At 58.3% G+C, this 54,869-nt stretch carries 59 protein-coding genes and 3 pseudogenes (1 of these 62 running past the window's edge); 15 read left to right on the top strand and 47 right to left on the bottom strand.

Translation table 11 applies throughout. From position 1 onward, the window contains the following. Window positions 1-308: 308 nt before the first annotated feature. Complete coding sequence (locus EGH23_RS16630) at window positions 309-794, bottom strand: DUF7970 domain-containing protein (RefSeq protein WP_220581119.1); 486 nt, start codon at window positions 792-794, stop codon at window positions 309-311. Continuing rightward, window positions 787-1,659: a ParA family protein gene (locus tag EGH23_RS16635; RefSeq protein WP_004594451.1), complete on the bottom strand. Its 873-nt coding sequence runs from the start codon at window positions 1,657-1,659 to the stop codon at window positions 787-789. Before EGH23_RS16635 ends, EGH23_RS16630 begins: the two co-directional genes overlap by 8 nt. A gap of 494 nt (window positions 1,660-2,153) precedes the next feature. On the opposite strand from EGH23_RS16635, the gene EGH23_RS16640 reads away from it, so the two are divergent. Both EGH23_RS16640 and EGH23_RS16645 read left to right on the top strand, forming a co-directional pair. Next, window positions 2,154-2,828, top strand: a complete 675-nt coding sequence (locus EGH23_RS16640) for a helix-turn-helix domain-containing protein (RefSeq protein WP_220581120.1) — start codon at window positions 2,154-2,156, stop codon at window positions 2,826-2,828. Continuing rightward, window positions 2,825-3,520, top strand: a complete 696-nt coding sequence (locus EGH23_RS16645; RefSeq protein ID WP_220581121.1) for a hypothetical protein — start codon at window positions 2,825-2,827, stop codon at window positions 3,518-3,520. Before EGH23_RS16640 ends, EGH23_RS16645 begins: the two co-directional genes overlap by 4 nt. Before the next feature lie 85 nt (window positions 3,521-3,605). Here EGH23_RS16645 and EGH23_RS16650 read toward each other — a convergent pair whose 3' ends face one another. From EGH23_RS16650 to EGH23_RS16660, 3 genes are all read right to left on the bottom strand, one after another. After that, a complete protein-coding gene (locus EGH23_RS16650; protein WP_220581122.1) occupies window positions 3,606-3,878 on the bottom strand; it encodes a hypothetical protein in 273 nt (90 codons plus the stop codon). A 152-nt stretch (window positions 3,879-4,030) separates the two neighbouring features. Then, window positions 4,031-4,465 carry a TRAM domain-containing protein gene (locus EGH23_RS16655; protein WP_220581123.1) on the bottom strand — a complete coding sequence of 145 codons (435 nt, stop codon included), beginning with the start codon at window positions 4,463-4,465 and terminating at the stop codon, window positions 4,031-4,033. 57 nt (window positions 4,466-4,522) lie between these two features. Beyond that, window positions 4,523-5,089 carry a hypothetical protein gene (locus EGH23_RS16660; RefSeq protein WP_236044891.1) on the bottom strand — a complete coding sequence of 189 codons (567 nt, stop codon included), beginning with the start codon at window positions 5,087-5,089 and terminating at the stop codon, window positions 4,523-4,525. A 131-nt stretch (window positions 5,090-5,220) separates the two neighbouring features. On the opposite strand from EGH23_RS16660, the gene EGH23_RS16665 reads away from it, so the two are divergent. Next, on the top strand, window positions 5,221-5,892 hold the full coding sequence (locus tag EGH23_RS16665) for a site-specific integrase (RefSeq protein ID WP_084777746.1): 672 nt from the start codon (window positions 5,221-5,223) through the stop codon (window positions 5,890-5,892). A gap of 49 nt (window positions 5,893-5,941) precedes the next feature. Here the strand turns inward: EGH23_RS16665 and EGH23_RS26415 are convergent, their stop codons facing one another. Then, complete coding sequence (locus EGH23_RS26415; RefSeq protein WP_236044892.1) at window positions 5,942-9,595, bottom strand: Eco57I restriction-modification methylase domain-containing protein; 3,654 nt, start codon at window positions 9,593-9,595, stop codon at window positions 5,942-5,944. Between the two features lie 309 nt (window positions 9,596-9,904). On the opposite strand from EGH23_RS26415, the gene EGH23_RS16675 reads away from it, so the two are divergent. Further along, complete coding sequence (locus tag EGH23_RS16675) at window positions 9,905-12,064, top strand: Eco57I restriction-modification methylase domain-containing protein (RefSeq protein ID WP_425433241.1); 2,160 nt, start codon at window positions 9,905-9,907, stop codon at window positions 12,062-12,064. Window positions 12,065-12,072: 8 nt separating this feature from the next. On the opposite strand, the gene EGH23_RS16680 is transcribed toward EGH23_RS16675, so the two are convergent. From EGH23_RS16680 to EGH23_RS26420, 4 genes are all read right to left on the bottom strand, one after another. Continuing rightward, complete coding sequence (locus tag EGH23_RS16680) at window positions 12,073-15,879, bottom strand: helicase-related protein (protein WP_220581125.1); 3,807 nt, start codon at window positions 15,877-15,879, stop codon at window positions 12,073-12,075. 79 nt (window positions 15,880-15,958) lie between these two features. Further along, window positions 15,959-16,180 carry a DUF8139 family protein gene (locus tag EGH23_RS27225; protein ID WP_071401626.1) on the bottom strand — a complete coding sequence of 74 codons (222 nt, stop codon included), beginning with the start codon at window positions 16,178-16,180 and terminating at the stop codon, window positions 15,959-15,961. Window positions 16,181-16,191: 11 nt separating this feature from the next. Continuing rightward, the gene (locus EGH23_RS16685; protein WP_220581126.1) at window positions 16,192-16,959 is read right to left on the bottom strand and encodes a RipA family octameric membrane protein; all 768 of its coding nucleotides are present in this window, start codon (window positions 16,957-16,959) and stop codon (window positions 16,192-16,194) included. Window positions 16,960-17,171: 212 nt separating this feature from the next. Then, window positions 17,172-18,005 (bottom strand): TIR domain-containing protein, encoded by an 834-nt coding sequence (locus EGH23_RS26420; RefSeq protein WP_218055062.1) that lies wholly within the window; start codon window positions 18,003-18,005, stop codon window positions 17,172-17,174. A gap of 38 nt (window positions 18,006-18,043) precedes the next feature. Here EGH23_RS26420 and EGH23_RS16695 point away from each other — a divergent pair. After that, window positions 18,044-18,559: pseudogene (locus EGH23_RS16695) on the top strand (DNA polymerase domain-containing protein); the annotation flags it as partial. A 174-nt stretch (window positions 18,560-18,733) separates the two neighbouring features. Beyond that, window positions 18,734-20,002: an orc1/cdc6 family replication initiation protein gene (locus EGH23_RS16700; protein WP_220581127.1), complete on the top strand. Its 1,269-nt coding sequence runs from the start codon at window positions 18,734-18,736 to the stop codon at window positions 20,000-20,002. Window positions 20,003-20,562: 560 nt separating this feature from the next. Here the strand turns inward: EGH23_RS16700 and EGH23_RS16705 are convergent. Continuing rightward, on the bottom strand, window positions 20,563-20,886 hold the full coding sequence (locus EGH23_RS16705) for a DUF6788 family protein (protein WP_220581128.1): 324 nt from the start codon (window positions 20,884-20,886) through the stop codon (window positions 20,563-20,565). Window positions 20,887-21,025: 139 nt separating this feature from the next. On the opposite strand from EGH23_RS16705, the gene EGH23_RS16710 reads away from it, so the two are divergent. Together EGH23_RS16710 and EGH23_RS16715 are read left to right on the top strand one after the other, a co-directional pair. After that, on the top strand, window positions 21,026-21,952 hold the full coding sequence (locus EGH23_RS16710; RefSeq protein ID WP_220581129.1) for a helix-turn-helix transcriptional regulator: 927 nt from the start codon (window positions 21,026-21,028) through the stop codon (window positions 21,950-21,952). Continuing rightward, window positions 21,949-22,752: a DUF6036 family nucleotidyltransferase gene (locus EGH23_RS16715; RefSeq protein ID WP_236044895.1), complete on the top strand. Its 804-nt coding sequence runs from the start codon at window positions 21,949-21,951 to the stop codon at window positions 22,750-22,752. Before EGH23_RS16710 ends, EGH23_RS16715 begins: the two co-directional genes overlap by 4 nt. 11 nt (window positions 22,753-22,763) lie before the next feature. Here the strand turns inward: EGH23_RS16715 and EGH23_RS16720 are convergent, their stop codons facing one another. After that, window positions 22,764-23,579: a hypothetical protein gene (locus EGH23_RS16720; protein WP_220581130.1), complete on the bottom strand. Its 816-nt coding sequence runs from the start codon at window positions 23,577-23,579 to the stop codon at window positions 22,764-22,766. A gap of 195 nt (window positions 23,580-23,774) precedes the next feature. On the opposite strand from EGH23_RS16720, the gene EGH23_RS16725 reads away from it, so the two are divergent. Beyond that, window positions 23,775-24,128, top strand: coding sequence for a hypothetical protein (locus EGH23_RS16725; protein WP_220581131.1), 354 nt, complete (start codon window positions 23,775-23,777; stop codon window positions 24,126-24,128). A 10-nt stretch (window positions 24,129-24,138) separates the two neighbouring features. Here EGH23_RS16725 and EGH23_RS16730 read toward each other — a convergent pair whose 3' ends face one another. From EGH23_RS16730 to EGH23_RS16745, 4 genes are all read right to left on the bottom strand, one after another. Further along, window positions 24,139-25,065 (bottom strand): ArdC-like ssDNA-binding domain-containing protein, encoded by a 927-nt coding sequence (locus EGH23_RS16730; RefSeq protein ID WP_220581132.1) that lies wholly within the window; start codon window positions 25,063-25,065, stop codon window positions 24,139-24,141. A gap of 87 nt (window positions 25,066-25,152) precedes the next feature. Continuing rightward, window positions 25,153-25,500, bottom strand: coding sequence for a DUF8013 domain-containing protein (locus EGH23_RS16735; RefSeq protein WP_220581133.1), 348 nt, complete (start codon window positions 25,498-25,500; stop codon window positions 25,153-25,155). A gap of 70 nt (window positions 25,501-25,570) precedes the next feature. Further along, window positions 25,571-26,572, bottom strand: a complete 1,002-nt coding sequence (locus EGH23_RS16740) for a DUF6610 family protein (RefSeq protein WP_220581134.1) — start codon at window positions 26,570-26,572, stop codon at window positions 25,571-25,573. 124 nt (window positions 26,573-26,696) lie between these two features. Further along, window positions 26,697-26,912 carry a DUF8129 domain-containing protein gene (locus tag EGH23_RS16745; protein ID WP_220581135.1) on the bottom strand — a complete coding sequence of 72 codons (216 nt, stop codon included), beginning with the start codon at window positions 26,910-26,912 and terminating at the stop codon, window positions 26,697-26,699. A 132-nt stretch (window positions 26,913-27,044) separates the two neighbouring features. Between EGH23_RS16745 and EGH23_RS16750 the strand changes: the two genes are divergently transcribed. Next, a complete protein-coding gene (locus tag EGH23_RS16750; protein WP_220581136.1) occupies window positions 27,045-27,251 on the top strand; it encodes a heavy-metal-associated domain-containing protein in 207 nt (68 codons plus the stop codon). On the opposite strand, the gene EGH23_RS16755 is transcribed toward EGH23_RS16750, so the two are convergent. Continuing rightward, window positions 27,248-29,524 (bottom strand): heavy metal translocating P-type ATPase, encoded by a 2,277-nt coding sequence (locus EGH23_RS16755; protein WP_220581137.1) that lies wholly within the window; start codon window positions 29,522-29,524, stop codon window positions 27,248-27,250. The genes EGH23_RS16750 and EGH23_RS16755 overlap by 4 nt on opposite strands. Window positions 29,525-29,655: 131 nt before the next feature. Here EGH23_RS16755 and EGH23_RS16760 point away from each other — a divergent pair, with 131 nt between their 5' ends. Continuing rightward, window positions 29,656-30,255: an ArsR/SmtB family transcription factor gene (locus EGH23_RS16760; protein ID WP_220581138.1), complete on the top strand. Its 600-nt coding sequence runs from the start codon at window positions 29,656-29,658 to the stop codon at window positions 30,253-30,255. Here EGH23_RS16760 and EGH23_RS16765 read toward each other — a convergent pair. Then, window positions 30,202-31,011 carry a hypothetical protein gene (locus EGH23_RS16765; protein WP_220581139.1) on the bottom strand — a complete coding sequence of 270 codons (810 nt, stop codon included), beginning with the start codon at window positions 31,009-31,011 and terminating at the stop codon, window positions 30,202-30,204. The two genes, EGH23_RS16760 and EGH23_RS16765, sit on opposite strands and share 54 nt — an antisense overlap. Window positions 31,012-31,114: 103 nt before the next feature. On the opposite strand from EGH23_RS16765, the gene EGH23_RS16770 reads away from it, so the two are divergent. Then, a complete protein-coding gene (locus EGH23_RS16770) occupies window positions 31,115-31,522 on the top strand; it encodes a CopG family ribbon-helix-helix protein (protein ID WP_220581140.1) in 408 nt (135 codons plus the stop codon). 3 nt (window positions 31,523-31,525) lie between these two features. Here the strand turns inward: EGH23_RS16770 and merA are convergent, their stop codons facing one another. Then, on the bottom strand, window positions 31,526-32,980 hold the full coding sequence (merA, locus tag EGH23_RS16775) for a mercury(II) reductase (RefSeq protein ID WP_220581141.1): 1,455 nt from the start codon (window positions 32,978-32,980) through the stop codon (window positions 31,526-31,528). Window positions 32,981-33,058: 78 nt separating this feature from the next. On the opposite strand from merA, the gene EGH23_RS16780 reads away from it, so the two are divergent. Beyond that, entirely contained in the window at window positions 33,059-33,403 is a 345-nt protein-coding gene (locus EGH23_RS16780; protein WP_220581142.1) for a winged helix-turn-helix transcriptional regulator, read from the top strand. 101 nt (window positions 33,404-33,504) lie between these two features. Beyond that, complete coding sequence (locus EGH23_RS16785) at window positions 33,505-34,059, top strand: peroxiredoxin (RefSeq protein ID WP_220581143.1); 555 nt, start codon at window positions 33,505-33,507, stop codon at window positions 34,057-34,059. A 42-nt stretch (window positions 34,060-34,101) separates the two neighbouring features. Here EGH23_RS16785 and EGH23_RS16790 read toward each other — a convergent pair whose 3' ends face one another. From EGH23_RS16790 to EGH23_RS16860, 15 genes and pseudogenes are all read right to left on the bottom strand, one after another. Further along, complete coding sequence (locus EGH23_RS16790; protein WP_220581144.1) at window positions 34,102-35,262, bottom strand: hypothetical protein; 1,161 nt, start codon at window positions 35,260-35,262, stop codon at window positions 34,102-34,104. Window positions 35,263-35,431: 169 nt separating this feature from the next. After that, complete coding sequence (locus tag EGH23_RS16795) at window positions 35,432-35,968, bottom strand: hypothetical protein (RefSeq protein ID WP_220581145.1); 537 nt, start codon at window positions 35,966-35,968, stop codon at window positions 35,432-35,434. Window positions 35,969-36,266: 298 nt separating this feature from the next. Then, a pseudogene (locus tag EGH23_RS26425) lies at window positions 36,267-36,635 on the bottom strand (DUF6166 domain-containing protein); the annotation flags it as partial. 79 nt (window positions 36,636-36,714) lie between these two features. After that, window positions 36,715-37,110: a DUF7567 family protein gene (locus EGH23_RS16805; protein WP_220581146.1), complete on the bottom strand. Its 396-nt coding sequence runs from the start codon at window positions 37,108-37,110 to the stop codon at window positions 36,715-36,717. 78 nt (window positions 37,111-37,188) lie between these two features. Next, window positions 37,189-37,554 (bottom strand): DUF7568 family protein, encoded by a 366-nt coding sequence (locus EGH23_RS16810; protein WP_220581147.1) that lies wholly within the window; start codon window positions 37,552-37,554, stop codon window positions 37,189-37,191. Window positions 37,555-37,557: 3 nt separating this feature from the next. Beyond that, complete coding sequence (locus tag EGH23_RS16815) at window positions 37,558-38,049, bottom strand: DUF7995 family protein (RefSeq protein ID WP_220581148.1); 492 nt, start codon at window positions 38,047-38,049, stop codon at window positions 37,558-37,560. Window positions 38,050-38,151: 102 nt separating this feature from the next. Further along, window positions 38,152-38,574 carry a DUF8025 family protein gene (locus EGH23_RS16820; protein ID WP_220581149.1) on the bottom strand — a complete coding sequence of 141 codons (423 nt, stop codon included), beginning with the start codon at window positions 38,572-38,574 and terminating at the stop codon, window positions 38,152-38,154. A gap of 121 nt (window positions 38,575-38,695) precedes the next feature. After that, window positions 38,696-41,068: a heavy metal translocating P-type ATPase gene (locus EGH23_RS16825; protein WP_220581150.1), complete on the bottom strand. Its 2,373-nt coding sequence runs from the start codon at window positions 41,066-41,068 to the stop codon at window positions 38,696-38,698. 60 nt (window positions 41,069-41,128) lie between these two features. After that, window positions 41,129-41,878 carry a helix-turn-helix domain-containing protein gene (locus EGH23_RS16830; RefSeq protein ID WP_220581151.1) on the bottom strand — a complete coding sequence of 250 codons (750 nt, stop codon included), beginning with the start codon at window positions 41,876-41,878 and terminating at the stop codon, window positions 41,129-41,131. Between the two features lie 61 nt (window positions 41,879-41,939). Beyond that, the gene (locus EGH23_RS16835; RefSeq protein WP_220581152.1) at window positions 41,940-42,224 is read right to left on the bottom strand and encodes a DUF7967 family protein; all 285 of its coding nucleotides are present in this window, start codon (window positions 42,222-42,224) and stop codon (window positions 41,940-41,942) included. Window positions 42,225-42,261: 37 nt separating this feature from the next. After that, window positions 42,262-42,924: a DUF6735 family protein gene (locus EGH23_RS16840; protein ID WP_220581153.1), complete on the bottom strand. Its 663-nt coding sequence runs from the start codon at window positions 42,922-42,924 to the stop codon at window positions 42,262-42,264. 68 nt (window positions 42,925-42,992) lie between these two features. Continuing rightward, complete coding sequence (locus EGH23_RS16845; protein ID WP_058366987.1) at window positions 42,993-43,373, bottom strand: hypothetical protein; 381 nt, start codon at window positions 43,371-43,373, stop codon at window positions 42,993-42,995. 106 nt (window positions 43,374-43,479) lie between these two features. Further along, window positions 43,480-43,668 (bottom strand): DUF8012 family protein, encoded by a 189-nt coding sequence (locus tag EGH23_RS16850; protein WP_049983731.1) that lies wholly within the window; start codon window positions 43,666-43,668, stop codon window positions 43,480-43,482. 129 nt (window positions 43,669-43,797) lie between these two features. Further along, window positions 43,798-44,685 carry a biosurfactant protein 1 gene (locus EGH23_RS16855; protein WP_220581154.1) on the bottom strand — a complete coding sequence of 296 codons (888 nt, stop codon included), beginning with the start codon at window positions 44,683-44,685 and terminating at the stop codon, window positions 43,798-43,800. A 99-nt stretch (window positions 44,686-44,784) separates the two neighbouring features. Next, on the bottom strand, window positions 44,785-45,711 hold the full coding sequence (locus EGH23_RS16860; RefSeq protein ID WP_220581155.1) for a transcription initiation factor IIB: 927 nt from the start codon (window positions 45,709-45,711) through the stop codon (window positions 44,785-44,787). 297 nt (window positions 45,712-46,008) lie between these two features. Here EGH23_RS16860 and EGH23_RS16865 point away from each other — a divergent pair, with 297 nt between their 5' ends. Continuing rightward, window positions 46,009-46,404: a hypothetical protein gene (locus tag EGH23_RS16865; RefSeq protein WP_220581156.1), complete on the top strand. Its 396-nt coding sequence runs from the start codon at window positions 46,009-46,011 to the stop codon at window positions 46,402-46,404. A 394-nt stretch (window positions 46,405-46,798) separates the two neighbouring features. Here the strand turns inward: EGH23_RS16865 and EGH23_RS16870 are convergent, their stop codons facing one another. The 13 genes and pseudogenes from EGH23_RS16870 to EGH23_RS16930 form a co-directional block, all read right to left on the bottom strand. Then, complete coding sequence (locus tag EGH23_RS16870) at window positions 46,799-47,182, bottom strand: DUF7987 family protein (RefSeq protein ID WP_119712830.1); 384 nt, start codon at window positions 47,180-47,182, stop codon at window positions 46,799-46,801. A 558-nt stretch (window positions 47,183-47,740) separates the two neighbouring features. Beyond that, window positions 47,741-48,607 (bottom strand): DNA-binding protein, encoded by an 867-nt coding sequence (locus EGH23_RS16875; RefSeq protein WP_220581157.1) that lies wholly within the window; start codon window positions 48,605-48,607, stop codon window positions 47,741-47,743. Then, window positions 48,597-48,920 carry a hypothetical protein gene (locus EGH23_RS16880; RefSeq protein WP_220581158.1) on the bottom strand — a complete coding sequence of 108 codons (324 nt, stop codon included), beginning with the start codon at window positions 48,918-48,920 and terminating at the stop codon, window positions 48,597-48,599. The genes EGH23_RS16875 and EGH23_RS16880 overlap by 11 nt, the downstream gene beginning before the upstream one ends. A gap of 354 nt (window positions 48,921-49,274) precedes the next feature. Continuing rightward, window positions 49,275-49,604 carry a DUF8158 family protein gene (locus tag EGH23_RS16885; protein WP_220581159.1) on the bottom strand — a complete coding sequence of 110 codons (330 nt, stop codon included), beginning with the start codon at window positions 49,602-49,604 and terminating at the stop codon, window positions 49,275-49,277. A 31-nt stretch (window positions 49,605-49,635) separates the two neighbouring features. Then, window positions 49,636-50,148 (bottom strand): PIN domain-containing protein, encoded by a 513-nt coding sequence (locus tag EGH23_RS16890; protein ID WP_220581160.1) that lies wholly within the window; start codon window positions 50,146-50,148, stop codon window positions 49,636-49,638. After that, window positions 50,149-50,451, bottom strand: a pseudogene (locus EGH23_RS16895) (hypothetical protein). Window positions 50,452-50,522: 71 nt separating this feature from the next. After that, entirely contained in the window at window positions 50,523-50,849 is a 327-nt protein-coding gene (locus tag EGH23_RS16900) for a DUF7558 family protein (RefSeq protein WP_092635683.1), read from the bottom strand. After that, window positions 50,849-51,139 (bottom strand): DUF8069 family protein, encoded by a 291-nt coding sequence (locus EGH23_RS16905; RefSeq protein WP_220581161.1) that lies wholly within the window; start codon window positions 51,137-51,139, stop codon window positions 50,849-50,851. The genes EGH23_RS16900 and EGH23_RS16905 overlap by 1 nt, the downstream gene beginning before the upstream one ends. Before the next feature lie 184 nt (window positions 51,140-51,323). Next, window positions 51,324-51,659: a hypothetical protein gene (locus EGH23_RS16910; RefSeq protein ID WP_220581162.1), complete on the bottom strand. Its 336-nt coding sequence runs from the start codon at window positions 51,657-51,659 to the stop codon at window positions 51,324-51,326. Between the two features lie 271 nt (window positions 51,660-51,930). Beyond that, window positions 51,931-52,365 (bottom strand): toxin-antitoxin system TumE family protein, encoded by a 435-nt coding sequence (locus EGH23_RS16915; RefSeq protein WP_220581163.1) that lies wholly within the window; start codon window positions 52,363-52,365, stop codon window positions 51,931-51,933. A gap of 8 nt (window positions 52,366-52,373) precedes the next feature. Next, entirely contained in the window at window positions 52,374-52,907 is a 534-nt protein-coding gene (locus EGH23_RS16920; protein ID WP_220581164.1) for a DUF7342 family protein, read from the bottom strand. Window positions 52,908-53,117: 210 nt separating this feature from the next. After that, window positions 53,118-54,380 (bottom strand): phage NrS-1 polymerase family protein, encoded by a 1,263-nt coding sequence (locus tag EGH23_RS16925; RefSeq protein WP_220581165.1) that lies wholly within the window; start codon window positions 54,378-54,380, stop codon window positions 53,118-53,120. Window positions 54,381-54,768: 388 nt separating this feature from the next. Beyond that, window positions 54,769-54,869: the 3' end of a type IV secretory system conjugative DNA transfer family protein gene (locus tag EGH23_RS16930; RefSeq protein ID WP_220581166.1), read on the bottom strand. 4,219 nt of this gene lie beyond the right edge of the window; the window shows 101 of its 4,320 coding nt (coding positions 4,220-4,320); its start codon lies off the right edge, out of view; it ends in the stop codon at window positions 54,769-54,771.

The raw sequence follows: 54,869 nt of genomic DNA on the forward strand, positions 1-54,869 counted from the left end.
TTTAGCTAACTGAACCGCTTTGCTCGTGAAGCGGGAAATCTTCGACATGAACCATCGGCGGTTTCCCGCTTCATTCCACTAGTTCTGACGGTCGGAGCCGATGCCGTCCAGCGATTCACCAGAGCCAAGTGAATTGAATTGCTACAGCTATGCATTGAGAACACCAGTCTCAACTTCTGCGCGACCGCCGTTCGGACCCGGTTCCGAGAATAATCGCGAGACTGCAAGCAGATGGCTTGCTACACAATCTACATAATGTACAATGCGCACGAAATCTGAATGATGAGAGAAATCACCCAAATCCAATGTTAGTCGTTCGTAGCTTGCTCGCTCAGCATCTCCACAACTTCCTGAACACGTTCCTCATCGGCTTCGATACCACGCTCCCGGAGGATCTGGAGGGCGACCTCATCACCGTGGTCCGCAATTACCCGAAGACACGCATCTTGAAACTCTCTTCCCTCAAATTCGGGAACATCAAACATAGAGCACGCAGCAGTTACCGATGATCGCATCCGGGTGACGCCATCCCACGTGTCCTCCCGGACATAGAAGCCGTGCATATCGGTCTCATCAAAGGAGAAGGCCGGTCCACCGGTGGATTCGTCCACATCCTCCTCATCCTGCTCAGGAATGGACTCAGTCTCCGACTCTGTGTCCTCAGGAATTATCTCTTCATCCGGTTGCGGTTCATCCTGGGTGTCAGTACGTTCGTCGTCATCCGATTCGACTCCTTCCTCCGTTTGTTTGAGCTGTTCAGCGACATCCCCGAAACGGTCGTCCTCATTAGGCATGGCTGTGTTCCTCCACGAGATCCGCTAAGTGGTCGAAATTCGGGATCTGGTCGCAATCTTCGTCGAACTCCGAGACCGGCATTCCTTGCTTGAACGCGCGAGAAATCGCGGTCCGTTCGCGAATCCCTGGCTTCGGAATACTATCGATGGTGCGTCCCGAATCATCGAGGGCATCGAAGATTTCCGGGTCCACACGAGCGTACTCGGGGACGAATGAACCGAACTCCCGGTTGAGATTTTCAACGAGAGTCCGATGCTCGTTGCGTTGTCCCATTGTTTCGCGAATCATATTCGGAGTGACTGCGAGGATATCCAACCCGATATTCTGCCGGATTGGGGAGATCTGGCGTTCAATCATCTTATTGAGGCCGTTGATCGAGCCAGCACGCGGGATTAGCGGGATTATTACGCGCTGGACGGCGATGAGGGCGTTGTCGGAGAGTTTCCCACGGCCGCCTGCGGCATCAATTATCACGTAGTCGTATCCGTTTTGAATGAGCGGATCGACAACGTTCCGCCGAAGCTTCACGTCTGCGAACCGTTCGTCCTTCAGTCTCGTCTCGACGTTCTCGAGCTCGTTACTCGACGGGAGGAGGTGAACGCCGAAGTCCGTCTCGATAAGCAGGTCTTCGGGGTCCTCACCATCGATAAGGGCGTCACCGAGGTTCGCATCTCGGTCGTACGCATCGTCGTATCCCAACTGGGTCGTCATGTGCCCGTCCTTATCCAGATCCAATAGTACCGTCTCATGGCCACGAGCAGCGAGTCGATCAGCGATGTTGAGCGCAATCGTGGATTTCCCTACCCCTCCCTTGAGCAACGAGACAGCTGCTCCGGGGAGCCCTTCAAACTCGTCAGCACTCATAGCTCAGCACCCCCGTGAGAAGTGGATTTTGTACATTTTGTAGGTAATGTACATTGGGTGGATATTGATGGTTGCGTGAGTTTTGTCGATAATGTAAGTTTCGCACTGGTCATACGCGGTCAATGAAGCTCGTCCACCTTAATTCTGTGTCAGACAGATTGCGTACGCCATCTACACAATCTACATTTTGTACATTACGTAGATTGTTGGCACAATCTCAATTGTTATAATCACCGTCGGCCCTACGCAATCTACATAATTTAGATTATCAGCATTTCATACGTATTCATCGCAATCTTTGCCACCCACACAAACCAATTGAAGAAGCCCAATTTGCATTATCTACATTTTCCACATTATGCAGATTGGCTATGAGATCTACATTCTTCAGTCATTCAATGGGAGAGTCCTGAGTGATAGAACTCAGACAGAGCCGTTCTACCCCGTCCTCTAGTAAGACTTTTAACTGTTACCGAATTATTGGTAACCACCAGATGTATGAGGTTCTCGACGACACCGCGGCGCAGGTCATCCTCACCATCGAGAGTGGTGACTCCATCCGCCGTGTCGCCCAACACCTCCACACGCCCTACGAGACAGTGAGACAGGCCGTCAATCGGCTGGAAGACGCAGGCTACGTTTCCTATGACGACGGCCTCACTGTCGTCGACGAGCGCGTGAGGGACGCAGCACGAGAGCTCGTCGCTGCCAGCGCCGGCGTCAGTCCACCATCCATCGAGGAGGCCTACGTCATCCCGCAGTTCGGTGACTGGCCGTTCGCATTCACACGGATCGACGCCGTCTACGTGTGGACCCAGGGCGGCTACCAGGTCGGTCGCGAGCCCAACGACTATCCACTGTTTCTGGCCGTCCGTGAGGAGGACGTCGACGCTTGGGAGGTGTTTTTCGAGTCGTTCGACCTCCCAACCGCATTCGAACGACAGCCCCGTCACGAGCTGGACGGAGCGCTACAGATCGTCCTCGAGCCAGGGCCGTCCCTCGACATCGAGCACGTCGAGGGGTACCCGGTGATACCGAGAGCAGAGACGATCGAGTATATGCGTGAGAACTACGCCCAGTTCCAGTCGGCGCTCGCGATGCTCGACCGGATGTACGAGGACCTCGACCTCGGCGTCACGTATCGAGAGACCGGACGGGCACAGCCATGAGCTTCAACAACCGAAGTGACGCGCTCATCGAACTGCTCGAGGAGCTCACCCAAGAGGGCCACGAGTACGTTCTCGTCGGCGGGTACGCTGTCTCAGCGTTCAATGCTCGCTTCTCCACGGATCTCGATATCGTCGTCGCGCCGGACTCCAAAGCTGACTTCGTCGAATTCCTCGAACGTCGGAACTTCGAGGAAACGGACAGCCATGCCAAGGAGTGGTTCTACGATACAGAGGTGATCGAGTACGAAAAGCGGCTCACGCCGCAACAGCCGATCGGCTTCGACCTCTTGGTGAACGGACTCGGGTGTCGTCAGACCGAGGCACAGTGGTCGTTCGACTACCTGTACGACCACAGCCACCAACAGGAGGTGAGCGGAGGCACAGTGACGACGACAGCCAGAGTGATCGATGGGGCCGTCCTCGTGGCGGCAAAGCTCCACAGCGGCCGCGAAACGGACCTTCGTGACGTCCTAGCAGTGGCAGAAGAAATCGATCTCGACGCTGTCACACCCCACCTGCGGCGAGGGGACGACGGTGCGCTACGGGAGCAGCTTGAGCGTGGTCTGGAGATCTTGGAGAGCGACGAACTCAAGCACGGATTTCGGAGTGACTTCGGGGCCTCAGCTGTCTCAGAAGAAACGGTCACCGCTCTCCAAGAGTATCTGTCTGCACAGATTGACCACCTGAGCTGAATCGGTCGGGACTCCCTTGACCAGAAGTGAAGATAAGGCCCTTCAGCGGTGCTTGCAGTCAGTCAAAAAATTGGAGGGGTGGTTGTCAGTCGACCGTCGCTAACACACGGACATCCGTAGCTGAGTGTCGTTCCCGTTCAGTACGAGCACCGTGCTCGCGGAGGAACTCATCAATGCGGTCGGCAAGAGCCTCCGCATCCTCCCTATCGACGTGGACGATTAGCGTCGGACGCTCCTCGTCGCTGTTCTCAATCACGAGCGAGACATCCTTGAATTCGTCCGGCTGTCTATACGCCTCGAACTCATCGGCGACCTGGTTGGCCAGGTCGTCGAGTACCTCAATCGGTTCCTTTGTCATAGATTGTATTTCGGCTTTGGAGGGTTGTGCCATCGCGAGCGCGTGAAGAAAACGTGACTTTCAGAACCACCTCCATCAGACAAACGCGAACGGAGCCTTCTCACACCGATGGTTTACCGAGAAGAAGACCGATCCACAGAAGGGGCAACAGGTTAGAGTGCTCGCGGATCGCTATCGACAATGCTCGCAAACGCGACGTTCTCCTGAACTTGTTCGATTTCGACTGTTGGCTCGTCGCCGGGCTGAGCGCCGGGAACGATCACGACGTACCCCCGTTCGACTTTCGCAATACCGTCTCCTTGATCACCGACGGTTTCGATTGTCACGTCGCGCACTTCTCCCTCATCAACAGGAGGACCAGATGAATCATGGCTCGTGCTCCCCTGAGAGGCGGAATGCCGTGGGGCCTGTGGGGATGTTGATTCAGCTTCGGAGGAGGAATCAAGGAGAGCGATGCGATACGTTTCATCACCGGTCAGCGCCCCGTGCTTGATCTCACTCGGAGGAATCTCGATGACGAAAGTGCCATCCTCCTCCTTAATTTTCGCAGTGAAAAGCGAACACAGGGAGTCTGATATTTCTACCATAACTGGGTTTGATACTGGATACAATTAATCGGTCTCTTTGAGAAGGAGCGAACTGGATCAGCTGTCCTCAGCTGGTTCTTCCCAAGGAATGTCTCGCTTGTGGACTACAGCGAGCTTCGAGTCGTCATCATCTTCCATTGCACTGAGACCACGCTGGACGAGAGTGTGAACCTGTCCAGCAGACTCCGGGAACGAAAATTGGTCATCCTCCGCGTCAGCACGGAGTTCCAGATAATGGAGGTACAACCTGAACCTCGTATCTGCTCCGATAGGCCACCAAATCGTCCCTATCTGCTCATCTACCTGAGTGTCCCAATGCTCTATGAGTTCACTGATATCGTCGACGAGCTCCTCCCCAGAGGTGCGAAGGCGGAGGGAGTATTCCCGATCCCGCTCCATATCTTCGATTATATCCTGAAGGAAAGGCTCAGCCTCCAAGGCGGTAGGTGAGGTCTGATCCGCTTCTAGAAGGTGTTCTAACGCCCGAATTTCTTCACGCCGAGCGGCTACAGCGTATGCGACATTGTACTTGTCCTCGGGGAAGATTTCGTGCTGACTCGGTTGCTGTGCCTGAGGGTCAGTGTCCCCAGTGGATGAGCTAAATAAGGTCTCAAAGAGTCCCATACGCTTCGTCCGGAGGGCACCCATAAGTACTTCCTGTCATATCAGACGGCAATTCTGGCGGCTGTGAACCGATTCACCTTGCCACTCGAAGAAGAAGCGGATTATCTTTGTATCGACAGACAGCGATGGATATGGTAGCAACACGAGAGAGGGCCCTTAGCGAACGCGAGTTCGAACTACTGTTAGAAGGTGCTGGGCGAATAGATGATACACAACAGAGACTCGAAACACGAGCGGCCATTCTCCTTGGAGGCCGTCTTGGACTTAGACCAGGAGAAACAACGCACTTGTCGAAATCGTGGGTTGACCTAGAGCGGCAGATGATCCAGATTCCCACACAGGAAAACTGTACGAAGGGACGGGATGGTGGCATCTGTGGATACTGCCGGCAGGCGGTGAAACAACGGCTAGATCACAATCCCAATACGGATTTTCAGAGCTTTGCTGAGCGTTATTGGCTCCCGAAAACAGAAGCCGCATCTCGAACAGTTCCGTACCACTTTTCGTATCGGGTTCGAGTTGCGGTTGAATTGTTACTCGACGAACATAGTGGCTGGCCGTATTCGTTCTCGACCTTACAGCGACGTCTAGAGACGGCCCTGAAATTGTCTCCAGAATTGTCTAACGACGCAACTTCATTACATGGATTACGTGCCACAGCAGCGTCGTACCATGCAGGAAGAGGCTTGGATCTTCCCGCACTCCGAGCAATGTTCGGGTGGGAGGACATCACGACCGCACGTCAATATCTAAATGTCGATGGAGCTATGACCCGACGAGCGCTGGACAGTATTCATCAGTAAATCTGAAGCCACTGATAATCAGGAACCAGGCGTAGCGCTATTTCAGTAATTACTCCATCGGGCCTACATCTCCAAGATAAGTGTATTTCTCAGCGACCTTCTCGAAGTACGCTTCCGTCATAATTCGAGGATTCGACACCCGATGGAAGTCATCAAGGACGAACTGCATTTCCTCCTCATCCAGCCCATATGCGTGGAACACGGCCGCGTCGACTTCGGCTTGTAGTTCACGCCGGGTCTCCATATCCGTCGCCGGATCAATCCCACCGAGTCGCTCACGCATTTTAGCAAACTCCTCACCGTAACAGTTGAGCTTCGCCGCACGATCAGCGATGTAGTGGAACCAGTTGTCGCCGTCAGTGAGTCGGGGCGCCTGTGACTCCTCAAACTTGTACTTAGAGGCGTGGGAATCAACCTTTGTCCGCATTAAGAAATCGAAGGGGATGCTGTTGATCAGCCCAAGCGCGACGAAAAGCTCCTTATCGGTGAAAACACGGTCGTAAGCACTGTGAATCGGGAATTCCGAAAGATCACCCTTGGTAGGGTTCGCCTCAAATGGCCGGACCGTGTACAGCGTATGGACGACCACTCCACCGGGTGGGATTACAGCCGCAATGAGCGTCCGTTCGTCAGTTGCACGAGCGACCTCACGGAGCACAAGTCGATACTCAGAGCTATGGAGACGGACGTCTTCCAAGGAAAGTTCTAGACGGTCGAATTCCTCGGTTAGCAATCGATTGACGAAACGCTTCTGGGAACTTGACGGGAGATGGCTGAACTCAGGGTCATCATTGAACTTGTTGTAGATAGCCTTCTTGAGGCTGATTGCCTCGTCCCGGGCACGGAAGTTCTTCTCTCGAACGCGACGCTTCGCGCTCAACTCCTCGTTATCCTCATCGACACTCCACAAAGAAACTGGTTCAAGGTCGTCGACGTAGGTCGACTCATAACAGAATTGGTGGATATTCTTTCCCTGATAGACCGGATAATCCCCTTTGGATTCGTCGTCGATGAATCTATCTCGGTCTCGTCCCCGATCCAGTTCCTTGTACAGGACCGTACGCCAAGCACCTTCAATTTCGGTCGCCAATGGAGGTGTTTGGAGAATTTTATCCAGCACTGAGACCTCCTGTTGATCCTCGATATTTGGGAATATCCGAGCACCGGGAGAATACTCCTTGAGGATGCGTGCGGGGATCTCCAGAGCTACATCATCAATCGACCGAAGGGTATCAACAGAGGTCTGATGGAAGATACCGTTAACAGTGTCAGTATTCCCGGAATTCCGGAATGTTACTATTCCGAAATTATACTGACCGTGGATGTCATTGAAGGTCCCATTGTTCTCGAATCCAATTATATGCTGAACCGTCGACTCCTCGAGCATATGGACTCGCAAATCCTTCCCAGCGGCAGCATTGAAAAACGGACCAGGAAGCAGCTGTGAAACATACCCACCATCTCTGACGATATCATAGACTCGCTCAAAGAACAGTAGCGACAGGTCGTTCGTCCGTGCAACCTGTTGCCCTTCTACGCTTGGCGTCTGGTACTCGTATTCTCCACTCTGGTTGATATAGGTCGCTTGGCGTTCCTTGTCACGCTGGAATTCCTCCCATTCAGAAGCGATTTCAGGGGTCTCTAAAAGCTCCTCTACCTTCTTGTCCTTCTCACTTGGCGGGCGGCTACGAAACTCAGTATCGTACTTTGGGAAGAAATCCGTCCGATATGGCTTCAGTTCATCCCACGGGGGGTTTCCAATGATGACATCAAAGCCGCCTTCTCGATAGACTGTCGCGAACTCAAGCACCCAATGAAACGGTGAGAATTCCTCTAATTCCCCAAGAGAAACATCCTCGTCAGCGAGTTCGTTGAACTGATCGCGGATTTTCTCATTAAGCTCCTCACTGTGGGAGTCGATTTTTCGCTCAGCCATTTTACGAGCGTTCTGCGCTTCACGGGCTGAATCCGCCGCCCGATGACGGTCCTGTTCCCGAATGACATCCTCATAGAGGTCCTTGACCGCAGTCCCGACACCCCAATTCGAGAGTGACGCGTCGCCGGCATCCTCCCGTGCGACTTCTTGGAGTTCAGTGAATCCAATCAGCGAGTTGCCCTGACGGATGTTGAAATCAATATTCGGGAGTGGTTCGACCTCGTTCGGTTCGTCCTCGATATCAGCGACCATCGACAGCCACAAGCGTAGTTTGCAGATCTCGACTGCTCCGTCCTCGATATCGACCCCGTAGAGATTGTTGAGGATGATAGACCGCTTTGCGAAAAGTGATATCCCTCCATGCCCTCCTTCAATACTCTCTAATTCCTCGCGACTACGACTCTCCAGCTCCCAGCCTTGTCCTTCAGCTTCGAGCCGCTGGAAATACTCAATGCATTGTATGTATAGGTCCATCAGAACCTCCTGTGCGGCGAGCAGGAAGGCGCCACTTCCAACGGCGGGGTCGAGAACGTGTGCTTCCTTCAGAATATCGTGGTAGAGATTCTCCACATGGCTGGTCTGAACGTTTTCCGTTGGAACTTGCTGAGTTATGGTTCCGCCATCGGCAACAGCTTCTGTGGTAGTATCTGCCTCGGGCACGGGGAAGCCGAACACGTTGTCGATCTCGTCGTAGTCCGCGCCCACAGCCTCGTTGAGCTGATCGAGAAGATACGGATGGATTGTCCGCCTGGCCATGAACCCCGTGATCTCTTCGGGTGTGTAGTACGCTCCCATCTCCTTCTGATTGACCGTTTGCTCGAAGATGTGACCCAGAATCGCTGGGGAGAGGTTCTTGGGATCGACGATATCGAGTCGTTCGTCGACGTTCCAGTTCCAATCGGAGAGGAAGTCGAGGATATCGTCGAAGAGCTCGTTTGTTTCCTCGGCAGAGCCGCCTAACTTCACGTTCTGGAACTCCTCTTCGACAGGGTTCCTTGCGAATAAGCCACCGTTCAGGTACGGAAGACTACCGAAGTCAGGATTCTGCTTGTCTTCTGCCAAGTATTTGAAGAAAAGCGGTTCGTAGAACTCTTCGTAGTGGTCACCACCCTGGTCAACGACTTCATTCGGCTGTTCGTGAAGGTAATTCGGGTTCCGATCAAGGAGGCGCTTTTCTTGGATGAAGTATAGGAAGATCATCCGGTCAAGAATGACCTGCACATATCGTTGCTTCGCATCACCACGATCGTCGGGAATGCCCGTGACCTCTTGAATGAGATCTGTCCGGAGTTCCTCGAACTGTTCATAGAACTCCTTGACGACCTGCTGCGTGTCGTATAGCGTATCATAAATCGCAGCAGCAGAACCGTACTCAATCGAGTTCAGTTTCTGGAGAATAGTGTTCTTCTCTCCGCTGTCCCTCGTGAACTGTTCCTTCGAGAACGAAATCTTCTGATGCTTAATTCGACCGTGCTGCTGCCCCTCCCAGCTCCGAACTCGCGTGATGAAGGTAAAATTCTCGAAATCGTTGGTGGCAACGAGGTTGGTGTGTCGTGAGCGATTTTCCGGTTTGAAATCTGTGGCTGTCTCGCCGGGGCCCGCATTGACAATAACGATGAATTCGTCATCATCAAGCTGGACTACGAGTTCGTTGTCGTCACCTAGTTTCGGGCGTGGTTTGAGCCCGCGCTTTTCAAATGAGTTCGCGATATCCCGTAGAGAGTCCCAGCCCGCAATATCGGATGCGGTGATTTGCTGGAGAGTCATACCACCTGAAACTTGCTTTACTCATATGAAAATGATGGATATGAGGGTGACTTTCGACTGAATTGGCCAATACACTTGTTAGGTACAACACGAGAAGCAACTCGTATTTCACCGACATCCGCAGAACAAGTCGAAAACGGCCAACAGCGACACGCTCAGTTGATACAATGCATTGAGTATTTCCAGCGGCTCGAAGCTGAAGGACAAGGCTGGGAGTTAGAATCTAGAACGCGAGAAGAGATAGAGGAAATCGAGTCAGGAAAAGGCAGCCCATCACTGTACGCAAAGCGAACGGCCATCATCAACAACTTGTACGGAGTCGATATTGACGAAGGGGCTGTTGAGATTTGTAAGCTCAGACTCTGGTTGTCGATGGTCGCTGATATCGAGGATGAGCCGAGCGAGGTGGAGCCGCTCCCCAACATCGATTTCAACGTACGGCAGGGGAACAGTCTAATCGGCCAACTCGATACGGACATCGAGAGTAACGAAGATGGAGACAGCGATCTCGATTCTTGGGAGGTGAAAACCCGTTTTGATGACGTGAAAGAGGCCATCAAGAAACACAAGATAGCTGAGACCAGTGTTGAAGCCCAGGAATGGCGGAAAGAGGCAGAAGACAGAATAGAGGAACACCGAGACAAATTTGACGAAATCCTTCGGCGAGAATTCCAAGACGCTGGCTTTGACGACATAACGATCGAGGAAATTCGGGAGTGGGTCCCCTTCCACTGGCCGCTAGAGTTCGCCGACGTCTTCGAGAAAGGTGGATTCGACGTGTTCATCGGGAATCCACCGTGGGACATGCTCTACGCGAATCGCGACGACTTCTTCATCCGCTACGATGAGCAGTTCCGTACCTATCCGTCAGAGGAAAAGGACGGTGTGATGGAAGACCTCCTTTCGAACCCTGAAGTCGCCTGGGATTGGGAGGACTACAAGGACTCGATGGAGACTCAAGCAGATTTCTTCACACAGGGAGATGTCTATAAGCTCCAATCTCCGGTGGTGGGCGGTCGGACGATGCCGACAAAGAACGAGCTATCCGCTCTATTTCTAGAGCGAGTCTTCAGACTCTCTAGAGACGGCGTGAAGGTGAGTCTGCTCCTCCCCGGCACGATCTTCGGGGGAGTGATGGGGAAAGACCTGCGGACACATTTACTGGACCACACAGACATAGAGAATCTCATCGGATTCGAAAATAAGGGAATCTTTGAGCAGATACACCGGCAGTACCGATTTGCAATTCTGACGTTTGAGTATGGTGGAAAAACCAGTCGACTCCGAGGTATTTTCAATCAACGGAGCATGGACGTAGTCTACAATATCCAAGATGTGGCCGCAGAAATCCCGCGTGAAGTGCTTCTCAATTATTCTCCCGAGGGTAGAATTTTCCCCTCGATCACGTCGCAAGTGGAAGCCGACGTTCTCAGCAAGGTAGTCACCCAACCATCTCTTGATGAGAAAATCGAAGACGCATGGTCAGTGGATATGTTGACGAAGGAGTTCGTTGAGTCCACGGATAAAGACCGATTGCAAAATTCCCCAGATGATGCTGATTATCCAGTATATGGGGGAGCGAACATCCACCAGTTCGAACACGATAACACTCACACTGAGAGTTTGGACAACCCTCGGTACTGGAGTCGGGAGATGTACGATCCACCGAATAGTGCTCAGTACCGTGTTCGAGAGAAGAAGTTCAACAGGGGTAATCTCAAACGGGCGATCTACGACGCCTTTGGAGGTTCAGAGACGAGCAAGTCTCAAGTTCAATTCGTAGATGAACTACTCGAAGAACACCGTGGTCACGGACTCGAAGAAGAGGATGTCCTGCTCGATTGTACTGAATACCGAATCGGCATTCGAGACGTGTCTCGTTCCAGGGACGAGCGGACGATCATAGCGACGGTGCTTCCGAAGGACGTCATCTGTCTCCACACCATTAACACGTTCAAGCCGTTCGCTATTGAGCCTGAAGAGGACCACCTCACAGAGTCCCCACTTCGGTCACCCTACGTCCGGCGATTCACGAATCAAAAACTCTTCGTGGCAACGGGGCTCCTGAACAGCATTGCGTTCGATTTCCTGATGCGGACCAAAGTCGAGACGCACATCGTCAAACGCGAGCTATTGGAATCCCAGCTACCACGCCTCACCGACGGCGATGACTGGTTCCACTACATCGCTGAACGAGCTGCCCGGTTGAACTGTTACGGGGAGGAATTCAAAGAAATGCGTGAGCGCCTCGGTGGAATCGAGGCAGCGACAGGAGATCAAGAACGAAGAGAATTACAGGCTGAAATCGACGCGGCCGCATTCCACGCGTATGGCCTGGAACGTCGTGACGTGAAGTTTGTTCTCGACGACTTCCATCGCGTTGGGAATCCGAAGTTGATGGATGAGATGTACTTCGATCTGGTCTTGGAGAGATATGATCTGCTGGACCAGAAGGGACCGTTACCGTAGTTCCCGCATCACTGTCCGACAACCCCCCAGCATACGAGCTTCGCTTGCACATCACTCTCCCCCATCAGTTTTGTCTGGTATTCAGTGGAGGTTTCGACGTTTTCTTCCAAGAACTCCTCAAGTTGACTGAGGAACTCCACGGTCGGCCACTCTGGGAAGGAGTCGTACTGCTCGTTCTGGCGGAAGATCTCGCGTAGAATTCGGTCTTCATCGGTGTTCGCCAGTTTTACCTCCTGCAACCGCTCTTCGATGTCGTTAGCCCATTCTCCTAGCGTTTCGAACTCTTCGACAGGAGCCGGCTCATCGCCGTAATTCGGCTGAACGTAGCGACTGATGAAATCGAGGATCGTCTCCTGTTCCTTCGAGAAAGCCTCTCCCTGTTTGAAAGCTCCCTCAACCTGGCCTTCTCGAATCACCTCAAGACGCTCGTCAAGTACTGCTTGAATCTCCTCACGGTTCGACAACACCGTATCTGGGTTTCCGGTGATCGGTTCGCCGTCAACTGAAGGGTCGATGTTGAGCGTGCTCACGGGCCGCTCTTTGACCTCGTCAGCGAAGGGCTTGTAGTAGAAAGCACGACGGACGCGTCCAAGCGGGGACTCGTGGTCATCATCGTCGAACCAGAGGTGGGCAAGGGCGAACACGCCCGGCCGTGGACCGGCATCGTGGTCAGTTACATTCGTGTAGAGGAATTCTCGTTCTTCGGGCGGGTCATCGAAGAAGTCCTCAGCGTACTCGAAGTCTTCCGCAGTCAGGTCATAATCCTCGTTCAGTTCTCGCTTTAGAAGGTACCGCTCGAACGCAGCGTGTTCATTACTCCCAGCATTGCGGAGAAGTGGATTCTTGCTCGTGTCGTCGAGTTCATTCACGTCGTCAATTTCACGGGACTTCTGGAGAGAGTCCTCAATCTCGTCCACCTGTAATTCCCCGATTGTCTTCTCCGTGTCTACACCTGTCTTTTCGAGAATCTGGTCTTCGTTCGGATCGAGGATGTTGTTCTCCTTCCCGACGATGAGCGCGATATCGTTGATCTTTGCCTGCAGGCGTTTCAGGAGCTTGATCGCCGCCTCGATGTCGCCGTCCGGGTAGAAGTTGTGAACGTGTTTCTCGGCGGTACTCCCGATCCGGTCGACCCGCCCGACACGCTGGACAATCCGCATCGGGTTCCATGGCAGGTCGTAATTGACCACAACATGAACGTCCTGAAGATTAACCCCTTCACTCAGCGTGTCAGTGGCCACTACGTACTGTAGCTCTGAGTCCTCCGACTCGGCGAGCGTTTGCTGGTAGCCTGACGCCTCGGGAGCAAAGCGTTGAATGATGTCCTGTTTATTTTCGTCGCCACCCTTGACGACGGCACTGTTCGCCTCTGTGAGTGGGGAATCCTCGTTGTCACAAAGGGTTCTATAGACGTAGTCTGCAGTTGCCCGATACTGCGTGAAGATGAGCACCTTCTGATCGTGATTAGTGAGGACATCTGCAAGTCGGTCGATCTTCGGGTCGCGGAACTCGCGGAGTGAAAAGACGGCCTCGTAAAAGTCGCGTGTGGCAGGGTCAACTTCACTCAGGTCACAATTCGGGTAGAGAATCGGATTCATCTCTTCTTCAGGAATATCGGGGAGGACACCAGCGTCGTGGTCAGCGAGCCATTGACGCGTGGAAACCGCATAATCGCTCACATCACCCGCATCACGGGCGACATCACCGATGAACTGCGAGAGGAAGTACGAGAGAAGGGTGAGGTCCTCCCTGATGTACGTCTTCACCTCGCCGATGGTGGCGTCTGCCAGTTCATCTCCCTCGGTATCAGCTCCTTCTTCCGATTGAATAGCGGTGGTATCGAAACCAAATTCTTCGAGTGTTTGTTCGAGATCTTCAGCAGCGTCGGCTCCTTCGACAAAGTCACCGAGTTCAGAGTCATCCCCTTCCCGAACAGTTCGGAGCATATCGATGTCTTCGTCCTCGGGAAGTTCACCAAGAAGGCCGAGAAGCTGGCGTTCGCTCTGATGTAGCGTCTCGATCGACTGGACGAACGCGTACGTTGAGGACTCGAGCCGTTTGAGGAGGTTCAGCTTGTAGAGAGCTTTCAGCGTGCTCCCTGCTTTCGGGTTTTTGACTGTGATGTGGGGTAGGTGGAGGGCGTCCATCACGTCGGGAAGCATCCGATATATTGGTTGGTAGGCCGCCGGCAGGGAGTACTGTTGCTTGTTGAGTTTCGGCGGCTTGAAGCTCATCTCGAAGTCTTCGCTGTCCTGTATCTGGTCTTTGACGTGCTTGCGCGTTCGGAGAACCATCACTTCGTTAAGGATATTCGATATCTCAGAGGAGTGTCGCTGGAGCTGCTCGGTGATTTCTTGCTGTTCGTCGTCGCCGACCTCCTCTTTCCCGGATGCGATGCGTTTTCGCGTCTCCGAGAGTTCGATATATTCGTCGAACGCATCAAAGTCGAGTGACGCCTTGTTCCGAAGTTCCTCCGGGCTGGTGAACAAGCTGATGAGGTTCTTTAGGTCGGTAGCGCTGTTATTGATCGGGGTCGCGGTCAGCATAATCATCGTCTTTCCGCGGAGTTGCCTGAGATTCGCGTGTCGTCGCGTCCCCTTGTAGTCATCATCGTGGTCCGGATTCGGTCGCCACTTCCCGTAGTTCCGGAACCGATGAGCCTCGTCGATAAGCAGGACGTCGAACTCGTCTTTGAGGTCCTGCACCTCGTCGTAGGAGAGATTCTGGAACTTGCTGATACTCATCACGTCAAGGTGCGTGCCGTCTACCTCTAACCCGAAGTACGGATTGCCGTCTTCGTCAGTGTCGTTCTGGAGTAGGTCTTCCCACTGATCAGTCAGGTTGGCCGGGACAATGAGGAGACAGTGGTCGCCACGTTGGCGGTAGTCGTGGAGGAGTTCACCGCCAATAAATGATTTTCCCAGGCCGACCGAGTCGGAGACGATGCACCCGTTGAACTGGGAGAGCTTCTCCTTTGCACTCTCGTACCCGAGCTTCTGGAAGTAGTACAGTGGGCTGTCACGGATGTTGACGTTCCCACTCAGTTCGTCGTAGGCGAGCAGCTTGTAGAGCTCGAACGGTTCGAGATACGTGCCCAGCTCCTCAGATGACGTCTCCTGGTCAGACTCGTCCTCCTGCTGTTCCTTCCAGTCCTGGTACTCCTCGCTGTTCTCGATGATTCGGATGATCTCCTCACTGAACTCCTCGGCGTTGGCCCACTGGTTGTCGTACCACTCCTCGAACGCTTCGGCCTTGTGTCGATCCTGACTCGTGAGGTTCAGTTCGATGTTGTTCTGGTGGCCGCTCTTGGTGAAGTTCGAGGAGCCGACAACTGTAGCGCATGGGCGGGTGTCTTCATCCTCGTCTTGTCCCCAATCTTCGTCGTCTTCGAGTGGTGCTCGAAATGATGCACCCTTTGCGTGGAAGTAACCGTTTTCAGGATTTCGCACACGGACGCTCACCTCGCCTTCGGCGATAAAGTCTCGTAGCCGGTCTAGTCGCCCGATCTGAGCGTTATTCAGCTCCGAGATGCTTTCTCTCACCTCTCTTTTGAGCTCCTCTTTGAGATTCTGCCCCTCACCGATTTCGTCAGCAGTTCCCCTATTCGTCTGACGACCCATCAAGATCCGAAGTGGAGCGTGGCCGAGTTCCTCGGGGTCAGCCAGATTTTCAAGGTCTTCCCGGTAGAGGTCGAATCCTGAGAGATAAAAGTATCCAGTTGCGATACGGCCTTCCTCGATCTGGGGAATAATCCGCTTGTAAGCGTCTTCTAGTGTTCTATTGGCGTTATCGACAAGCGGAGGAAGCGAGAGCATCGTAATGCCGAGATGTATTCAGTACGCTAACTTAGTGTTTAGTGACCTCCCTACAGAGGTGGCACCAGACAATAGTCAATCAAACTGGCCGAAGATCCCGCCAGCGGACGTCAACGGTGTCACCATTGGCGATTTCAACCCGGAAAAGATAGCCTTCTCGTTGATCACCAGTCACAGTTCCTGCATCGTCTGAGAGGATCTCAACGATTGTTCCTCGACGTCCATGGAGACGCTCGTGATCTGGATCTGTCACGTCCGGGATATCGATTCGGACCGTGTCTCCAATATCGAATCGTTTCATAGTAGGTGTCATCAGCTCTGAATCCAGAATAGCCCTATCGAACCAGCCATAACGGTCGCACCGGTTATTAGCCCGACTGCCGTCGGAGACGGCAGAGAATAGCCTGCACCCGTGAGCAAAGGAGTTAGAATGAACCCGCCAGCGTATCCTCCGACAGTAAGATATCCAGCGGCAAGGAGACGGACAAACCACTGTTCGACAATCGTATGCGAGCGGTGATCTGGGTCGTCATCCGGTCGGGGCTCAACGATTTCCGGATCGGGCTTTTCCCGCTTGAGGTATCGCCATTCATCAAGATACACTCGGACAGGAAGGGCAGACTCGATTTGGTTGAGAATAGCATATCGGGCCTTGTTCAGCCGGCGATACGACTGTAAACTCTGATACCAAAAGTAACAGATCAGACTTCCAAATCCAGAGGCGAATAGAACGATTGCTGCACTCGTAGTCGTCAAATTTCCTCTGGCGAGAGCGAAGAGTCCGGCTAGTATCGACGTCAAAATCAAGCCGAAAAATCGGTTCATCTGAACCCGCTGATTCGCAGTCTCGATTGCCACCTCCCCATAGTGGATGTATTGATCCATCAAGCGATCCGTCTCTTCGTCGTTCAGATTCGTTAACGGCCCATTCTCTACGGCATTGGGCTCGGCCGGTTCGGCCGGATCTCCCCCAGTAACCTCTTCGGGGTGTTCCGGCTCTGTTTCAGGCGTGTCTTTGTCCTCGGTATTTTCGCCAAGATTTGCATTATTCGGCTCGCTCTCGTCAGTTGATTCAGACATATTCCGCTAAGGTGTCGGCGAATGATGCTTTGCGCCATTCTAAGAATAGGAGACCGTCGAAACAGTTCAGATCCAAACGCTGTTCGGTCGCCATTACGCTTTCTGCGTAGTACCCGTACTGATTGATGAGCGCCTTATCACGCTCTGGCCGTCTGGGTGAAGATCGTATACAGCCATCCCCCTGCATTGGGCCATACTCGTCCGAGGGTAGATTATGCATGCTTCGCGATGGCGTTCACGATAGACTTCTGCCGCCAACCGACGATCTCATTGGCTTCCTCCTTTACCACTACTGGAAGCCGCTCGTTCCCGTTCGGTCGCACACCGATAATGGGTTTCTCGAAATGGTCAGCCATCTCAATCTCCTCCTCAATCCACTCGCTGTGCGAGACGTACATCCCAGCGACGACGACGACCACATTTGCCTGCCCAACCTGCTGATAGAGCTGCTGACGAAGATCATTCTTATCTTCAAACTCCATCGGATCGTCCTCTGGGACACTGAAGTTCTGCCAGTCCAGCCGATTTTCATCATCGAGGAACTCCTCAATACGTTCACGCTCTTCGGAGTACTTCCACGAGTGACTCACAAACACCCGATACGGCCGATCTTCCAGAGGGAGACGCGGCTGCGTCGACGTGCCGGTCTCATCTGTTGTTGAACCAGATGAAACTAGGCCACCAAGTCCTTGAGCGCCCTTGTATGTGAAATAGCCTGCCACAGCAGCAGCGATAATGAGTTCAGGGGCGTCGTGCCAAAGGTAACGAAGTGGATCGTCGTGTGGATCATGATCAACTTGTCCACCTTTCCAGTCGGCATATCCGGCGAGGAGGTCTTTTCCGAGATCGACGACATCGGTGTTTTGTTGGTTCGTGGTTGGAACGGATGTCGTATCGGAGCCTCCAGTAGTATCCTCGAACAGGCCAGCAAACGGATCGTCTTCCCCGTTTGATTTGATAAGGGCATTCACGTCAAGGCTTCCGGTGGGGCTTTGCACCTCGACGGTCGGCACGTTGGTGACAGGGTCGTTTTCGTTGGGTGTCACAGGCGATACATCGCAATTTGGATATTTAAACCCAAGGGGATATTTGCTATTCAGGCATCGAAGCCCGACAGCGCTCAACCCCGCCGTTCATCGAGGACGTCCAGCGGGACTGTCTCGACCGGCTCGATACCACGCGGTCACCGGACGCGGTGCTCGGACGGCTCGAACGAGCAATCGACGAACTGCAGGCGGGCAACGTAGCAGTAGAGCGGCTCGTCGAGCGGAATCGTGTCTCCAAGCCCTTGGAAGGCTACTCACAGAATACACAGAACGTGGCCGCCTTGAAGCGAGCCCGCGAGAAGGAACTTGCAGTCCACCCGGGCCAGGATATCGAATACGTGGTCGTCGACGACGAGAAATCCTCGCGAGACCGGGTCGCCCCCGCCCACGAGGAGATCAAGACCTACGACGCCTCGTACTACGAGACGCAGCTGGTTCGAGCGATTGAGAGCGTGCTGTTGCCGCTGGGGTGGGATCGTACAGATATTCGACGGAGACTCGCGGAGACACGGGAGGTGGAGCTGACGGAGTTTACAGCAGCCCGGAACGGATGAGTAGTCTCAATTCTCTTCTGAGGTGAGCAAAATCACAAGTTGGCGACGAGGTCGATCCCATTCACACTCCGGGGGGTCCTGCTCTCTGGAACACCCCCCGGAGTGTGAATGGAGGCAAATCAATCACACCGAGGGTGGACAACCTATATGTGAATGGGGCGAATTGGTCCGCTCATGCCAAACAACGATTCCACACAAACCACCGTCGACGAGATATTAAATGTCGACGAAGGGGATAGCGAAGATGAATCGGATATTTTTGAGAAACCGTGGTTGCTCGAGATCGATAACGTTCCTGACGCCAATCGAATTGTCGGGCGAGACGACCATATCACGTTCTTGGCCAAGAATCTCCGAAAGATACGGACAAACAGCGTCCCGGATAACGTCCTGGAGTGGGGAGAAACCGGGACGGGGAAGACACTAGTTGCAAGACACGTCTGCGAGCGGCTTGAAGCAGCAACTGCAGGAACGGACTCCCCCATCGTTACTGCCTACATTAACCCAGACCCCATCTCTACGTATACCTCCACCTTCCGAAAGATCGCAGAGCAGGTGAACGCGAAAGCAGAGAACCCACTTGATGTCCCTTATCAGGGCCTCTCAGCCGAGCATTATCGGGATCAGAAATTGTGGCCCGTTGTTCAGCGGGAGTTTTCTGGCGGTCTTGTCGTCATTATCGATGAAATCGACAAGCACGGAGAAGTGAACGAAGTCCTCTACACGCTATCACGGTCACAATCAAAAGACGACGTTGACTTCCCAGTCCTTACAATCGGGATTTCGAACGACATCGAATTCAAAGGCGAAATTGAGTCACGGGTTCAATCGACTCTCCAGCCAGAACACCGAACGTTCACACCGTACGAAGAAGACCAGCTCATTGCAATCCTCGAAAATCGACGGGACGCATTTTACGACGGTGTCCTCGATGACGAGGTAATTCCAACCACAGCTGAACTCGCAGCTGAAGAACACGGTGACGCTCGACGGGCAGTCCGATTGTTCCGAAATGCGGGCGAGATCGCCGACGAAGAAGGCGACGATATCGTGACAGCGAATCACGTTCTCGAAGCTGACGAACTCGTCGAAGTTGAGCTCTTCATGGAGATGGTGAAAGGGACTCCGTTGTCCGGGAAATTACTCCTGTTTGCTCTCACGCGTCTTGACCGGAATAACCCGGAGAAAGAATGGTTCCGGACGTCAGAGATTCACGAGGTTTACCAAACAGTAGCACGGGACGTCGAAGTAGAGCCCAAGGGATACAATCGTGCGCTTGAGCTTCTGAACAAGCACGTGACGACAGGAGTTCTCGAATCGAAAAAGAAGGAAGGCGGAGATCAGGGGAAGTTCAGGTCGTATTCCCTCCAAGGAGACGTTGAGAGTACGCGAACTGGACTGATCAACTCAACGCCGGAACTCCAGACGTTGATGGGATGGTGACACCCCCACCCCTCGGTGTGAATGGTCCCCCATAGGATACGACGGTTGTAGAGATAGTGCGGGAGTCGAGGAAGCAGGCTCGTTCCTCTGAACAACCTGGTACGGCACGAAGAGCGGCTTACACGTTCTGCCACGGTAACTGCCCCGATCCGCTACTGCACCGCACCGCAGCTGTAGTTATCTTTATTATACTACAGTCTAAACAGCTCTCCGACTAGAAGTATTCTAAAAGGCGAGGCCTTGTGCCGAAGCCGAAGGTTCGCCACTGAGGCGAGAACCCTCCCTACGGCGTGAGGACTTCTGCTGTTAAGGGCTTCTTAATCGCGTTACCCTGGGTGGTGGACCATTCACACTGAGGGGTGTGGGGGTAAACGAGGCGTAATCTATCCGCGTGTTGCTCTATCTTCTCTCGGCGTGAAGTCTCGTTAGAGAGTGGCGGTTAGTAGCCCATTCACACCGAGGGGTGTCGGGTAAACCGATCCCATTCACACTCTGGGGGGTGTCATCTGCTACGCTACGAATCACGTTGAGACGAACATCAGGCTACAGTTCCATCTCGTCTACTCGTCGGGATTCACCGGCCCTTTGTACTTCGACGTCACCGAATCGCCTTCTCGCCACTGCCAGTAGTAGTAGCGGTTGTCGTTGATCTCCTTGATCGTGATCGTCGCCTTCGCCGGCACGTCGTCTGGGAGGTCATTGGGGCGCTCCTCGACGTCGGCGTCGTCAGCTTCCTCCTCGAGACGAGCTTCCCGCTCTTTGTGTTCGGCCAACGCCTCGGCGTAGCTGGCAACATCCCGAAGATGCTCCGGTGTGGCTTCATTGAGCGTGTTGACGATCTCCGTTGGGAGGTTCGCCGGTGGGGTCGGGGGTTCGTAGGACATCGGCTACTCTCGTGTTAACCAACACGGACTCTCTACCCATAGTTTTGTTGGTTAAGACGATGGGGCAAGCTCTTGTTCCTCTCTGTCTGTAACACTACTCGAAACTTCTTTATATACAAGTTTCGTACTATGTTACACCGTGCTCCGGCGCATCGAACTCGAGGTCCTCGCCACGGTCGACCGCGGCGACACGATCTCCAAACTCGCGACGAAACTCGACCACAGCGAGAGCTACCTCTCTCGTGCCGTCGGCGACCTCGTTGAGAAAGGGCTCGTCTACACGGAACGCGATGGCCGGCGAAAACGAGTCGTCCCGTCGGATGCTCGCGCCGTCGAACTCTATCGGGACCTCGTCCGCCAGCACTCCCACATCGAGTTCACCGAGCTGCTGACCGGCAAGGCACTCGAGGTGCTGTACTACCTCGACCAGCCGCGAACCGTCTCCGAGATCGCCGACCGGAGCGACAACTACCGCAACACGGTCAACCGTGTCCTCAAACAGTTTCGTGACCGTGGGCTTGTCGGGACCGTCGACGGGCACTACGAGTTCAACGCCGACTTCGACCGCCTCCACGAGTTCGCCCGTGAACTCGCACACCATCTACATCGTCAACGCCTCGAAGCCGTCGCCCCGACGGGCACGATTCTCTGGGAGGACTACGACGAATTCCTCGCCCAGGCCGAGACGGAGATCGACGCGGAGGCGTTCCACGAAACCGGCCTCGCTCGATTCGCAGCCTTCGACCTCCAGTTCCTGCTCACCAGCCACCGCTACTACGTCTACTCCGAGGATCTCGACGCAGTCTCGCCGGCGGAGCTCTGCTGTCACACGCTGCTGATCGACGACGGCAGCCGTCACCGCTCGTATTGTCTCCTCCTGCTCAGCTACGTCGATGTCGACGAGGAGGACCTCCGAGAGCAGGCGGCGAAGTATGACCTTGAAGACGAAATCGACGCCTTGCTGCACTACCTCGAGGCGCACGGCGAGGTCGACGACGACCGGCTCCCGGAGTGGGACGAGTTTCAGGAACTGGCGGCTGACTACGAGGTGGAACTCCCACAATGAGACCAACATTCGGACGCGAGTACATCGAGAACGAATTCCAGCGAATCGGGGACGGGCTATCTGAACCGCTCACGGTCTACCTGATCGGTGGTGGCGCGATGTCGCTGCGCGACCTCAAGGGGGCGACGAAAGACATCGACCTGGTCGTCCCAGATGGCGACGCGTACGGCCAGCTGTGGGCCGTCCTGATGGACCTCGGGTATGCGGAGGTTCAATCGCTGGATCCAGATTACCGGGCGCTGGGGGCGACGAGCTGCGTCGAGAACGACGAGGGGTGTCGCCTCGACATCTTCAACCAGCAGGTCGCGAACAAGCTCGTGCTCACCGACGGGATGCAAGAGCGTAGCGAGCCGTTCCTCGACACGGATCGACTGACGGTTCGGCTGGTCAGCAACGAGGATATCTTCCTGTTCAAGGCGATCGCAGGCCGCGATGACGACATCGAGGACATGAATATGCTCGTGCAGGCCAGCCTCGAATACGACGTCGTCCGGGCTGAACTCGAAGCCCAGATCGAACGCCTGGGGGACGATCAGTTCGCCACGTTCGCGAACGAGGCCCTGGTCGAACTCGAGGAGCGGTACGGGGTGACCACGCCGATCGAGGCCCGCGTCCAGGAACTCACGAACAGGTACTACCGGGGGCTCGAAGTCCTCCAAGCACTCGACGAGCCGATGACCGTCGACGGACTGGCCGCCGAACTGGAGCTGGATACCGACGAAGTTCACGACCGGATTGCGTATCTCTCAACGTTCGACCGGGTCCGTCGGGCTGGCGACACAGTTCGTCCCGCGGAGTAGTCCGGTCACGACTACGGGGAGGGAAGGCAGCCGTCTGGTCGGGGTACACGGCCCCGTTTGATCTCGTGATCGACGCGACGCAGGTGCTTGCAGCCGCCCTCGGGTGAGCGCTGCTGCCAGTCGGGACAGGTACACGATTCGTCGATGACGTCGACTTCGTACCGGTTCCCGGACGCGGACTGCACCTCGTAGCGGCCACCTTTCGAGAGGAGCGAGACGTCCATCGCTTCGGCGACAGCACGCTTCGTGCGGGGCTCGAGATCGTCCTGTGACTCTGCGTTCTCGTCGACGACCAGTCGGTCGCGAACGTCGCCCGTTCGACCCCCGTCCGGAGCGACGGCTTCCGCAGGGCCACTGAGCCGCTCGTGGAGCAGTTCCTCCACCGGATGGCCTTCCGGCCACAGGTAGTGGACCTCGCGGCGCTCGCGATGGTCGTAGGAGCCGCACGCGGCTGCGCACCCAGTCCAGACGCGCCAGGCACCGAGCGCGGCCATCACGTCGACGATGTCGCGGGGAACCGTCTGGTGGTCGTCCGGGAAGAACACCCGGAAGCGGGTACACGCCACCTGCGGCGGGACGATCCCCCACCAGTCTTCGCTGGAGCCCCAGCTGTCGTACATCGCGTCGTCGCTCCCGTAGCCGACGGTCACGCCGTCGATCGGCGTCCAGTCTGCTGGGAGGTGTTCCGACTCGCCTTCGAGCACCCGGAGGACAGCGTATCGGAGGTACTCGTGGGCTTGGTTGTCTGTCGTTCGAGCGACCTGGTCATGCTGCTCGGCAACGTGCTCGGCTTCCTCTAGAACCGTCGTGAGATCGGGTTCAGTCATCATTCGACGGAGGTCAGAACGCGCCTCCGGCCCTCGGCGGGCGCAGAAAAACTTCCAGAAACTGGAAGCCAATGTTGACATAGAGAATTGATCTGGCTCACTTAGCCGTCTGGCTTGGTGCCTTTTGAGAACGAAATTTAATGTGCCACTAGTTACTACATAACACACAAGATGATTCGGGGACTTATCGCGTTTGTGGCATCGCTGTTTACTGAGGCTGTGAAGTTCGCAAAATGGCCATTTAACCCGACCAACGGCAGGGGACAGTACGTCACACCTTCAAACCGCCATTTCCTGACGGGGAAGGCGAATTTCTTGGTGACGGTTGCGTACCGACTGGGTCAAGCAGGGGTGAATTTTGGAAAGGCGCTGGTATTTGATGTGTTGGCTCCACTAGTTGATGCGATAATTAGGATGGCGAGCGACCTCTACCATTCAAATCCAAATTATACTCGAATGGCACTTCGCGGGGGTTTCTCTGCAGTTCAAACGACTTTCGCGATAGGAGCTGCTGGTTTGATGCTACTCGTAGGACTGTTCCGCAAGTGAAGCGCGAGGGTTACTCTTCGAGGACGTCGATGAGTTCCTCTGCCGTCCGACTGATCCGTCCGAGCCGCTCGCGAATGACCTCGGGATCGTCCGACTCCCACGCAGCGAGGTAGAACGCCGATCCGCTCGTGTCGAGCCCGCAGTACCGCCCGACGACGTACGCGACGGCTTCGGCCTCGACTTCGCGTTTCGACCGTTCGGTGTCGTCGTCGACGTCGAAGTGGAGCAGGGCGTGGGCGTACTCGTGAATCAGCGTCCGCGCGAGGTCGGCCTCATTCTCCCGATCGCGCACCTCGACGAGCGGCTGGACGTCGACGAGGCTCAGCTGTTCGCAGATGCCCTTCGCCTCGCCGTGGGTCCACTCCTCGGCTGGAACGATCCGCACCGTCACGCCGAGGTCGTCAGCGGCGACAGTCAACTGTTCGACGAGGTCGCCGGCGTCCCCGGTCGCTTCAGTGTCTAGGTCGGGAAGCGGCTCGCCCTCGGTCTGGGAGACGTCGAACACCGGCGCAGGCTTGAATCCGATCAGGCCTTCGGACCACTCCTCGGGCGGCGTCTCATCGTAGTCACAGTCGCTGTCCTCATGGTAGCTCGGTGAATTCTCGCACTCCGGGCACTGCTTGGAGATGATAGGTGCCCAGATCCAGATGGCCGACTCACCCTCCGTGACGTGGCGGTCGAACTCCTCCTGCCACGTCCGGTAGCCCGCCACCCGGCTCGCCTCGGGACACTGCCGCTTGATAAGGAGCGTGTTCCGGTAGGAGTAGTCGTGGAAACGACTCTGGACATCGAGCCACTCTTGGAACTCTTCGCTGGCCTGCGCGTCGTCGACGCCGGCGACGAGGTCGTCGATCCACTGTTCGATGGTACTGTTCATCTCGTCTGATCGCGTGTCGGTCTGGTCGAAGGAGACCGACGAGTCACTAGTCGTAGCCATTGTGTTCACCGAATCAAGTTCACGGCGACTGCGTCTGTTCAGACCGCCCCGCACCCCTCAGGGGCGTTCAAAAAACCGCTCTGTCGGTCAGCGGAGCTCGTGACGTTCGTCCGCAAAGCCAACCGAGACGAGGTACTCGAGGAACTCGTCGAACCGCTCGACGTCACTGGGGGTGTCGGTCGCAAGATGACGTGCCCACTCGATGGCCCACTGGAAGGCGGGATCCGTGCCGCCCTTGCCGTGAATGTACCACCACCGGGCCGCTTTCAGCACGACCAGCGGATTCGTCGGCGGCTGCTCACCGGCGAGCCCACGGGTGATGGATTCGATTTCGTCAGGGACGTCGGCGGAATCGACCTCCGCTGATTGCGTGTTTGCGATATCAACCGGAATCTCGTCGATCGAGACGTTGTCGGGACGCTGTTGTTGACTCACTGGAAGTCACCTCTGAGGGCTCTCGAAGGAGCCCTCGCCCTCTCGGGGGCACGAAAAACAGGTCACGAAATCACGCCGGCGGGAGGTAGACGCTCTGCTCGCCGGCGATCTCCTCCAGGTTATTCCGATGACGGTGGCTGAAGTAGCACTCGTAGCTGCAGTATCCACAGATTGCGCCGGAATCGTATTCGGCCACGTACGGGCCGCGGCGAGTTCGCCAAACGTTCGTCCCGCATTCGGTACAGGCGGCGTCCTCGAGATCGGCAGGACTCGGTCCCTCGTACTCGACGTCGAGCCCCTCGTCTTGCGGTGTCGTTTCGGGCCAGATTCCGTGGGTCCTCCAAAACTCACGGACGCGAGCGAGGCTGTGGCGCACCGTCTTTCGCACGGTGACGTGGTCGGCGTCGCGACCGCTGTCGTCCCAGCCGTCGGCCGTCCAGAACTCACCGAATTGTGCACCGCGATGCAGCCCGTTCCAGTCGACGCCGACGATGTCGGCTGGTGGCTCGTCCGTGAGTGTCGGTCTGGTCAGCTGTCGAATGGCGTCGAGCTGCTTGGGCGGACTCCCTCCAAGGATGTGGACGCGCCGCCCTCTCCAATCGGCTGGATCGGAGAAATCGTGGGCCAGTCGGTCGGCGTATCCCCGTGAATACCCGAGGACGAGGGTCTCGGGTATCGCGTCGATCACCGCTCGCGACTTCGGAACGACGATGAGCTCGGCCTCGGGATAGCTCGCTTGGATCTCACGGGCAGCAGCGACGTGGGCGTCGACGTCGTCGATCTCGTCGACGTCCCCGATGACCCCGACCTCTGGTTCGTACTCGAAGAAACGGTCGACGAACCGCTCCAGATCGGGATTCCGGAAATCGTTGTCGAGCATCCCAACGGGAATCTCGAGATTCAGGTACTGATCCGTCTGATACCCACAGTCTTCCCGAAACCCGGGGAGAAATCCGAGGGCGAGAGCATCGCCGGCAAAGGGAGCTCGGTGGAGGAACGCCACGAAGTCTGTTTGTCTGGCGGCGGCGATTTCGCGGGCGGTGCTGGCGCTGGAGCTCAGCTCGAGGGACATGATTAGGCTCGCGAGGCCGCTGCTGGCTGCCCCGCACCCTTTCAGGGGCCGGAAAAACCGAGGCACAGCAGATTAACCAACAATAGGGGGAACTCACGCAGAGTGTGTTGGTTAAGAATAGGGCTTACTTTTCGTCCTCACGCAGCTCTTCAGCCTTCCACTTGAGCCGGCGCAGAATCTGCGTCCGGTTCTGATGGGCGTTCTCGTAGGCAACACACTCCTGAAGAGTCTCCATATCGGGAATCGTCGCGATACCGGCCTTAATCAGGCGCGTGTTCGATGCTTCAAGCCGCTTCTCTGGCGGGAATTCGTCGCTCTCTTCGTCGTTAGTGGTTCCCATCTCGAAGAGCCTCCACCCCTTTGGGGCCGACACAAACAGCTCTCCGGACGATGACGCCCCATCTCTAATAGAGATAAAACCGATACAACAGTTACCGTAATGGTCATCCCCCGCGAGTGTTTACAGCCCCGTATGGAGCGAAAGACGATCTCCGTCACCGGGATGTCGTGCAACGGGTGCGAACAGAACGTGGAGACCGCCCTGCGAAACCTCGACGGTGTGAGTCGGGTCGAGGCCAATCACGACGCTGACGCGGTCGACGTGGTCCTCGAGGATGGAGTCGCAGACGACGACGTGAACGCGGCAATCGAACAGGCTGGCTACGACGTCGTGGCTTAGTCGGCCGTCACTTGGCTGTCTCCACGTTCGCCGTCGGTCCGTTCTTCTAGGGCGAACTTGGTGTTGACACCCTCGCCGGAGAGGAGCTGACCAGCGAAGCTGTTGGCGAGGACGGCCGAGACAGACAACACCATCGCAAGCATCGCGAACACTGGGTGAACGAGCCCTGTGGTCGCGGCGGCGACGCCGATGCCGTTGAACGCGAAGGCCGTCGCGAGGTTCTGACGGGTCTTCCGGTAGCTCTCTTTCCCGATCTCGTAGGCGTCCATCACGCCACCAAGCCGGTCGCCCATCAGGACGATATCCGCTGACTCGATGGCGATATCGGTCCCTGCGCCGATGGCGATACCAATGTCCGCCTGCGTGAGTGCGGGAGCGTCGTTGATGCCGTCGCCGACCATCGCGACGCGGTAACCCTCGTCCTGCAGGCGACCGATCTCTTCGCGTTTCTCGTCGGGCAGCACGTCTGCCATAACGCGGTCGATGCTGACCTCCTCGGCGACCGCGTTCGCGGTGCGCTCGTTGTCCCCGGTGATCATCACGGGCGTAATGCCGACCTCTGTCATCCGCTGGACGGTCGCAGCGGCGTCGCTCTTGACCTCGTCACCGATACCGATCAGGCCGATGAGGTCACCGCCACGAACAACTCCAGCAACGGTGAGGCCGCGGCCTTGGAGTCGCTCAATATCGGCGTCTCCCTTCGACAGGTCGATCCCCTCGTCGCTGAGCCATCCCGGTTTCCCGACCAGCACGTCGTCGCTGGCCACGGTTACCCGGACGCCCTTGCCGGTCACGGAATCGAAGGCGTCGGGGTCTCCGTACTCGAAGCCTTGCTCGTCGGCGGCCTCGAGGATCGCATCGGCAAGTGGATGTTCGGAGAACGCCTCCGCGCTGGCCGCAGTCGTGAGTACATCCACCTCGTCGGCACCGAAGGCGACGACCTCACTGACGGCGGGTTCGCCGTCAGTGATCGTGCCAGTCTTGTCCAGCACGATGTGGTCGACGTCGGGGAAAATCTGGAAGGCGTCACCGGAGCGCATCAGGATGCCTCGGTCAGCGGCCTTCCCGCCGCCCCGAATTAGCGCGAGCGGTGTCGCCATCCCGAGGGCACATGGATAGCCGAGCACGAGGACCGCCAGCGCTGCGAACGCCCCGCGCTGGACGTTGGGGGCTGCACCCCACGCAAGCGGTGCGACCACCCAGAAGAGGAACGAGAGCGCGGCAATCGTCAAGACGCCTGGGACGAAGTACTTGAGGACGCGGTCGGCGAGCTGAATGATGCCGGGCTTCATAGCGCGTGCTTCCTCGATTTCGCGGGCCACCTGGTTCAGGAACGCGTCCTCGCCCGTTGCAGTTACCTTGATGAGCAGCGTCCCGGTCTCGTTGACGCTGCCGCCGATCACTCCGTCGCCCTTCGCCTTCTCCTCGGGGATGGACTCACCGGTGGCAACCGACTCGTCGACTGTGGATTTACCCTCGACGACCTCACCGTCGACGGGGATGTTCTCGCCGGGCTTGACCCGGACGTAGTCGCCGACGTCGAGGTCGTCGAGGGGGACTTCCTCGACGTCACCGTCATCACTGACGCGGCGTGCTGTGTCGGGCTGGAGGTCGAGCAGGTTCTGCACGGCCTGTGAGGCTCGTGTGCGGACGATGAGGCTCGTATATTCGGAGAGGATGTGGTAGGTGGTGATGAACACGGAGACGGCGAAGAAGTGGACGGTCGGGAAGCTTGGGAAGACAAACAGGCCGAGTAACCCACCGAGGAGCCCTGCGAAGGCGCCCGCCTCTAGGAGGACGTGCTGGTTGAAGATCCCCCGGCGAAGGCTCTGGAACGCCTTCTGTTTGATGTAGCGACCGGGACCGAACATCGTCCCGAGGGCCAGCCCAAAGGCCACCAGATCCATCGCCGGTGACGCTGACTCGAAGCGTCCCATTACGAGAATCATCCACCCCATCAGGGCAGCGACAACGATAGATGCGCCGCCGGCGATGAGGAGACGGCGCTTCCCGTCGGCGAGTTCGGCCTGCTGCTGCTCGTATCGTTTCGCCTTGTCCGGATCTCGGATGGTGTAGCCGAGATCCCGAAGCGTGTCCTTCACCTCGACCTCGCTCAGGCGGTCATCGTCGTACTGGACGAGGACCTCCTCGTGGGCGAGACTTACGTCGACGTCCTCGACGCCGTCGGTCCGGCTGTAGGCCTTCTTGATACTCTCGGCACAGAAGGAGCAGGACATTCCCCCGACGTTGAATTGTTCGTGTGTCGTTCCCATCGTGGTCGCTAGTTACCCAGCGAAGTGGATAACCATTACGACTAGTATTATAGCGGTATCGAACAACTAAGACTGCTATCGAATGTGTAGCGTTACTCTTACTATCGTCGTTCCCCTACGTCCTCACAAGAATGGCGCTCCTCGAATCCGACGTGCCGATCCGTGAAGTCGTGACGACGGCCCCGGAGAAAGCGAAAGCGTTGGAGAACGACGTCCGGGCGAAGATTCTCGATATGCTCGCAACCGAGGAAATGACGATCGAGGAGATCCACGACGAACTGCATCGTCGCGGTGAGGAGAAGGCCGAGACGACGGTGCGCCACCACGTGAACGTCCTGAAGGACGCAGGGATGGTTGAGATCGCCCGTCTTGAGGAAGCTGGCGGCGGGACGCGGAAGTTCTACAAGTCGAACACGCGGATTTTCTCGTATGACCTTCCAGAGGACGCCGAGCAGACGCTCGCTGGGGCGCAGGAAACCGCGACAGCCGAATTAGCAGGACTCGTCGAGACGCTCTATGGGGAGCACGGCGACGAGATCGAGGCGGTGGCACGAGAAATGAAGCCGTGCGAGTACTGTGCAACACAGCATTACGAGGAGTTCGTCCTCCGGGAACTGCTAAATCGCACGCTTATTGACCTCACTGAGAATGGGACGGTGGAGAGCGTTCGGCGTGATTCAGAAGACGCCGGCGATGAAGCCGAGTCCCATGACGACGAGGACGATCGCTGAGAACAGCGGCAGGTACGGTGTGTACTTCTCCACCGTTTCTTCGTACTCCTGAAAGCCGGCGATGAGGAGCATCGTTAACCCGACGATGCCGACGATGACCGTCAGCGCATACGCAGTCATCAGCTCCAGACAGTACGTCGAACCGGCACAGAGGCCGATAATCTCGAATTCTTCTTCGTGAGCGAACCCGAGGACGAATGCGAACCAGGCGATTCCGAGTAGCCCGCGGTCGGCGTCAGTAGCCGGATCGGTCCTGTGCTCGTGGGAGTGCCCTCTGATTTCTCCAAGCCGAGTTTTCACCCAGGTAAGAAGCCCATCCGGGGAGTGTTCGTGCGTGGGTGACGTGCCGTGACTGTGGTGGGTCGACTGCTCCTCCGTATGCTCATCGTGGTCGTCCTCGTGCTGGTGAGAATGGCCGTGTGTGTACTCTCGAATCCCGAGTCCGATGAGTAAGATGCCTGCGACGATGCTGACCGGACCGCCGATGGATACGCCGCCAAGAATCGAGATCGGCTCGTTCACCTGCGTCAACCGAAAATAGGATTTCGCGTAAAAGAACACGCCGACCATCGCCAGACTGCTAATGAGGTGGCCGATGCCGATTAGCAAGCTGCTGGCGAGTCCGTAGAGCCACTTGTTGGATTGATCGAGCGCATAGCTCGCAGCGACCGGCCATCCGTGTCCGGGCTCGATTCCGTGTACAAATCCGAGCGCAATCGCGCCGACCAATACTGGTAACGCCTCGCCGTGGAGCATTCATCTATATCTCTATCCCTGCGCTGTATAGCGGTTGTTAAGACTGAAACGGGGATCCTGTAATAATCGAGGGGTCAAGACAGTAGGGGATCAATTGGGGAGTATGCGCACGAGCTTGAACGTGTCTGAGGACATTCTCGAGGAGTTCGACGAGACGTGGCAGGCTGAGGGGTTGGATTCCCGCTCGCGGGCGATTCGTGAAGCGATGCAGGAATACATCGAGGGGCACTCACAACTCGAAGAGGTTTCGGGTGAGGTCGTCGCTGTACTGGCGTTCGATTACCAGCACCACGAGGTGATTCACGATCTCCATACTGCCCAGCACCAGTTTCAGGACATCATCGAGACGATGAGCCACACCCACCAGGGCGAGTGGTGTTTAGAGACCGTCTTCTGTCATGGCGATGCGGCGCGGGTGCGGGAACTCGTGTATCGGCTCCGTGATTTCGATGGGGTCGGTCGCGTGAAGACGATGCTCCTCCGCAGTACTGCGCCGGCCGACCCGGAGTGAGATTCATTCGATACAGCAGCTCATTGTCGACGTGTCCCGTCGGAATGCCTGACAGGCGTGTTTGAACGCCTCGCTGAACGTCGGGAACGGGTGGACGGTGTCGATGATGTCGTCGACGGTGAGGCCGAACGTCACCGCCAGCGTGGCTTCCATGATCATGTCGGCGGCACGAGGTCCGACCATGTGGACGCCGACGATCTCGTCGGTCTCGTGGTGTTTGACGACCTGGACGAGGCCATCCGTGTTCTTGACTGCCTTCGCCCGCGGGACATCCGCCATCTGGATGGTCTGGCACGAACAGGTGCCGTGCTCGTCCATATACTCGCGTTCTGTCGTCCCGACGGCTGCGACTTCCGGGTTGGTGAACACGACTGCGGGGACTGCATCGTAGTCGATGCTGACGCCCTCGTTGCCGAAGGCGTTCTTGACGGCGTGATTGCCCTCCTTGGCGGCGACCGTCTCCAGTTCGGGCTCGCCGATCACGTCGCCCGCTGCGTAGACGTCGGGATTCGTCGTCTGGAAATGCTCGTCGACGTGGATCGCGCCATCGGATTCGGTCTCGACGCTGACTGCTTCCAAGCCGATGTCCTCGCTGTTGGGCTGGACGCCTGTCGCGACGAACAACGCCTCGGCGGTGAACGCTCGTTTCTCGCCCTCAATGACAGTCTCCACAGCGACGCCCTGCTGACCAGAGTCAGCACTACTGTCGGTAGCCACACCCTGAACCTGCTGGAAGTCGTTACCGGTCATGATGTCGATCCCTTCCTCGCGGAAGGCTCGTTCCATCTCCCGGCCGAGCTGGCCTTCCATACCTGAGAGCACGTGACCGGAGCGCTGGAGAACCCTCACGTCGACGCCGACACGGTGGAGGATCTGGCCCCACTCCAGCGCGATGTACCCGCCGCCGACTATCAGAATACTCTCGGGAAGGTCGCGCTCCTCGAGGATTGTCTCGCTCGTGTAGTAGTCGATGTCGTCGAGGCCGTCGATGGGTGGCGCCCACGGTGAGCTTCCAGTCGCGACGAGCGCTTTCTTCCCAGTAATGTGCGCGCCCTCGTCGGCGCCGTCGACGACCTCAATGGTCGTGTCGTCCACCAGCTGGCCGTAGCCCTCGTAGATGTCGGTCTCGAAGTGCTCGGCGACGTCGACGTAGTTCTCCTGCCGGAACCGCTCGACGAGTTCGTTGGTGCCGTCGAGGGCGTCGGCCCAGTCGACAGTCGGCTCTTCGGGATATGTGACGGCGTCGAAGGGATTCTCCGACGCTGCAGCGCCACTCTCGGCGACGGCGAGCAAATGCTTACTCGGGACACAGCCGACGTTCACGCACGTCCCGCCGATGGGCAAGCCCGTATTCACCATCGCCGTCGAGAGGTCCCGCCGGCTTGCTTCAGTGATCGCGGCGAAGGCTGCGGCGCCCCCACCGAGAATCACGAGATCATAGTCGGAGGTGTGAGTCATCTATACCGATACTTTACGACAGGAAGTTCTTATACTCCAGAGTCCGAAGCGATGGAGTAGGTTGGAGGCCACGAAGCTATGGCAGATACTACTTCATCGGCGCCCGCGTGCGATATCGACGGGACGTGCTACTGCCCGCTCACAGGAGTTATCGACACGTTGAGCCGGAAATACGCGATGCAGCTCGTCAGCATCATCGGCGCACACGACTCACTGCGATTCGCGGAAATCGAAGATCATCTTCCGACTGCGAGCACGTCGACGATCTCGAAACGCCTCACTGAGTTCGAAGAGGCAGGACTCGTCTCACGGACGCAGTACAACGAAATTCCGCCACGCGTCGAATACACGCTAACTGACGAGGGGGATGAGATTCGTTCGAGATTAGAACCGCTTCTTGAGTGGGCGACGGCGAACTCCTGACGTACGGACTCCAGTGAATTACATCCCACATCTGAAGCTCCTCCATTCAGGTGGGGGTGTTAACCCAAAGACTATCCTTTCTTCGTGTGCTACTGTGGCGTATGATAAACGAGGGAGCGTCTGCACCGTCATTTACTCTTCCAGGTCTCCGTGACGGAGAACAAACCGAGTACAGCTTGGATGAGACAACAGCCAATGATCGGGCTGCGTTGCTGGTATTTTACCCGTTTGATTTCAGTCCTGTTTGTACAAACGAACTGTGTGCGATTCGCGATGCAGAGTGGTTTCAGCTGACGCCGGCGCTCGATGTCTGGGCAATTTCAGGTGACAGCGTCTACGCCCACCGAGCATTCGCCGAGGAATACGGCCTCAATTTCCCGTTACTTAGTGATAGTTCCGGGCGGGTTGCCGAGTCGTATGATGTCTATTATGACGAATGGGAGAACCACGAGCGCGTCCCGCAGCGTGCCGTGTTCCTTATCGACTCCGAGCAAACGATTCGATACGCCTGGGCGACAGAAGATGCACTCGAGAAGCCGGATTTCTTCCCTGTTAAAGACGCTCTTGAGACGCTGGAAGCGGAACGCGATGAACTCGGTCCTGAGGATGTCGAATTAGCAGTCGAATATAATGAGGAACCGGAACCGCTCACGTAAACTGCTATTTGAGGATCGTTTCAGTGAACGCCGCTCCGACAATCAGCTCATCGCATCTTGGAACCGCTCACGGAGCGCATCCTCACGCTCCTCGAACTGGTCGACCTTCTCCTGTAGATCATCGTTGACGCGCTCGATGCACGCGAGCGCCCGCTCGCCGGCAAGCGACGCCTGCGACCCATCATCGCCATCCGCTTCCAACTGCTCCTCGTAGGCTCGCTCGACGCGCTCGATGGTGCCCTCCGGGTTGAACAGGATGTCGTTGGCCGTGCGAACGTAGCCGTCCAGCGACGCACCCTCCTTGCCTTGGAAGAAGTGGGTGAGCGCGTATGTCGCGCCGGAGTGCAGTGTCCACATATCGATCTCGAACGGCGACGCTGCGTTCGCCTCGGCATCTTCGGCAGCACGCTCTGCGAGATAGTCCGGGAATCCTAGCAGGCTGTAAAACTCGGTGACGGTGAACGGGAGCTCCGAGAAGTCGAGGTCGATGTCCTGGGCGTCCCGGATGAACTCGAAGAGGTCGTCGGCGACGAGTTCGACCTGTGCGAGGATCTCCTCCCACCAGGTCCGGAAGTTCCGCACGTCGCCGACATGCTTGATGACCTCCTTGTCGGTGAGCGAGCGCATCGTGTTCGAACAGTAGCCGTCCTGAGCGAAGCCCTCCACGTAGACGGCGTGCTCGCCGAAGAAGTCGTAGCCCGACGTGACGCCCATTGTGATCGGATCCGACCGGCCGGGGAGGCGCACCTCGAGGCCATCGAACATGATGTCCATATGGACTTCGCCGCCGCCCCGGTAGCGCCGAATCTCGCCGAACATCACCTCGCCCAGCGGCGTCTCGTCGATGGTCTCCTCGCGGAGGACCTCCTCCAACGGCCCGTAGACGTCGACTGGATTGATAATCGCGTAACTGTCCGTAGGGACGTGAAATAGTGGGTCTGTGTCGGGCTCATCGTCTGTCGCGTGGTCGCGCGCTCTCGTCGGCTCGACCAAGGCGTTGAAGCGCTCCGTTTCGACCCACTCGTCGGAGTAGGGATTCCAGTATGCGACTGTTGTCTCGACGGCCTGCGGGAGGTCACGAATCGCCTCGGCGAAGGTTCTCGGTTCGTCGACCGTTTTCTTCCTGCGGTACCAGTCAGGTAGTTCTGTATCGGTTCGTCCATCGACGCCAGCGAATACGGTTTTGGATTCTGGGTCTTTCATTGCAATCACCTCGAAATCGAATTCGTCACCAGCGACGGCGCTCTCATCACGCGCCCTGCGCCCCTCTCACGGGCGCAAAAACAACCTCTTAACCAACATTCTACCCAGAAATTCAGCCTTGTTGGTTAACCGTCTGAACGGTCCCGATACCTGGCTTCGACTCTCAGGTTCACTCGTCGGCTTGGCGTCGACGGCGCACCTGTTCAGGATTCGGTACCCACGGATGTGTGTCCCAGCAATGGAGGGCGTGCTCTCGTGCCGTGTCGAACAGCGCCTCACACGACCTACATTCGTAGGCGGTTTCGGGCCAGCGTTCTGTGACGAACATTGCCGTCACCGTCGACCTGACTGGATCTGGTGCGGCCGACCGCTGAACGTAGTCATAGCCGATCACTGTCCGTCGACGAAGCGCCGATTGCGCCAGCCGGTCGGGCTTGTCCGCCGGGAGATACACCCACCGGACGAACGCCTCTTCTGAGTCCTTCGCCGAGGGTTGAAGGATGAACCACCGGTCATGATCGTCGCGGAAGAGATACCGTTCTGTTCCCCGATTTTGGAGATAGAGCGGATCGCCGCGCCCGGCAATCACCCGCAGACCGATGGACGGGGAAATTGGGGTGAGGAGTCGCTCTTCCAGCGTGAGCGAGCGGGACTCACCGGCCGAATTCTCGGTCTCGAAGTCGTCAAGCGTCGCTTCGTCAGTCATGATTCGCCGGGATTCGTCTCGCCGGTGTCTTCCCCGCCTGTTCGCTCATGCCGGTCGTTGTATCGCTTGAGTTCTCGACCGGAAGTGTTCGATGGTCGAGTGGGGCGGGATACGCCCGGTCCCCCTGCGCACAAAGTATGATCAACCACTTTTCGCTCCCTTCGGCGAGGACGACGTAGTGGTCGATATCCCGACGTTGGAAGACTGTCCGATCTGTCCGGCTCACCGCACTCCAGTTCGCCGGCAGTGACGCCGACGGGCCGCCACCGTCCGGCGTGAGGGCGTGGTGGTCCTGGAACTCACCGAGTGCAGCTTTGATGTCGTCACCGGTAAGATGCCAGCAATCAGCCGGGCCATCGCACGCCAATTGACTGATCACCTCGTTTCGGAACTAGATGTAGTGTTGGTGAGCGAACGCTTCGTCATCCGTGTAATCGAGGAGGAGTGCGAGCGCGAGTTGTGCCGGACCACTACCACCGTATCCCCATTCGAATCCCGAGGGACTGTGGTTCACCAGCGCGAGACTCCGCTCTGGCGTGAGCCGTTCTTGCCCGGGACGTTTCTCGACGATAGCCTGCCCGCTCTGCCGATACCCGACGTAGGCGATGTCGCAGTCGCTCGCTGGGCGTGTCTGTTCAATCGAGTGTGTGTCGCTAGGTCTACTCATCGGTCTGTTCGGGAGCTACTCGTTCGAGCACCCCCGCACCCCTCAGGGGGCCAAAAACAGCCACAGGAACTGCTTTCTCCTACGCGAGATGGGAGACATCGGCTGGTTCGTCGACATCGTCGAACTGGCCTCGTTCGACCGGCTGCCAGTCATCACCGGGTGCTGGACTCCACCAGTCGACCTTGTAGGCACCTGGTGCGCCGAGGATCTTCACCCGTGCCGACCCATCGGGTAGGTCGCGACGGAGCTTCTCGTCGACGTGGAGGTTCCACGTTGAGTGGGTGTCGAAGCAGGCGAGGACGGCCTCCTCGTAGCCGCGTGTCTCTCGGGATTCCTGAAATTCGACCTGCGTGTTGCAGTTCTTGCAGAACACACCTTCGAACGGAATGTGACTGAATACCTCGTGTCCGCAGACGGGACACCAGAGGAACTCGAACAGTGCTTCGCTGTGGCGGTCGATGACTTCCAGACTCATCTGTGGATCTGGCCCGATTGAGACGGGCCACCCCTCTCGGCCCAAAAATAAACGTCACCGCAGATACGTTCCAATCAATCAGCGCTCGGCGCCGTACACGATTCTCGAGGATGTTTCGTACCCACAGTTCCGACATTCGAACCAGCGCTGAACCTTCGCGCCGTCAGCCGTTTTCCCACCGATTGCTACATCGCTGTTCGAACACTCGGGACAACTCAGTTCGGGCGCTGGCTGGTCACGGAGCTCGTCACGGAACGATTTCGCGTCCTTCGTCTCGTACCCCCGCGACCACACTGGGTAGCCGTCGACAAGGATTGCGCCACGCCATTTGTACCGGTAGGAGTCCGGCGCTCGGTGTAAGACAGCCCGAGCTCCGGTCTCGGTATTCCGGTATGCGAGTGTGGGCGTGCGGCTCTCGCGCTTCCAATTTGTGATCCGGGACATCTGTTAGAAGTGGACGTCGGCGGGCACGATCCAGAGCTCCTCGCTCTCCTCCAGCACTCGATCCAGTTGCTCGCGATGGCGGATACCGTTCGCGTACTCGTTGTACAGAAACACCGTCGGCCCGTCGTAGGCGCCGACCTGGTGGAAGGCGTGCCGAGCGAGATCTTCGTCGCGCATGATCTCCTCGTCGGAGAGTTCGTCGAGTGCCTCCTTCACCCGTTCGAGATTCCGCTCGAATTCCTCTTTCGTCGCCTCCCAGCCACGCTCAAGCAGGTCTTGGCCGTCATCGGAGTCGACGGGGGCTGCAGTCGGCAACTCACCCCATCGCGCCTTCCCCGCAACGGACGTGTCCTCCTCATCGAACGTCACGTGGTAGTCGAAGACGGCGCCGACGTGTGGGTCCGCGCCGACCAGGCGGTCGAACACCGTCTTTCCGGTGGATAGTGCTTCGTCTTCTGTCGATGCTTCTACCAGACTGTAAATGACCATGTGCATCTCGAACACCTCGAAGCGCCGACGCACCGGGAGTCGTTGCTCGCTCCTGCTGCGCCGGCACCCATCGCCGGCGCTCGAAAAACCTGATCTAGCGGTCGATTCTTAGGACTCGTTCGCTCGGTCGACTGTGATGGTTAGATCGCCCGATTCGTAGTCGGCCTCGAAGTCGACGGTGAACGCATCCGAGTCGTACGCGGCGTGGTAGGCACGGTGTCGTTCGAGTGTCCCCGTCGCCTTGAAATGGAAGAACGCAGCTGAGGTGTAGGGCTTGCTCTGAGTCTCGACCTGCGTCTCGACAGAGGCCGGGAGCGCGATTTGTGGTGTGTCCGTGTCGATACTCGCAGCGAACGCCTTCGCTTCCTCGACGGTCGCTTGCGAATGTGCCGGTGTCTCGCCGGTGAGCAGGTTTACCGGCGTCTCGGTATCGTCGGTGAACAGGACATCGTGGAAGATGCGCGTCCCGAGGACTGCGTCAGGACCCAACTCGCAATCGTGGAATGGATCGTCGTCTGGATTCTCGGGCATCAAATCACGAGCCAACGGTGGGGCTCAGTCCTTTCTGCCCCAGACAAACCACAACTTGTCTCGATGTAGCGGAGGTAAGTCCCGAAAGAAGAGCGTCCTGCCCGCACTTCCCGCCGCAGAATCAGGCGTCGATGATTCGATCGGGCTCGATTCGTGACAACCGCATCGCGTTCCCGGTGACGCCGAGGCTCATCCCCATATCTCCGACAACGACTGCCAGCGCAACGCTGACCAGGCCCAGCGGCACGCCTAACGCGAGCAGAAGCTTCACGCCGAGGCTCGCCCAGATGTTCTGCCGGATCACGCCGTTGGCCGTATGCGACAGGTCGTACAGGTACGGGAGTTTCCCGATGTCGTCGCCCATCAACGCAATATCAGCCGTTTCGAGGGCGGTGTCGGTGCCCGCCGCGCCCATCGCGATGCCGACCTCCGCAGTGGCGAGCGCGGGGGCGTCATTGATGCCGTCGCCGACCATCGCGACCTCCCCGTACTCCGCCTGTAACTCCTCGACTGCGTCGACCTTCTCGTCGGGCAGGAGTTCGGCGCGATACTCATCGACACCGACCTGCTCGGCGATGGCGCGGGCGGTGCCCTCGTTGTCGCCGGTCAGCATCACCACGCGCTCGACGCCCAGCTCGTGCAGGCGTTCGACAGCCCGCTTCGAGGCCGGGCGCACCTCGTCGGCGATGGCGATTGCACCCAGCAGTTCCGACTCCGTCCCGACGATAACGACCGTCTTGCCCTCCCGCTCCAGTGAGGTGAGCGCGTCCTCGGCGAATGCCCCGTCGTCGTACTCGGCCGCCTCTTCCGCCGCGACGCCGCCGTCCGTCTCGCGGCGTGCCCGAGCGAGGTCGAAGCCCAGCTCCTCGAAGAGCGCGGGCTTGCCCGCATAGTACGTCTTGCCGTCGATCTCCCCGCGGATGCCCTTTCCGGTGAGGCTCTCGAAGCCACTCGGGTCGGGCAGGTCGCCCACGCCCGCCTCCTCAGCACGGGCGAGAATCGCCGCAGCGATGGGGTGCTCACTGCGCCGCTCCAGCCCGGCGGCGCGACGGAGCAGATCATCCTCAGTGGTGTCGCCGACCGGGACGACATCGGTGACGGCGAGTTCGCCCTTCGTGAGCGTCCCCGTCTTGTCGAGCGCGACGGCATCGACTTCGCCCATCGCTTCGAGGTAGTTGCCGCCCTTGATCAGGACGCCGTTCTTCGCGGCGCTGGTGATGCCCGACACCACCGAGACGGGTGTGGAGATGACGAACGCACAGGGGCAGGCGATTACCAGCAGGGTGAGCCCGCGGATGAACCAGGTCTGCCAGTCGCCGGCGAAAGTGAACCCGTACCCGGCCACGTCCACCGAGATGGGGTCGGCGATAACCAGCGGCGGGATAGCGGCGGTCAGGATTGCCAGCACGACGACGAGGGGTGTGTAGTAGCCGGAGAAGCGGTCGACGAACTGCTCAGACTCGGTCTTCTTCGCCTGTGCGCCCTGTACCATCTCGATGATGCGCGAGAGCGTCGAATCGCCAGCGGTCGAGGTGACCTCTACCTCGAGGTACCCCCCTTCGTTGATCGCGCCGGCGTAGACCTCGTCGCCGGCAGTCTTGTCGACGGGGACGCTCTCGCCCGTGATCGGCGACTGGTCGACTGCACTCTCGCCGTCGATGACCGTTCCGTCGAGCGGAATCTTGTCGCCGGGGCGGACGACGACGGTCTCGCCAACGTCGACCTCCTCGGCGGGAACGGTCACTTCCTCACCATCGCGAAGGACGGTCGCCTCGTCGGGCGAGAGTTCCATCAGCTCGCGCAGGGAGTCCCGTGCCCTGTCCATCGCGTAGTCCTCGAGCAGCTCGGCGATGCTGAATAGGACGGCCAGCGTGGCGGCCTCGACGAAGTAGCCGATACCGGTCGCCGCGATGATCGCCGTCCCCATCAGCAGGTCGATGTCGAGGCTTCGGTTCTTCGCGGAGTAGTACCCGCTACGGACGACGGGGATGCCGCTGGCGGCGACGGCGCCGAGGAACAGGACATCTGCGATGTGGAGCGGGTACTCGAGGACGCTCGCCACCGTGACGTTCTGTCCGGTGAGGAGGAATTCGAAGAGGAGGCCGAGCGTGACGAACGCCGCGCCGAGCCACGTCTTCTTCGCGCGAGGACTCGTCCAGACCTCCGATGGTGGCGCGATGTCGACGCCGTCGGTCGCCTGGTTGTCCTCATCATCGCCCTCAGCGACCGAGCCCCCGACGACCTCGTAGCCGGCGCCTTCAATCGCCTTGATTACGTCGGCTTCGCTAGTCCGATCAGGGTCGTACGTGACGTTGGCCGTGCCGGTGGTCGGCTGGAGCGTGGCGTCAGTAATGCCGTCGACACGCTGGAGGCTCTTGTCCACCTTTTGGGCGCAAGAGGGACAGTCCATCTCGGGAACGGCGAGGCGGGCGGTCAGCTCACGTCGCTGTCCGCCGCCGCTCGTTTCTCCTGCTGCGTCCGGATTCTCTGTCATTACCTCACGGTAGGAGTGGGAGTTCGATATGTCTTTGTTGGAATATTCCAACTGCGGCCCTCAGTGCGATGCCAGCCGTTCTTCAGCTACCCGCTCGCCGGCGACATATTGCTTCGCTAAATGTTCTTCCGCCCGCCGGAGTCGGTAGGTGAGTGTTGACCGTGGCACGTCGAGATGCACGGCGAGCTCGCCGACGTCGACCTCGCGGGGCGACTCGTAATAGCCGTGTTCGACCGCGGCCTGAAGCGCGGCCTCCTGGGCTGGCGGGAGGCCGCTCGGTGTCCCGTCGCGTCCCCCCGCTGCTGTCGTCGTGTCCGCTGTGCGGAGCATCTCCATCTGGGCGCACTCCCCGACGGCGGCCTCCAGCGCGTCGAAGAACGCCGCCACGTCGCCATCGCCGGAGTGGATGAGTCGCCACGTGTAGTGGCGGCCCTCGTGACGGGTCTCGAACAAGACGCCGTCGCCGAGGTGGTCGCGAGCGATGTGGGGGACTGAGGCGCAGGTAGGGGTGCGCTCCCAATCTGAGTAGAGGATGAGCGCGTCGTCCGTGCGGTCGAGGACGCGGGTGGTCTGTGTGGCGCCGCAATCCTCAGTCGCCAGACAGTCGGCGTAGTAGTCGCCGGTGAGAAAGGCGTCCTCGATAGCGTCGAGCGCCTCAGGAGTTCCGGTAGCATGGTCGACCCGCCAGAGACGTTCGGCAGTGGCGTACAGCGAGAGCGAGCGGACGCGGGCGTCGGAGTGGTCGGCGAGAGCGTCAGCCACCCGGTTACAGCCCGGCTCGTATTCGAGTGCGAAGATGAGTTCGCGCATATCCTGTGTACGGCCTCCTACGACATAACCCATGGTCCGGGGTGATGTCTACTGGCGGGTATCAGATCACGTCGTCCGGGTCGTGGACCTCCTGCATTCGCTGCGCTTCGGCCGCGTATTGTTCCTGGAGGTCTAGCTCATCGACCATGCCAAGATTGTCGAGTTCAGCATCGACTGCTGCCGTCGTATCTCGGACATCGGTAAATGAGGTTAGCGCCCGCTCCTTCCGATAGTACTGTTCGCCATCGGGCGTTGCGTAGGTGAGGATGATCAGGTTCTGTTCGTCATCGGAGTACGTCCGTTCGACAAGCCAAACACGAACGTCATCTTCAGACTGATTTGACATACTTAGACATCCCCCGATATCCACTAAGGGATTGGTGTTACGACTTGCCGAGATTCGCCTTCTCGAAGGGTGATTCTCCTGTCGGAATAAGCAGCTCCTGTCGGTCTCCGACCCGCTCAGCGAGCTTCCGTTTCAGATACTGTCTCGCCGTTGACGGTGTGAAGACGCCCTTGTCGATCATATCGCCGACGACGTCTTTGAGGGCCGCGAACTGGCCCTGCAGGTGGCCGTCGCCGATCGGCTCGCCGTCGTACCAGCGCACCGTCGCGAGCGCGCCGTTCCCGACTGTCTCTCCCTGTTCGACCGTCTCCGAGTCGTACTGGAGCCCGAACCACAGCGTCCGATAGGCGGTCACCTCGAACGTCGTCGACACCACGAAGAACGCCTCGTGGTGGAGGTAGTCGAGATGGTCCGCGACGATCTCGTCGAGGGTGAGCCCGGTGGCACGGGGCTTCGGTTCGACGACCGTCGACGGTCGGTCTTCGCCGGCGAGGTAGCCGTCGACGGCATCTGCCTCGAGGCCATCGGCTAACTCCGCCAGCAGCTGTTTCGCCCACTTGGAGTCGGTGTCTTCGCCACCGAACGGCGACTCAGCCGAGATTCGGTGCTTGAGCTTCAGATTTGATGCACCCCAATGAGAGTAATGGAGCGTGTACTGTCCGTCGGTTCGTTCGTACGCAACAAGTGCGCGGTGGCCCATTGAACAATCACCTCGCAGAACGATCCACGACTGGATCGCCCCGCACCCCTCCCGGGGGACGAACAACGCTACTCGTCGATCGGGTCGGGGGAACTGAGGTCCGCGTACAGCACCTCACCGTCGCGGACGACGTACCGTTTCGCCAGCACGGGAAATCGGCATTTGGTAAATCCGGCTGTCTGGATGTCGAATTCTTCGTCCGGTTCGAGATACTCCGCGAGCGACCGGAGGAACTCGTGGGTGACGATGCCACCGTCGTAGTCAGGAAGCCCGTTCTCACGGGCCTCGTACACTTCGAAGCTATCGTAGCCCCAGATGATCAGTTCGCCGTCGTCGTCCACCTCCCAGTTGAGCGTCCCGAAGCAGTGGTTCTCACAGAGCTGGCGGACGGCCTGTGGGTCTGTTACGAGCGCGCCGGTCGATGTCGTTGCGGCTTGGAGAGTTGCCATCGGTTGTTCTCGGGAGCTGTCTCGCGCCCCCGCACCCCTTCAGGGGGCGAGCAACTGCTCACGCTGTGACGGCCACATGACGTTGCGCTGCCGATGCATCGAGCTGTCAGGATTCTCTGTTGACGTCACCGTCCCTCGTCGTATTCGGTTGGGTGAGAACATCCACCTGCTCGAGGAGCGTCGTCGCGGTGCTAATTCGCTCTTGATCAGCGGGCTCCAATTGGTCGCTGTCGATACTGGTGAGGCTACTGAGCGCGCGGTGGAGTCGATAGCCGGGGGTGTCTCGTGGGTCCATGTGTGCGCCTCCGCCAATTTCCGGCGCGAAAAAACACCGGCGGGCAGTCTGGGAGTGATCACGAACTGACCTCTAGTTAACCAACAGAACGAGTCGATATCAGGTCCGTTGGTTAAACTGACTCCGTCTCTATTGATCGGCTTCTGGTTCGGGTCCATAGCGAGGTGTCCCGCACCGCTGACACTCCCACATGGGCTGCCCGGTCCACTCATCATCGGGGACAGCCTCGAATTCGCGGAATCGATGCTTAGTCTCCTGATCACATTCCCGACACTCGAGGTGAGTCCTGTTTGGGCGCTCGCGTCGTGGCTGTTCGGTATCGGTCTTGTCAACGGATTCCTGGAGCGCAATCGCTGGCACCAGCCAGAAGTCGTCGTCTGCGTCCTCACGAAGGCTTGCAAGCCCCTCTTCGGTGCGAACCGCGCTCCCGGTTTCGTCGTAGAGAAACGTCGCGTGTTCGCCGTCATGACACGACGTCGTCGTCTCTGGCGGCGATGTCTGGTTGCGAGCGGACGTGAGCAGCTGAGTACCACATTCAGACGTGACTCGTGTCGCCGAGGGGAGCGAGGGCCACTGATCGACAAGCTGTGGGGCCGGTTCCTCGTCGAGGTCGTAGATTAGCTTGCAGTCATCGACGACTGGGTCATCATCTGCCTTCGCGAGGAGGGTCGCCGCAGCAGATCCCTTCCCGACGGCGCCGTAGAACGTCGACGCCTCAACGAGCAGCTGGACGACGTGGAGGAGAGTGCATTCGGCAGTCGATGTGTCCTGGTCGTCGGCTCCTTCGAGATGGTTCGTGAGACAGAACCGGCACTTCGACTGGCCAGCGGGGATTGACGCTCCACAGGAAGCGCACTCGGTCTCATCTGCTGTCGGGCCGTCTGGATAGCCCGCGTCGACGCCACCGGAGCGCTGCCGCCGGGGCTCACCACTACTACTGGCGAGTTGATCGTCGGGAACGTGGGTCGCTTCGCCGAGCGGTCGGAGGGCTTCGTAGTCGGCGTACTGGTCGGTCATAGAGTGATCTGGCCGTATCATGCTTCGTCTTCGGATTTAAACAATGGCTCTCACATCAATCAGACAACAAAATACAACCGAAAATCAGCAGTGTGGGCGTTAGACAGCCAGTTCGTCCAGTGTGTCGCGGTGGGTCCGCACGGTGACCACTGAGACGTTCGCTACTTCAGCGATGTCCGACTGGGTGAGCCACCGCCCGTCTTCGCGTCCAGCTTTGTACAGACAGGCTGCGGCGAACCCGGATGGTCGAACCCCCGTGGTTGCTCCGGTCGATTCGGATGCTTCCGCCAGCTGCCGAGCCCGCTGCCGGATCTGATCGGAGACGTCGAGCTCCGAGGCCAACCGCGGAACGAACGCACTCGGCGACACGGGCTGGGCCGGCAGGCCAAGTTCCGTATTCAGCGTCGTGTATGCGTTCGTCACCCGCGATTGCTCGACGCGCGCTGACTCGGTGATGTCGTCGAGCGTTCGCGGCCGCCCGTTGCACCGACACGCTCCGTAGACACTCGCGGCGGCCATCGCCTCGATTGAGCGGCCCTGCAGAAGATCCTCGTTCTGCGCACTCCGAAAGAGCTGACACGCCTGGTCACGGATCGTCTCGGACAGTTCGAGTGCGCTCGCGATCCGGTGGACTTCACCGAGGCCGTGGGCGAGATTGCGCTCGGCTTTCGATTGAAACCGACCCCGGGACTGTTCTCGTCGCATCCGGGATAGCTGCCGGCGCTTCCGCCCGGAGAGTTCGTTCCCGTTCGCGTCGGTTCCGCGGCCGATTTCCGTCGACAACCCTCGATCGTGTCGTGCCGCCGTCAACGGAGCGCCTGTGCGCTCGCGCTCATCTTCGTCGAACGCTCGCCACTCTGGCCCGTGGTCGATTCGCTGCTCGTCGATGACAAGGCCACAGTCCTCGCAGACGGTTTCGACCGCGTTGGTGGTGACCCGGCCGTCGCACTCGGGACACTGATTCGATTTCGTGTCGGATTGGACGTCTTCGTCGAAGCCAGTTTCGTAGATGTCTCTGATTGCCATGAATACACACGAGGGGACGCACGCGAATCGCGTCTCTCGGAATGCCCCTCACCCATCACGGGGCAAATACACACCACACAGGACGTCGCTGACACCGATGGACTGCGGTGGCGAAAGCCCGGCCGCGCAACGGCGCTGTGCGCCGTGAGCAGCCCGGACCGTGGAGGTGGTGGGAGGTGGCGGTGACCGCGTACACACCAGCAAAAAGGGGCGCGTCGCTCCGGCTCCTCATCGACTGGGATGTCTGAATCCCAACCAGACTACATTTATTGGTGCCCAAGTCGTAGTTTTCCCGTTATGAAACCCGATACGCGCGAAATCATCAACGAGGAGCTCTGGCGGAGCGTCGTCTGGCTGGCCATCGGCCTGTTTGGCTGGTCGCTTATCCTCACGTCGACAGATGTGCTTGCGGCAACAGCGCTCACTGCGCTGGGATTACCACTCCTCACAGCAGCGGTGCTGGCAGCGGTAATGGTCGGGATCCGTCTAGTGACTGGCTTCGAACTGAAAGCGAAGACCGAAGGCAGCCAGCTTCTCTGGTTGATCGTCGGGAGTGTGCTTGGAGGGTTCGTCGTGCTCTACGACGTGCTCGTGAACGGACGTGACCCGCTCATCGTCCTCGGCTACGCTGTCGCTGTCGGGCTCGGGGTCCTGATCTGGCGTGTCGCTCGGCGACAACAGTCGACGGCGTGAGTATGGATTGGCTCACTGCATACAACGGCCTCCTCGTTCGTATGGGGCTGTATCTTTTGATTTTCTGGCCGACGGTCGGGTACTATGTGTACCGGGATTCGGTGAAACGAGGATTGTCCTCGCCGCAACTTCGCGGGGTCACGTATGGGTTCCTGGGAGTACCAGGGCTGCTCGTCTATTTGTACCGGAAAACTCGTGCAGAGACGCAGTCAGCGTAGCCGTCGAGGTATAGCCACAGAGAACGGTTCGAACGGGCAGTATCTGAGAACAGTTGGATTCTATCAAACGAGCGCTATGTACGATAAGCCTCCCTCAACTCACCATCGCCTGTTTTCATCCCATAACATCGACCGACCACTCTAATTGGTAGTTACAGGGTATTGAGTGAGCTATCTCAATTGACAATTGACGGCCCATACTGAAGAACCAGCCCAGGAATAATTACGCCGACGAGAATGAGGACGCCGACAAGCATGGTATACGGAAGAGCAGTGAAGGTACTCAATCCGAGGAAGAGCGCCACCGCTACGAATACACAGACTGAAATCACAACGTTCTCTCGGGAAACAAATGGTTCGTTCCGTACGATGATGCCCATTGAAACAGCCAGCAGTACTAAAATCGCGATTACTGCAGCGGTGAACACCTGCATTGAGTCGATTGCAAGTCCGTAGAACAACCCCAGACCGGCGAACACGTACGCGAGCCCCAAGGCTGCGAGCCCGGCCAACTCTGTGCGTGAACGGTCGGCTTCCTCGTTATCCACAGTTGTTGGCATATGGTTATTTTGATAGCCACGACATATAACACCCTGTTATATCGGGGAATTGACCGCTGAGACCAGCCTACAGTACTCGATAGAATTTCCGTGTTGCATACAGAGGGAAGATATATCATGCCAGCAGGAATTTCGAAAGGTATGTCTGGTTCAGAATTTCCGTCCTCGTGGGGTGATCCTCGATACATCACCGCTATTGTCGGTGTGCTTGCTGTCGCCGTACTGTATGTCTATAGCGCCCTCACGCAGTCTGGCCCAACAATAGGCGAAATCACGTTCGTCTTACTGGTTGTCCTCCTCCCAACCACAGTAGCCTATGAAGCCGCTCGTCGCTGGTGAACCACCTCGTTCAGTCCACACGCTCTACGTACTAGTCACGTCAGGAAGCATAGATTGATCTCGACCTCTGGAGGGACTGTCTATGATCTCCTCTATTAGTCCGCAAGGTCGTGGCTGCGCGCGCAGCGACCGTAGGGAGCGAGCACGGAGCGGAGGGTGGGGTGGCGGGGTCTGGGTCGGTCCGGCACACAGCAAAAAAAAGAAGAGTGCTCCGACTGGCTATGCTTCCCACCACCGACCGCGCTCTGGGAAGTGGATATCCGACCACCCAGTCAGCGCGATTGAGCACCGACCTTCGTACCAGTTTTTCGCTGCTGCCCGGAACCGCACTGTCTGGCCTTCCCGCACCACGGTTTGATTCGACCGTTCCCAGCAGGTGAACTTGATTTTCCCGCTGTCATCCGCTATCAGCCCGACTTGCTGAATCGCGCTACTGCTCGGTTCCCAAAGGGTCTGCACAGTTCCTTGAACTGTCACCTCACCGACCGGGACGTCCGGCACGTCCGCGATGGGCACGATCGCCCCCGGCGCCGCCTTCAACTCCTCAAGGGTCTCCAGCACCGCCTTCGTCACGTCCTCTCCGCGCTGCACCTTCTCGGCCAGTTGCTTCGCGACGACCGCTCTCGACCAGCCGCCCTGCACTTCATCGCTGATCCGCATCGCCTGCTTGTTCACCGCCGCGAGTTCCTCCTGCGTCAGCTTCTCTCGGGGATCCGTGCACTCCACCGGTTCGGGCTCGTCCCGGCCACACTGCTCGACGACGACCTCCCGCGTCCGCTTCGCGCGTCCCTCCTGCTGACTGAGTTCCGCCTGGGCACTGATGTGCTCCAGCTCGGCTTCCCGGGCCTCGATGCGCTCTTCCTGTTCGAGGGTCTTCCCGTACAGGTGATCCGGGCCTTCCTCGACCCGCGCGTCCGGATGGTTGGAATCGACCTTCGCCTGCACTTCCATGTCGACCGTCGCCCGGAACTCCGGGGTCTCGTCGACGACCTCGAATCCGTCCTCGTCGACCTCGACGTCATCGTGTTTCTCGAAAGCCTGTTCATCGACCGAAACTACTTCACTGGAGACGTTCTTACTTGACATTGGAACTCACCGGTTCCTGAAGGCGCTCACGCGCCCGACACCGCGATGCTACAACATCGCGGATTTCCTCGACGACAACAACCGACAGACTCGTCTGCGCGCTCTCGCTCGCGCCTTCGCGAGCGCCCTCCTGGGCGCGAGCGAGAGCGCGCCCGAGGCGGACGACCATCCAGCACCGCGCGCCGACCCGCCCGGAGCGAGCGGCCAGCGGGATATGCCCGCTCGTGTCCGGCCCGATGTGCGGGTCCGTGTCCAGGGCGACTGTCGCCGAGAACGCGCGCCGCGGTGTGGCGCGCGACAGCGCAGGCGGCACAAAGCGCTGGAACGCGAAAGCCCGCAAGGGGCGCAACCGACGGGGATACCCGCTGGCGCCGAGGGCACATCCATTTTAGCCCGGAACGGGCGCGGGCGGTGCGGAGAGCGCCCGCATGCCCGGAATGGTCGGTCGCGAGCGACGCGGAGGGCGGAACGCGGCGAGCGGGGCGGGCCATAACGGACACACCTGTCTAGCCGGCCGCGACACTCGGCGATCCAGCTACCGTCCTGGTGGACTCAGAAAGGGCGAGGCCGCCTCGGCCGTCCCCCGACCCCGCAAGCACCGCAGGCACGAGGCGCGCAGCAGTGGTCGCGGGATGCCGAGCGGCCGAGGGCTTTCAGAAACTGTATTTCAATCGTCGTGCTGCGCGTTCAATTCTGTCAGGAACTGGCCGGCTGCTGTCCCGATACGAACACCGTCGACGTTACGCATCTCGAGGTCATGCGTGGCAGTCCGAAAGGGGTGGTGGTCGACGAGGACGCGGTGAACGACGGTGCGGATGGGATCGGTCCCGTACCTGTCGACGACAGTCGCTATCATCTCGTCGAGATGTGCATCCCGGTGCTCCGTCCGGGGATGCTGTGCGCGCTCGAGGATGAGTTTGACCACGTCGTCAACTGATGCGTGCTCGGGATTCTTCGTTCGTTCACGAACGTCGTAGAGAGCGTCGTTATCGGGCATTTCTGTTCACTTCGAAGGATCCTCCACGGTGTTAGGTCCCCTCGAGCAACGAGCGAGCTCGCTGCACGTAACTGTTCGCGCCCCAGCTACGGGCGTCACTGATCGCATCGAGGAGCAGCCGCGCATCGGCAGCTGATAGGTGTTCAGTTCGAACGAGAACTGAGAGTAGCGTCGGTGTCGTGACGAGCCTGGTATCAGCGAGGGAGGCGTGGATCAAGCCAAGTTGGTTGAACTCGTCACAGAGGAAGAGCGCAGCGTCGAGATCGTTCGCGAGGGTGACAGCCGCGTTTTCACCGTCATCGAGCGGAAACTCGGCATCGAGGTCGACCGACTGTGTCGTGAATGACTCCGTTTGATCGAGGACGGCGGACGCGGCGTGTCCATGGACGTCCTCGTAGGATGCAATCTCTCGAAGTTCATCGATGACCGCCGTTGGGACGACGACCTCGTACCGGGAGAGACAGAGTGCGAGTGGATCGGGATCGTCGTCAGTAACGATCCCGAGACTCACGAGGGCGGAGGCGTCTGCGATAAGCCGCGACATCTAAGCGTCGGCGACCTCGTCGATGAAGTCCTCGTCCAACTGCTGTTTCAACACTCGGAGGTTTGCCGCCTCCTCGGCGCCGACGAGCGCTTTGAGTTGATCGAAGGCAATCTCATCGTCGTAATAGGCGGCAGCGATCTCCTGGGTGAGTGCGTCGTCATGAGCGGCGTCTTGGAGGTACTCCCGAAGCGCGGTCACGAGGATATCTGTTCAGTCTTCCCCGAGGACTGCGGCCAGTGCGTCGGCCCGGTCGATGAGCCGATCGGGGGCCCGAAACTGCACGCGCTTCTTATCGGTGCTCATGATGTGTGCATTGTGAGCCAACGCACTTAGCCGTTTTCGTGTGTACGATGTGAGCCTCACTCGGCTAAGCGTCACTCGGCAACGAGGTGCTCCGTGAGGTCACGCGTCCAGTACGTCGCGAGCCCACCAGGGCTACAGCGAGCACACAGTTGGAGCGGCCCCTCGAGATGGCCGAGTTCGACGCGGAACCGGGTAAGTGCCGCGAGGGCGTCGACGACCAGTCCGCACCCGTCGCAGGCGTGGTGGTCGCGCTCGTCGGGATCCGACCGCGTCTGGGTGGCGCAGTCGACACAGATTGGGTGCGTCACCCGTTCGTCTTTCCCCCACGTATGCGCCTCGCCCATCTCTGCACCGGGCGGTGAATCGCAGAACGCACACCCAGAAAGCGTCTGTTGCATCAGTTGTCCTCCACGTCGACGTCGGTGGCGGCTTGCCAGCCACGATGGAACACGGCGAGCTGGGTGATCGACTCGAAGGGCTTGCTACTGGGCTCGTGGACGAGAATGCGTTGGTCAGGGATCGGCGTCACCACATCGTCCTCGACGAGGTCACCAACGAGACGGCGGGCAGTCGCCTCGTCGATGTCCGCCGTCGCGACCCGGGACGCATCCCGGTCCTGTGCAACGAGTTCGGTTTCGAGCCGGTCGTAGTCGCTTGTCGTGTCGTCGATGGTATCTTGACCAGACATAGGAATCACGCTTCTGCACGCGCTTCGAGCGCGCCTCACGCCTCCTGGCGCCGATAGACACACCTGCGGTGCGGGCACGATGTCCTACGTCAGCGATCTGCCTTCAGCTAGCCTCGTTCCTGGTTGGAAGGGAGCAAGACGCTACTCCAACACCTACTGTGAGCCACCCCTTGCTGTCGGTCTGTTAGAGTGCGATCACGAGCCCGGTCACGAGTCCAAGTGCCAGCCACGTCGTCCGCGCTGCAAGGCGCTGCCAAACCCGCCTCCCCAGCTGGCGGAGTTGATCACGGAGGGCTGCCCGCCGTTCTGTTTCGAGGACCGCGACTTCATCGTAGTAGTCGCGGCGATCTGCGGGAAGCGTCCGGAGTGTCGTCTGGCACTCACTGCAGGTGTATTCGAACTCTGCACGGACATGCTGGCGGCGGAATTCTTGCTCGCCGCCCTCGTCGTAGCCTGTGATCTCGTACACGAGGAGTTTTGAGACGAAGCGACGGGCCCCGCACTCCGGACAGTGGTTCATTCTGAGCGTTGGTGTTCCATCCTCGCTGCTCGTATCGTCTGGCCAGGCTGTCTGTGGCTCTGTGTCCTCGGTCTCTCGGGGTGGGCTCGTGTGGTTTTCTGACGGCGATGCACTCGCTGTCTCGGAGTTATTGAACGTAGACATGGATTCACCTGTGACCGCGCTCAGCTGACACCAGGCTGGACACCACGACGGCTCTCGTGGTGATGCCCATCGGGCTGAGCGCCGTCACCCTTGGTCGGCGCGATAAACGCCACTGCGGGGGAGTCGCCTATTCGTCCCACAGTGCTGCAATCCGGTCTTCGACCTCGTCGAGGATCAGTTGCAGGACATCACGATGGTCGGTCGGCCACGAATCATCGTCACCGGGTGTCGGGGCGGTGGGTGGGGGATGGAAGTGGTCGCGCGTATTGTGGGGGTTCGGATGCTGATCCCATCGGCATTTCCAGGTGTGCTCCGAATGGACCTCTTGATAGTGGATTGTGAAGTCGTCGTTCGTGTACCAGTGGACAGTCAGGGTTGCGTCGTCGACGGACGCTGGGTAGTATGACGATGCAAAGACGACCTGAAGCTCGAGATGGCCCCTTGTATCCGTGATGGCCGCGTGGGAGACTTGTCCGGTGGCTTGGATCCGTGTCTGGTGGAATTCGAGGATGGGACGATCGATGGGGGCAGGGATCCCGTCATCGCCTGTCGGTGGCACCATCGAGCGGGCTACCCGGATGCCTGTTCGCGTTCGCTACCCGTGCGTTGCTGGCGCGCCCGTTCGTAGCGGTCACGCTCTTCGCGGGCGGTCGTCCAGTCGGCGAGGTCGCCGTACACGTCGTCGATGGTTCGCTCGTCGCTGCCCTCCGCGGCGGTGACAGCGTCGACGGCAGCCGGTGACGCAGCGTCGTACGCCTCCTCATACTCGGTGATGCGCGTCGTGAGTTCACGAACGCGATCCTGCAGGTCCTCGACGGAGTGGTCGGCTGCGAGCTGGTTGATGCGTCGCCACTCGAAGTACGCGTCATTGCGTTCGTACGTGGCTGGATGGCCATCGTGTCGGGTGACGATGCCGAGGTCGTCGAACCACCCCAGATACTTCCGGGCGGTCTTGGGGTCACAGTCGGCGCTGTCGGCGATCGCGCTCGCCGTCGTCGGCTCGCGGGTCTGTAGGATGGTGCCGTAGATGCGTTGTTCGACGTCGTCGCTGGCGAACGCATCCTCGAAGGGGGGCGGCCCATCGGCGGCGTCTGACTCGGACATATGTGGGCTTGTAGACTAGAGGATATAGTTCTTATTTCGAGGAATAGTTTCCTGAACCACAATATCCTGCGGTAGCCCCCATTTCACGGCGAGACTCAGCGTAGTTAACCAACAAGCAGCGTGATATAGCGAGCCTGTTGGTTAATCTTCTCAGCTCACGGAATCAGAGGCTCGAGGGAGGACTTCTCGGATAAAGGTGACGCGGCGCTACTACTCGGACTGGCCACCGAAGAATCGACTCAACATAGAGGGTGATTCTGAATCGTCATCGGTCTCTCTCGCAGTACCGGAGTCTTCCTCGTGAGACTGCGCAGTCTCCCGGTCACGGGTTGCGAGTTCGTCGGTGAGCCGCTCGACCTTTGCTTCAAGAGTCTCGATCCGCTCCGTCTTCTGTTCGAGTGTTGCCTCGAGTTCGTCGACGCGCTCGCTCAACAGTCGGTTTTTCTCCGCCAGATACGCACGACTCCGGTCTGCGTCGTCAGGAGTACCGCCAGCAGTGACCCCGCCAGGTGCGTCGTGGGAATCTGCGGCGTCGTCGCCGGCGTCCGGGTCGTAGAACTCCGAAGTAGTCGCAATCGCTCGCTCGATGGTTTTCTCCCCGTACGTCGACCCATCAGCGTAGTGGACCTCGTCCCACTTCTCCCGAAGCAATCCTGACTGGCGGAACAGGTGATCCATCTGCGTCTGGTCGCCGCCAGTCCAGAACGCCAGCAAACAACACAGCGCCATGTCGGCCTCGGACTGACTGTCGTAGCCGACCGTATTCCCGTTCCAGAGCCGCTCGAACTTCTCGCCGTTCGATGCGTTTCGCGCTTTCTCGAGGAGGTCCCCGTCTTCGAGGTCGACGTCAACGGCGGCTGCACCGGTCGTCGGTGACTCGTCGTCAGCGCCCTCATACTGCTTGGACTCGGGGGCCGTGTCACGCTCGGTGTCCTGAACGTACTCACGGTGAATCGCTGTGAGCGCGTCCTGCCGGCGTGCAACGCGAGTGGGTGTCCGGCCGACGTGGTCGCCAGTAACGGTGAAAAAACGTGCCGTGTCGTACAGTTCGACGCTCCCGCGCCGATTCCGCCCGTCGGGAAGTTCGCCGGTGATCAGGACGTGATAGCCGGTACCGGACGGTGACACCTCCGTATAGGAGTCGAGTCGTGCGATGATGTCCAGCGCCACGTCGTCGACGTCGCCGGCTTCAGGATCGCGGCAGTCGTCCAGATCCACGCCGACGATGGGATCGTCGTCAGTAAACACGAACCCGATGCCATCGGCGTGCTCTGTCTCGGTGTAGTCAAGTGCTGCTTCGAAACTCGCCCAGGTCTCCGACTCTGTTGATGACGCGAACCCCCCAGCCCCTGGCGTCACTGGGATCTTCGTCGGCTTGCCGTCCCGGTCCTCTTCCCGCCAGCACACCCACTGGTCGCGTTCGCGTAACGTCTCCGGAATCGCCTCCGGCTCGTTGACGATAGGGTCATTCATCCTCACGTAGCACCTCGCATGGCTCTCACTGGCTCTGAGCCAGAACAGAACTCTCCCTGCTCTATGTCTCGATCCAATCCCTTGGTCCCAACGGGGACCCCCCGTTCTATACTAGTTGGTTTTTGCCGTAACAGATCATCCAACTCCCCGAAATTCTGGGCTTGAGACACCAGAGACGTGCATACGGCAAAATCTCTCCAGAATGCTTGTGTTACGGCATTTCGGTTGATTGCCGTAACACCTCGCCGTCTGTTGATTTCGGTTCTGTAGAGACGATATGCCTCGATATTCTCGTAACGCGAGAAGCATTCCCCGTTATGCAAACTTGAATTTCTATTTACGATATATTTGGCGCTGAGTATGGATTGCATTGTATTCACCTCCAACTCTATTCTGATTTGAGTGCAAGCCCCTCGTAGTATCGAACAGAGTCGCCGTTCTCACTGTCTGTGTCCCGCTCGAACGTGACATAGTTCCCGAGGCGACGAC

Source organism: Haloarcula nitratireducens (assembly GCF_019599505.1).

What these genes read in the sequence shown, in the direction of transcription:
- merA (WP_220581141.1), bottom strand. Translation starts at nt 32,980, where the DNA reads ATGACTCACACCTCCGACTATGATCTCGTGATTCTCGGTGGGGGCGCC.
- EGH23_RS16780 (WP_220581142.1), top strand. Translation starts at nt 33,059, where the DNA reads ATGGCAGATACTACTTCATCGGCGCCCGCGTGCGATATCGACGGGACG.
- EGH23_RS16640 (WP_220581120.1), top strand. Translation starts at nt 2,154, where the DNA reads ATGTATGAGGTTCTCGACGACACCGCGGCGCAGGTCATCCTCACCATC.
- EGH23_RS16845 (WP_058366987.1), bottom strand. Translation starts at nt 43,373, where the DNA reads ATGGCAACTCTCCAAGCCGCAACGACATCGACCGGCGCGCTCGTAACA.
- EGH23_RS16795 (WP_220581145.1), bottom strand. Translation starts at nt 35,968, where the DNA reads ATGACTGACGAAGCGACGCTTGACGACTTCGAGACCGAGAATTCGGCC.
- EGH23_RS16650 (WP_220581122.1), bottom strand. Translation starts at nt 3,878, where the DNA reads ATGACAAAGGAACCGATTGAGGTACTCGACGACCTGGCCAACCAGGTC.
- EGH23_RS26415 (WP_236044892.1), bottom strand. Translation starts at nt 9,595, where the DNA reads ATGACTCTCCAGCAAATCACCGCATCCGATATTGCGGGCTGGGACTCT.
- EGH23_RS16655 (WP_220581123.1), bottom strand. Translation starts at nt 4,465, where the DNA reads ATGGTAGAAATATCAGACTCCCTGTGTTCGCTTTTCACTGCGAAAATT.
- EGH23_RS16840 (WP_220581153.1), bottom strand. Translation starts at nt 42,924, where the DNA reads ATGGGCCACCGCGCACTTGTTGCGTACGAACGAACCGACGGACAGTAC.
- EGH23_RS16630 (WP_220581119.1), bottom strand. Translation starts at nt 794, where the DNA reads ATGCCTAATGAGGACGACCGTTTCGGGGATGTCGCTGAACAGCTCAAA.
- EGH23_RS16820 (WP_220581149.1), bottom strand. Translation starts at nt 38,574, where the DNA reads ATGCCCGAGAATCCAGACGACGATCCATTCCACGATTGCGAGTTGGGT.
- EGH23_RS16790 (WP_220581144.1), bottom strand. Translation starts at nt 35,262, where the DNA reads ATGAAAGACCCAGAATCCAAAACCGTATTCGCTGGCGTCGATGGACGA.
- EGH23_RS16870 (WP_119712830.1), bottom strand. Translation starts at nt 47,182, where the DNA reads ATGCCAACAACTGTGGATAACGAGGAAGCCGACCGTTCACGCACAGAG.
- EGH23_RS16850 (WP_049983731.1), bottom strand. Translation starts at nt 43,668, where the DNA reads ATGGACCCACGAGACACCCCCGGCTATCGACTCCACCGCGCGCTCAGT.
- EGH23_RS16685 (WP_220581126.1), bottom strand. Translation starts at nt 16,959, where the DNA reads ATGTCTGAATCAACTGACGAGAGCGAGCCGAATAATGCAAATCTTGGC.
- EGH23_RS16860 (WP_220581155.1), bottom strand. Translation starts at nt 45,711, where the DNA reads ATGGCAATCAGAGACATCTACGAAACTGGCTTCGACGAAGACGTCCAA.
- EGH23_RS16815 (WP_220581148.1), bottom strand. Translation starts at nt 38,049, where the DNA reads ATGCACATGGTCATTTACAGTCTGGTAGAAGCATCGACAGAAGACGAA.
- EGH23_RS16920 (WP_220581164.1), bottom strand. Translation starts at nt 52,907, where the DNA reads ATGTCCGAGTCAGACGCCGCCGATGGGCCGCCCCCCTTCGAGGATGCG.
- EGH23_RS16910 (WP_220581162.1), bottom strand. Translation starts at nt 51,659, where the DNA reads ATGAACCACTGTCCGGAGTGCGGGGCCCGTCGCTTCGTCTCAAAACTC.
- EGH23_RS16770 (WP_220581140.1), top strand. Translation starts at nt 31,115, where the DNA reads ATGCGCACGAGCTTGAACGTGTCTGAGGACATTCTCGAGGAGTTCGAC.
- EGH23_RS16740 (WP_220581134.1), bottom strand. Translation starts at nt 26,572, where the DNA reads ATGTCCCTCGAGCTGAGCTCCAGCGCCAGCACCGCCCGCGAAATCGCC.
- EGH23_RS16760 (WP_220581138.1), top strand. Translation starts at nt 29,656, where the DNA reads ATGGCGCTCCTCGAATCCGACGTGCCGATCCGTGAAGTCGTGACGACG.
- EGH23_RS16835 (WP_220581152.1), bottom strand. Translation starts at nt 42,224, where the DNA reads ATGTCAAATCAGTCTGAAGATGACGTTCGTGTTTGGCTTGTCGAACGG.
- EGH23_RS16865 (WP_220581156.1), top strand. Translation starts at nt 46,009, where the DNA reads ATGAAACCCGATACGCGCGAAATCATCAACGAGGAGCTCTGGCGGAGC.
- EGH23_RS16830 (WP_220581151.1), bottom strand. Translation starts at nt 41,878, where the DNA reads ATGCGCGAACTCATCTTCGCACTCGAATACGAGCCGGGCTGTAACCGG.
- EGH23_RS16875 (WP_220581157.1), bottom strand. Translation starts at nt 48,607, where the DNA reads ATGTCAAGTAAGAACGTCTCCAGTGAAGTAGTTTCGGTCGATGAACAG.
- EGH23_RS16805 (WP_220581146.1), bottom strand. Translation starts at nt 37,110, where the DNA reads ATGAGTCTGGAAGTCATCGACCGCCACAGCGAAGCACTGTTCGAGTTC.
- EGH23_RS16680 (WP_220581125.1), bottom strand. Translation starts at nt 15,879, where the DNA reads ATGCTCTCGCTTCCTCCGCTTGTCGATAACGCCAATAGAACACTAGAA.
- EGH23_RS16785 (WP_220581143.1), top strand. Translation starts at nt 33,505, where the DNA reads ATGATAAACGAGGGAGCGTCTGCACCGTCATTTACTCTTCCAGGTCTC.
- EGH23_RS16635 (WP_004594451.1), bottom strand. Translation starts at nt 1,659, where the DNA reads ATGAGTGCTGACGAGTTTGAAGGGCTCCCCGGAGCAGCTGTCTCGTTG.
- EGH23_RS16755 (WP_220581137.1), bottom strand. Translation starts at nt 29,524, where the DNA reads ATGGGAACGACACACGAACAATTCAACGTCGGGGGAATGTCCTGCTCC.
- EGH23_RS16825 (WP_220581150.1), bottom strand. Translation starts at nt 41,068, where the DNA reads ATGACAGAGAATCCGGACGCAGCAGGAGAAACGAGCGGCGGCGGACAG.
- EGH23_RS27225 (WP_071401626.1), bottom strand. Translation starts at nt 16,180, where the DNA reads ATGAAACGATTCGATATTGGAGACACGGTCCGAATCGATATCCCGGAC.
- EGH23_RS16915 (WP_220581163.1), bottom strand. Translation starts at nt 52,365, where the DNA reads ATGGTGCCACCGACAGGCGATGACGGGATCCCTGCCCCCATCGATCGT.
- EGH23_RS16705 (WP_220581128.1), bottom strand. Translation starts at nt 20,886, where the DNA reads ATGTCCTACGAACCCCCGACCCCACCGGCGAACCTCCCAACGGAGATC.
- EGH23_RS16905 (WP_220581161.1), bottom strand. Translation starts at nt 51,139, where the DNA reads ATGTCTGGTCAAGATACCATCGACGACACGACAAGCGACTACGACCGG.
- EGH23_RS16900 (WP_092635683.1), bottom strand. Translation starts at nt 50,849, where the DNA reads ATGCAACAGACGCTTTCTGGGTGTGCGTTCTGCGATTCACCGCCCGGT.
- EGH23_RS16750 (WP_220581136.1), top strand. Translation starts at nt 27,045, where the DNA reads ATGGAGCGAAAGACGATCTCCGTCACCGGGATGTCGTGCAACGGGTGC.
- EGH23_RS16885 (WP_220581159.1), bottom strand. Translation starts at nt 49,604, where the DNA reads ATGCCCGATAACGACGCTCTCTACGACGTTCGTGAACGAACGAAGAAT.
- EGH23_RS16720 (WP_220581130.1), bottom strand. Translation starts at nt 23,579, where the DNA reads ATGACTGAACCCGATCTCACGACGGTTCTAGAGGAAGCCGAGCACGTT.
- EGH23_RS16855 (WP_220581154.1), bottom strand. Translation starts at nt 44,685, where the DNA reads ATGACCGACCAGTACGCCGACTACGAAGCCCTCCGACCGCTCGGCGAA.
- EGH23_RS16700 (WP_220581127.1), top strand. Translation starts at nt 18,734, where the DNA reads ATGCCAAACAACGATTCCACACAAACCACCGTCGACGAGATATTAAAT.
- EGH23_RS16745 (WP_220581135.1), bottom strand. Translation starts at nt 26,912, where the DNA reads ATGGGAACCACTAACGACGAAGAGAGCGACGAATTCCCGCCAGAGAAG.
- EGH23_RS16765 (WP_220581139.1), bottom strand. Translation starts at nt 31,011, where the DNA reads ATGCTCCACGGCGAGGCGTTACCAGTATTGGTCGGCGCGATTGCGCTC.
- EGH23_RS16925 (WP_220581165.1), bottom strand. Translation starts at nt 54,380, where the DNA reads ATGAATGACCCTATCGTCAACGAGCCGGAGGCGATTCCGGAGACGTTA.
- EGH23_RS16890 (WP_220581160.1), bottom strand. Translation starts at nt 50,148, where the DNA reads ATGTCGCGGCTTATCGCAGACGCCTCCGCCCTCGTGAGTCTCGGGATC.
- EGH23_RS16715 (WP_236044895.1), top strand. Translation starts at nt 21,949, where the DNA reads ATGAGACCAACATTCGGACGCGAGTACATCGAGAACGAATTCCAGCGA.
- EGH23_RS16730 (WP_220581132.1), bottom strand. Translation starts at nt 25,065, where the DNA reads ATGGCTACGACTAGTGACTCGTCGGTCTCCTTCGACCAGACCGACACG.
- EGH23_RS16665 (WP_084777746.1), top strand. Translation starts at nt 5,221, where the DNA reads ATGGTAGCAACACGAGAGAGGGCCCTTAGCGAACGCGAGTTCGAACTA.
- EGH23_RS16660 (WP_236044891.1), bottom strand. Translation starts at nt 5,089, where the DNA reads ATGGGACTCTTTGAGACCTTATTTAGCTCATCCACTGGGGACACTGAC.
- EGH23_RS16810 (WP_220581147.1), bottom strand. Translation starts at nt 37,554, where the DNA reads ATGTCCCGGATCACAAATTGGAAGCGCGAGAGCCGCACGCCCACACTC.
- EGH23_RS16645 (WP_220581121.1), top strand. Translation starts at nt 2,825, where the DNA reads ATGAGCTTCAACAACCGAAGTGACGCGCTCATCGAACTGCTCGAGGAG.